This window comes from Gemmata algarum (genome assembly GCF_034097035.1).
Lineage (GTDB): Bacteria > Planctomycetota > Planctomycetia > Gemmatales > Gemmataceae > Gemmata > Gemmata algarum.
Window position 1 is genome coordinate 1 of record NZ_JAXBLV010000184.1, and the last position, 56785, is coordinate 56785.

50 protein-coding genes and 3 tRNA genes (1 of these 53 cut by a window edge) are annotated in these 56785 nt (G+C 68.1%); 28 read left to right on the forward strand and 25 right to left on the reverse strand.

Annotated features, from left to right (window positions below; all coding sequences use genetic code 11):
* Positions 1 to 79 precede the first annotated feature (79 nt).
* Complete coding sequence (locus R5W23_RS16905) at positions 80 to 958, reverse strand: hypothetical protein (protein WP_320687316.1); 879 nt, start codon at positions 956 to 958, stop codon at positions 80 to 82.
* Positions 959 to 1126: 168 nt separating this feature from the next.
* On the opposite strand from R5W23_RS16905, the gene ald reads away from it, so the two are divergent.
* On the forward strand, positions 1127 to 2230 hold the full coding sequence (ald, locus tag R5W23_RS16910; protein WP_261185248.1) for an alanine dehydrogenase: 1104 nt from the start codon (positions 1127 to 1129) through the stop codon (positions 2228 to 2230).
* Positions 2231 to 2414: 184 nt separating this feature from the next.
* Here ald and R5W23_RS16915 read toward each other — a convergent pair whose 3' ends face one another.
* From R5W23_RS16915 to R5W23_RS16925, 3 genes are read right to left on the reverse strand one after another with little or no spacing between them, the layout of a single operon-like run.
* Entirely contained in the window at positions 2415 to 2675 is a 261-nt protein-coding gene (locus R5W23_RS16915) for a hypothetical protein (RefSeq protein WP_320687317.1), read from the reverse strand.
* Positions 2676 to 2720: 45 nt separating this feature from the next.
* Complete coding sequence (locus R5W23_RS16920) at positions 2721 to 3335, reverse strand: DUF1579 family protein (protein ID WP_320687318.1); 615 nt, start codon at positions 3333 to 3335, stop codon at positions 2721 to 2723.
* 14 nt (positions 3336 to 3349) lie between these two features.
* Entirely contained in the window at positions 3350 to 4375 is a 1026-nt protein-coding gene (locus R5W23_RS16925) for a DUF1559 domain-containing protein (RefSeq protein ID WP_320687319.1), read from the reverse strand.
* A 1130-nt stretch (positions 4376 to 5505) separates the two neighbouring features.
* Between R5W23_RS16925 and R5W23_RS16930 the strand changes: the two genes are divergently transcribed.
* The 7 genes from R5W23_RS16930 (at position 5506) to R5W23_RS16955 (ending at position 14357) form a co-directional block, all read left to right on the forward strand.
* Positions 5506 to 6483 (forward strand): hypothetical protein, encoded by a 978-nt coding sequence (locus R5W23_RS16930; protein WP_320687320.1) that lies wholly within the window; start codon positions 5506 to 5508, stop codon positions 6481 to 6483.
* A 199-nt stretch (positions 6484 to 6682) separates the two neighbouring features.
* On the forward strand, positions 6683 to 7726 hold the full coding sequence (locus tag R5W23_RS16935) for a hypothetical protein (RefSeq protein WP_320687321.1): 1044 nt from the start codon (positions 6683 to 6685) through the stop codon (positions 7724 to 7726).
* 566 nt (positions 7727 to 8292) lie between these two features.
* Positions 8293 to 9228 carry a DUF1559 family PulG-like putative transporter gene (locus R5W23_RS32690; protein ID WP_407936138.1) on the forward strand — a complete coding sequence of 312 codons (936 nt, stop codon included), beginning with the start codon at positions 8293 to 8295 and terminating at the stop codon, positions 9226 to 9228.
* 878 nt (positions 9229 to 10106) lie between these two features.
* Positions 10107 to 11993, forward strand: a complete 1887-nt coding sequence (gene nagB / locus R5W23_RS16940) for a glucosamine-6-phosphate deaminase (RefSeq protein WP_320687322.1) — start codon at positions 10107 to 10109, stop codon at positions 11991 to 11993.
* Between the two features lie 210 nt (positions 11994 to 12203).
* A complete protein-coding gene (locus R5W23_RS16945) occupies positions 12204 to 12650 on the forward strand; it encodes a hypothetical protein (RefSeq protein ID WP_320687323.1) in 447 nt (148 codons plus the stop codon).
* Positions 12651 to 12717: 67 nt separating this feature from the next.
* Positions 12718 to 13671 (forward strand): TIGR01777 family oxidoreductase, encoded by a 954-nt coding sequence (locus tag R5W23_RS16950; RefSeq protein WP_320687324.1) that lies wholly within the window; start codon positions 12718 to 12720, stop codon positions 13669 to 13671.
* 161 nt (positions 13672 to 13832) lie between these two features.
* A complete protein-coding gene (locus R5W23_RS16955; RefSeq protein WP_320687325.1) occupies positions 13833 to 14357 on the forward strand; it encodes a hypothetical protein in 525 nt (174 codons plus the stop codon).
* An 18-nt stretch (positions 14358 to 14375) separates the two neighbouring features.
* Here the strand turns inward: R5W23_RS16955 and R5W23_RS16960 are convergent, their stop codons facing one another.
* Together R5W23_RS16960 and R5W23_RS16965 are read right to left on the reverse strand one after the other, a co-directional pair.
* Positions 14376 to 14771, reverse strand: a complete 396-nt coding sequence (locus R5W23_RS16960) for a response regulator transcription factor (RefSeq protein WP_261185260.1) — start codon at positions 14769 to 14771, stop codon at positions 14376 to 14378.
* A 43-nt stretch (positions 14772 to 14814) separates the two neighbouring features.
* Positions 14815 to 15084, reverse strand: coding sequence for a hypothetical protein (locus R5W23_RS16965; RefSeq protein WP_320687326.1), 270 nt, complete (start codon positions 15082 to 15084; stop codon positions 14815 to 14817).
* 846 nt (positions 15085 to 15930) lie between these two features.
* Here R5W23_RS16965 and R5W23_RS16970 point away from each other — a divergent pair.
* The 3 genes from R5W23_RS16970 to R5W23_RS16980 all read left to right on the forward strand — a co-directional run bounded on the left by R5W23_RS16970 (position 15931) and on the right by R5W23_RS16980 (position 18916).
* Positions 15931 to 16806, forward strand: coding sequence for an acyl-CoA desaturase (locus tag R5W23_RS16970; RefSeq protein ID WP_320687327.1), 876 nt, complete (start codon positions 15931 to 15933; stop codon positions 16804 to 16806).
* Between the two features lie 872 nt (positions 16807 to 17678).
* On the forward strand, positions 17679 to 18131 hold the full coding sequence (locus tag R5W23_RS16975) for a universal stress protein (protein WP_261185263.1): 453 nt from the start codon (positions 17679 to 17681) through the stop codon (positions 18129 to 18131).
* 155 nt (positions 18132 to 18286) lie between these two features.
* Positions 18287 to 18916 (forward strand): hypothetical protein, encoded by a 630-nt coding sequence (locus R5W23_RS16980; RefSeq protein WP_320687328.1) that lies wholly within the window; start codon positions 18287 to 18289, stop codon positions 18914 to 18916.
* 569 nt (positions 18917 to 19485) lie between these two features.
* On the opposite strand, the gene R5W23_RS16985 is transcribed toward R5W23_RS16980, so the two are convergent.
* Both R5W23_RS16985 and R5W23_RS16990 read right to left on the reverse strand, forming a co-directional pair.
* A complete protein-coding gene (locus tag R5W23_RS16985) occupies positions 19486 to 20634 on the reverse strand; it encodes a citrate synthase (protein ID WP_261185265.1) in 1149 nt (382 codons plus the stop codon).
* 166 nt (positions 20635 to 20800) lie between these two features.
* A complete protein-coding gene (locus R5W23_RS16990) occupies positions 20801 to 21511 on the reverse strand; it encodes a 3-keto-disaccharide hydrolase (RefSeq protein ID WP_320687329.1) in 711 nt (236 codons plus the stop codon).
* Positions 21512 to 21906: 395 nt separating this feature from the next.
* On the opposite strand from R5W23_RS16990, the gene R5W23_RS16995 reads away from it, so the two are divergent.
* Entirely contained in the window at positions 21907 to 22788 is an 882-nt protein-coding gene (locus R5W23_RS16995) for a DUF1559 family PulG-like putative transporter (RefSeq protein ID WP_320687330.1), read from the forward strand.
* 189 nt (positions 22789 to 22977) lie between these two features.
* Here the strand turns inward: R5W23_RS16995 and R5W23_RS17000 are convergent, their stop codons facing one another.
* Complete coding sequence (locus R5W23_RS17000; protein ID WP_320687331.1) at positions 22978 to 26889, reverse strand: hypothetical protein; 3912 nt, start codon at positions 26887 to 26889, stop codon at positions 22978 to 22980.
* Between the two features lie 205 nt (positions 26890 to 27094).
* Between R5W23_RS17000 and R5W23_RS17005 the strand changes: the two genes are divergently transcribed.
* Positions 27095 to 28459: a sensor histidine kinase gene (locus R5W23_RS17005; protein ID WP_320687332.1), complete on the forward strand. Its 1365-nt coding sequence runs from the start codon at positions 27095 to 27097 to the stop codon at positions 28457 to 28459.
* 103 nt (positions 28460 to 28562) lie between these two features.
* On the opposite strand, the gene R5W23_RS17010 is transcribed toward R5W23_RS17005, so the two are convergent.
* Complete coding sequence (locus R5W23_RS17010) at positions 28563 to 28871, reverse strand: FKBP-type peptidyl-prolyl cis-trans isomerase (RefSeq protein ID WP_407936139.1); 309 nt, start codon at positions 28869 to 28871, stop codon at positions 28563 to 28565.
* A 340-nt stretch (positions 28872 to 29211) separates the two neighbouring features.
* Here R5W23_RS17010 and R5W23_RS17015 point away from each other — a divergent pair, with 340 nt between their 5' ends.
* Positions 29212 to 30261, forward strand: a complete 1050-nt coding sequence (locus R5W23_RS17015) for a hypothetical protein (protein WP_320687334.1) — start codon at positions 29212 to 29214, stop codon at positions 30259 to 30261.
* 100 nt (positions 30262 to 30361) lie between these two features.
* On the opposite strand, the gene R5W23_RS17020 is transcribed toward R5W23_RS17015, so the two are convergent.
* The 4 genes from R5W23_RS17020 to R5W23_RS17035 form a co-directional block, all read right to left on the reverse strand.
* Entirely contained in the window at positions 30362 to 30913 is a 552-nt protein-coding gene (locus R5W23_RS17020) for a hypothetical protein (RefSeq protein ID WP_320687335.1), read from the reverse strand.
* Between the two features lie 60 nt (positions 30914 to 30973).
* Positions 30974 to 32206: a PQQ-binding-like beta-propeller repeat protein gene (locus R5W23_RS17025; RefSeq protein WP_320687336.1), complete on the reverse strand. Its 1233-nt coding sequence runs from the start codon at positions 32204 to 32206 to the stop codon at positions 30974 to 30976.
* A gap of 25 nt (positions 32207 to 32231) precedes the next feature.
* Entirely contained in the window at positions 32232 to 32714 is a 483-nt protein-coding gene (locus R5W23_RS17030; RefSeq protein WP_261187269.1) for a hypothetical protein, read from the reverse strand.
* 168 nt (positions 32715 to 32882) lie between these two features.
* Positions 32883 to 33320, reverse strand: a complete 438-nt coding sequence (locus R5W23_RS17035; RefSeq protein ID WP_320687337.1) for a YkgJ family cysteine cluster protein — start codon at positions 33318 to 33320, stop codon at positions 32883 to 32885.
* A gap of 382 nt (positions 33321 to 33702) precedes the next feature.
* Between R5W23_RS17035 and R5W23_RS17040 the strand changes: the two genes are divergently transcribed.
* Entirely contained in the window at positions 33703 to 34896 is a 1194-nt protein-coding gene (locus R5W23_RS17040; RefSeq protein ID WP_320687338.1) for a hypothetical protein, read from the forward strand.
* Between the two features lie 51 nt (positions 34897 to 34947).
* On the opposite strand, the gene larC is transcribed toward R5W23_RS17040, so the two are convergent.
* Complete coding sequence (larC, locus tag R5W23_RS17045; protein ID WP_320687339.1) at positions 34948 to 36105, reverse strand: nickel pincer cofactor biosynthesis protein LarC; 1158 nt, start codon at positions 36103 to 36105, stop codon at positions 34948 to 34950.
* A 101-nt stretch (positions 36106 to 36206) separates the two neighbouring features.
* Here larC and R5W23_RS17050 point away from each other — a divergent pair, with 101 nt between their 5' ends.
* The 3 genes from R5W23_RS17050 (at position 36207) to R5W23_RS17060 (ending at position 40104) form a co-directional block, all read left to right on the forward strand.
* Positions 36207 to 38129 (forward strand): DUF362 domain-containing protein, encoded by a 1923-nt coding sequence (locus tag R5W23_RS17050; protein ID WP_320687340.1) that lies wholly within the window; start codon positions 36207 to 36209, stop codon positions 38127 to 38129.
* Between the two features lie 73 nt (positions 38130 to 38202).
* The gene (locus tag R5W23_RS17055; RefSeq protein ID WP_320687341.1) at positions 38203 to 39102 is read left to right on the forward strand and encodes a hypothetical protein; all 900 of its coding nucleotides are present in this window, start codon (positions 38203 to 38205) and stop codon (positions 39100 to 39102) included.
* Positions 39103 to 39207: 105 nt separating this feature from the next.
* Positions 39208 to 40104, forward strand: a complete 897-nt coding sequence (locus R5W23_RS17060; protein ID WP_320687342.1) for a WD40 repeat domain-containing protein — start codon at positions 39208 to 39210, stop codon at positions 40102 to 40104.
* A 261-nt stretch (positions 40105 to 40365) separates the two neighbouring features.
* Here R5W23_RS17060 and R5W23_RS17065 read toward each other — a convergent pair whose 3' ends face one another.
* The gene (locus R5W23_RS17065; RefSeq protein ID WP_407936140.1) at positions 40366 to 41148 is read right to left on the reverse strand and encodes a FliA/WhiG family RNA polymerase sigma factor; all 783 of its coding nucleotides are present in this window, start codon (positions 41146 to 41148) and stop codon (positions 40366 to 40368) included.
* Between the two features lie 742 nt (positions 41149 to 41890).
* Here R5W23_RS17065 and R5W23_RS17070 point away from each other — a divergent pair.
* The 3 genes from R5W23_RS17070 to R5W23_RS17080 all read left to right on the forward strand — a co-directional run bounded on the left by R5W23_RS17070 (position 41891) and on the right by R5W23_RS17080 (position 44809).
* Entirely contained in the window at positions 41891 to 42943 is a 1053-nt protein-coding gene (locus R5W23_RS17070) for a M28 family peptidase (RefSeq protein WP_261187277.1), read from the forward strand.
* The gene (locus tag R5W23_RS17075) at positions 42922 to 44067 is read left to right on the forward strand and encodes a M24 family metallopeptidase (RefSeq protein WP_261187278.1); all 1146 of its coding nucleotides are present in this window, start codon (positions 42922 to 42924) and stop codon (positions 44065 to 44067) included. Before R5W23_RS17070 ends, R5W23_RS17075 begins: the two co-directional genes overlap by 22 nt.
* 73 nt (positions 44068 to 44140) lie before the next feature.
* Positions 44141 to 44809, forward strand: coding sequence for a DUF4198 domain-containing protein (locus tag R5W23_RS17080; RefSeq protein ID WP_261187279.1), 669 nt, complete (start codon positions 44141 to 44143; stop codon positions 44807 to 44809).
* A gap of 12 nt (positions 44810 to 44821) precedes the next feature.
* On the opposite strand, the gene R5W23_RS17085 is transcribed toward R5W23_RS17080, so the two are convergent.
* The 4 genes from R5W23_RS17085 to R5W23_RS17100 form a co-directional block, all read right to left on the reverse strand.
* Positions 44822 to 46036 carry an AAA family ATPase gene (locus R5W23_RS17085; protein ID WP_261187280.1) on the reverse strand — a complete coding sequence of 405 codons (1215 nt, stop codon included), beginning with the start codon at positions 46034 to 46036 and terminating at the stop codon, positions 44822 to 44824.
* 57 nt (positions 46037 to 46093) lie between these two features.
* Positions 46094 to 46166: transfer RNA gene (locus R5W23_RS17090), tRNA-Val, on the reverse strand.
* Between the two features lie 90 nt (positions 46167 to 46256).
* Positions 46257 to 46340: transfer RNA gene (locus tag R5W23_RS17095), tRNA-Ser, on the reverse strand.
* Positions 46341 to 46654: 314 nt separating this feature from the next.
* On the reverse strand, positions 46655 to 47179 hold the full coding sequence (locus tag R5W23_RS17100) for a hypothetical protein (protein WP_320687343.1): 525 nt from the start codon (positions 47177 to 47179) through the stop codon (positions 46655 to 46657).
* A 239-nt stretch (positions 47180 to 47418) separates the two neighbouring features.
* On the opposite strand from R5W23_RS17100, the gene R5W23_RS17105 reads away from it, so the two are divergent.
* The 5 genes from R5W23_RS17105 (at position 47419) to R5W23_RS17125 (ending at position 50668) form a co-directional block, all read left to right on the forward strand.
* Positions 47419 to 47787 (forward strand): ATP-grasp domain-containing protein, encoded by a 369-nt coding sequence (locus R5W23_RS17105; RefSeq protein WP_320687344.1) that lies wholly within the window; start codon positions 47419 to 47421, stop codon positions 47785 to 47787.
* 74 nt (positions 47788 to 47861) lie between these two features.
* The gene (locus R5W23_RS17110; RefSeq protein ID WP_320687345.1) at positions 47862 to 48338 is read left to right on the forward strand and encodes a hypothetical protein; all 477 of its coding nucleotides are present in this window, start codon (positions 47862 to 47864) and stop codon (positions 48336 to 48338) included.
* Between the two features lie 172 nt (positions 48339 to 48510).
* Positions 48511 to 48990, forward strand: coding sequence for a DUF1579 domain-containing protein (locus R5W23_RS17115; RefSeq protein ID WP_320687346.1), 480 nt, complete (start codon positions 48511 to 48513; stop codon positions 48988 to 48990).
* A 369-nt stretch (positions 48991 to 49359) separates the two neighbouring features.
* A complete protein-coding gene (locus tag R5W23_RS17120) occupies positions 49360 to 49512 on the forward strand; it encodes a hypothetical protein (RefSeq protein ID WP_261187284.1) in 153 nt (50 codons plus the stop codon).
* Positions 49513 to 49990: 478 nt separating this feature from the next.
* Positions 49991 to 50668 (forward strand): TIGR02996 domain-containing protein, encoded by a 678-nt coding sequence (locus tag R5W23_RS17125; protein ID WP_320687347.1) that lies wholly within the window; start codon positions 49991 to 49993, stop codon positions 50666 to 50668.
* A gap of 3 nt (positions 50669 to 50671) precedes the next feature.
* On the opposite strand, the gene R5W23_RS17130 is transcribed toward R5W23_RS17125, so the two are convergent.
* Positions 50672 to 51442: a CoA-transferase subunit beta gene (locus tag R5W23_RS17130; protein ID WP_261187286.1), complete on the reverse strand. Its 771-nt coding sequence runs from the start codon at positions 51440 to 51442 to the stop codon at positions 50672 to 50674.
* Between the two features lie 123 nt (positions 51443 to 51565).
* Here R5W23_RS17130 and R5W23_RS17135 point away from each other — a divergent pair, with 123 nt between their 5' ends.
* Complete coding sequence (locus R5W23_RS17135; RefSeq protein ID WP_261187287.1) at positions 51566 to 52561, forward strand: acyl-CoA desaturase; 996 nt, start codon at positions 51566 to 51568, stop codon at positions 52559 to 52561.
* An 866-nt stretch (positions 52562 to 53427) separates the two neighbouring features.
* Here the strand turns inward: R5W23_RS17135 and R5W23_RS17140 are convergent.
* A complete protein-coding gene (locus R5W23_RS17140; protein WP_261187288.1) occupies positions 53428 to 53679 on the reverse strand; it encodes a hypothetical protein in 252 nt (83 codons plus the stop codon).
* A 319-nt stretch (positions 53680 to 53998) separates the two neighbouring features.
* Positions 53999 to 55228, reverse strand: coding sequence for an amidohydrolase family protein (locus R5W23_RS17145; RefSeq protein ID WP_320687348.1), 1230 nt, complete (start codon positions 55226 to 55228; stop codon positions 53999 to 54001).
* Positions 55229 to 55243: 15 nt separating this feature from the next.
* Here R5W23_RS17145 and R5W23_RS17150 point away from each other — a divergent pair.
* Positions 55244 to 55315: transfer RNA gene (locus R5W23_RS17150), tRNA-Ile, on the forward strand.
* Between the two features lie 61 nt (positions 55316 to 55376).
* On the opposite strand, the gene R5W23_RS17155 is transcribed toward R5W23_RS17150, so the two are convergent.
* Together R5W23_RS17155 and R5W23_RS17160 are read right to left on the reverse strand one after the other, a co-directional pair.
* Positions 55377 to 55859: a response regulator gene (locus R5W23_RS17155; RefSeq protein ID WP_320687349.1), complete on the reverse strand. Its 483-nt coding sequence runs from the start codon at positions 55857 to 55859 to the stop codon at positions 55377 to 55379.
* 477 nt (positions 55860 to 56336) lie between these two features.
* Positions 56337 to 56785 carry the 3' portion of a GNAT family N-acetyltransferase gene (locus tag R5W23_RS17160; protein ID WP_320687350.1) on the reverse strand. Its footprint extends 334 nt past the window's final position, so 449 of the gene's 783 nt are visible here — the last part of the coding sequence; its start codon lies off the right edge, out of view — the gene reads right to left on this strand; its stop codon occupies positions 56337 to 56339.

A 56785-nucleotide genomic window follows, 5' to 3' on the forward strand; every position in this document is an offset into this window, starting at 1 on the left:
GGGGGCCGGGGGGTGGGTTGCCTTTCCCCCTCCCTGAAGGGAGGGGGTTGGGGGGTGGGTTGTCTTTCGCACGCATCCCTCAATCCTCCCGCTCGAACCGGAGCGCCTCGCCCCCCTCGAACGCCTCCTGGCGCAGCACCTTCCCGTCGCGCACCTGGACCCACGTGCGGGCGATCGCGTCCTCCTTGCGGCGGTACTCGATCACCCAACACGGGATGTCCTGGTTCTGCCAGCTCAAGACGCGCGGCTCGCCCGCCACCTCCGCGAGCAGCGGCTCCTTCGGCTTCGCCGCGCCGAGCGGCAGCCCGCTCTTGGCGAGCTGCTTGCGGATGAGGTCCGCGAGCGCGTCCTGGAGCGGGTTGTACTCGTGAACCACCCACGAGCGCATCCCGCCGTGTATCCCCGCGATCCGGTTCACCGGCTGCAACGGGTTCAGCGGCTGCCCCTGCCGCACCGGGACCGGTTCCAGATCGGCCTCGAAGTCGCCGAACGAGCTCTTCACCGACCCGTGGCCGGTCAGCGTGCCGCCGCTGACGGTCCCGCGGACATCGATCTGCCCCCCGAACCGCGACTTGCCCGCGACCACTTCCAGCTTCCCGCTCAGCGCCTGCTCCTTGAAGTCGCCGGCGCGGGTCATGCGCACGTCCGAGGTGGCGTCCGGCACCTCCAGGGCGACGCCCCCCTGCTCGAGCCGGAGCTTGCTGTACCGGTAGGTGAACTGGAACTCGTCGGTCGCGTCGTGGTACTTCATCAGCGTGGTCAGCTTCCCGATGGGCTGCCCGTTGCGGTACAGGGTCCACTTCGCGGGGACGTTCTGCTTCGCCTCGTCGGCCAGTTCGATGGCGACCGGGGGCGGCCCGGACGCGAACAGCCGCGGCCACACGTCCCGGTACGCGACGTACCCGGTGGTGGCGATCCAGAACGCGACGATCCCCGCGACGGCAATACGCGGCGGCATGAGGTCACCTGCGACAGGAACCGGCGAGACGTGGCGCCTTCCCAATCCTAGGTAACTGACGGCGCGGGGAGCAACCGATTTCATCATGAGAGCCGCGCGACTTGATTCACTCCCCCGCAGCCCCACAATGCCTGTACGCACCTCTCCGTTGAATTTCCGAGGCCATTCATGATTGTCGGCGTTCCGAAAGAAGTGAAGCAGGACGAGTACCGGGTGGCGATGGTGCCCGCGGGCGTGGAAGAGCTGACCCGGGCGGGGCACACGGTGCTCATCCAGAGCGGCGCCGGCGCGGGGTCCGGCATCAGCGACGACCAGTACGCCGCGACCGGCGCGCAGATCGTCTCGAACGACGCCGAGGTGTGGGCGCGGGCGGACCTGATTGTGAAGGTGAAGGAGCCGATGCCGTCCGAGTGGCCCCACATGCGCGCGGGCCAGACGGTGTTCACCTACTTCCACTTCGCGGCCGACCGGCACCTGACCGAGGCCGTTCTGAAGTCGGGCATCACCGCGATCGCCTACGAGACCATCCGCGACGCGAAGGGGACCCTGCCGCTGCTCACGCCGATGAGCGAGGTGGCGGGGCGGATGAGCATTCAAGAAGGCGCGAAGTACCTGGAGCGCCCGTTCGACGGCCGCGGCATCCTGCTCGCCGGCGTCCCCGGCGTGCCGCCGGCCACGGTCTCGGTCATCGGGGCGGGTGTGGTGGGCGCGAACGCCGCCCGGGTGGCCGCCGGGCTGGGCGCGAACGTGTTCATCCTCGACGTGAACCTGGACCGGCTGCGGTACATCGACGACGTGATGCCGCAGAACGTGACCACGGTGTTCAGCAACCGGCTGAACATCCGCGAGTGCCTCCAGTTCTCGGACCTCGTCATCGGGGCGGTGCTGATCCCGGGCGCGAAGGCCCCGAACCTGGTCACCCGGGACGACCTGAAGTACATGCTCCCGCGGGCCGTGGTGATCGACGTGGCGATCGACCAGGGCGGGTGCTTCGAGACGAGCCGCCCGACCACGCACGCGAACCCGACCTACATCGTGGACGACATCGTTCACTACTGCGTCACGAACATGCCGGGCGCGGTGGGCCGCACGAGCACCTACGCCCTCACGAACGTGACCCTCCCGTACGCGATGCAACTGGCCAGCAAGGGGCCGGAGCGGGCCGTGAAGGAGAACCCGGCGCTGCTGGCGGGCGTCAACATCAAGGCCGGGAAGGTGACGAACCAGGCCGTGGCCGAAACCTTCGGCCTGGAGTGCGTGCCGGCCGTGTAAGCGCCTGTTGGCAGAGCGAGAACGGCGCCACGGGGCTACCGCAACGACGCCAAGACGGGTATTGAATGGTGTGGGAGAACAGGAGAACCACTCGTACCCACACCGATTACCAATCCCCGCCCCGTTTCCGTCGTTTTGACGGACGACGGGAGCAAGGGCGGTGCCTACCGTTTTAGCAACAAGTTCACCACGTTTCTCGAATCACGTGGCTTCTTACGGCGGCGTGGCCAAGATCAACAACTGTGTTGCCCTGGCCACGGCCAACTTCGGCTTGCGCCCGGCTCCCGCTTTCCGCTTCGGCAACCGGACGCGTCGGGCCTTCGCCTGGCGGGCGGCCAGGCGAAGGCTCCAGTTGGGCCAGTAGGTTGCCGAACTCGACCACCGAAAGGCCGGTAAACTGGCGGAACGTGGACGGCTTGCGGCGGATGCGGGTGTAGTGGTCCATGCCGCCCCAGTACCGACGCCCGCCCTGTTCCGCAACGACTCGACTTCACTTCGCTTGCTTGGTCAGCACCAGTTCCATCATCAACCGCTCCATGCCGTCGGTGCCGATGGAATACTGCCGGTGGACGATCTTCTTCCCCTCGTCTTCCAGCGTCGTTACCGTTTTCGACTTGCGGGCGGTCGGCTCGGCCCCGAGTACCGCCCCGAACAGTTCGATCTTCTCGCCGGCAAACTTCTCGCGGCTCTTGCGGAACGACATCTGGGTCTGTCGGGAGTCGATCCAGGTGCTGGTGAACAGTCCCGTCTCCGGCTCGAACCCTATGACGCCGGTGCCGGTCGATTTGCCGGCGTCCGCCTCGAACTCGAACTCGGAGCGGAGGAACCGCCCGCCGTGGGTCATCTCCTGCTTGCAGGTGCCCTTCGTCGCCCGCGGCTCGCCGCCGTCGCGGGGGTAGAACTTCTTCGCGACGGCCCAGTCGCCGACGAACTTGGCCAGGAACTTCTGCCCTTCGCCGGGGGCGGACTTCGGCTCGACCGCCTGCTGCGGGTCCTTCTTGGGCACCGGTGCGGCCTTCTTCGGCTCCTGCGAGACGGCCGCGGCCGCCAGCAGGGCGAGCGTCAGGAAACCGGCCGCCGCGAGGGGACTTCGTGCGCGAGACATCACCGGCCTCCGGGTTAGTAGTCGCCGAGCACTTCGCCGCCGGCACGGGAGCCGACGGCGGCCCACGTGACCGGGCTGACGGAGTTGGTGACGAATCGCACCCCGCCGTCGGCGCGGAGCAGGTTCACCCCGCCGGAGTGCTTGCTCCGGGCCGCCTTCCAGTTGGCCGCCGTGCTGATACAGTCCATCGTCGCCGAGTTCGGCGTCAGCCCGTGGTCGTACAGCGTTTCGTACGCGTCGCCGTCCGCCCACCGGGTGTTCTTGTCGTACCGGTACTGCGGGGCGGTGGTGGCCGGTCCGCAGTTGGCGGCGGTGAACGCCGTCTGCGACTGGAACCAGCGGTACGTCCGCTCCTGGTCGGCGGCGGCCGTCGGGGCGGCCGTCGTCTGCGCGGCGTTGGTGCCGATCAGCGTCTCCGCCGCCATCGCCGTGTTCGAGGTGCCGTCGGTCAGGTCGGCGAACCGGGTGGCGGAGCCGTTGTAGAACATGCCGTCCGGCGGCGGGGCGGCGGCGAAGGTGCCCGTCCGCGACCCGCCGTTCTGTCCGCTGCCGACGCACGCGGCGTAGTTCGTGGGGGCGAACAGCGGGTCCGGCTTTTGACCGCTGAGCGGGTCGCTCGGGCACAGGAAGATGGGCACCATCGACTGCACGGCGAGCTGGTTCCCCTTGCTGTTGATGACGTTCCCGGCGGCGTCGTACAGCGGGTTGTCCAAGTCGCAGGCGTTGTACACCGCCGTCTGCTCCAGGTACGGGGTGAGTTTGGCGAACGCCGACCAGCGGAACCGGAACGCCGGCACGGCGGGGTACGCCGCCGTCACCTTCTGCTCGTAGCCGGCCGGGAAGTAGCCGAGGGCGGACTCGTGGTTGTGGAAGGCCAACCCCAGTTGCTTCAGGTTGTTGCTGCACTTCATCCGCGCGGCGGCCTCGCGGACCTTCTGGACGGCTGGCAACAGAAGGCCGATCAGGATGGCGATGATGGCGATGACGACCAGCAGTTCGATCAGCGTGAACCCGGCCCGGTGTCGGACGATCGGCGGCATGGTTCCCCCGGAATGAATAACCCGAGCGACACGTCGGCAGGCGTGCGGGCAGCTGTATTGAGAGGTCGAGATAAACTACCGCTCGTCCGCGCGAACGCCCACCGAACGGATGCGGAACATCCGTGATAAAGTCCGTCACGGGTTGATGCGGACAGCAGATTTTCAACGAGCTGTAGCCGACCGCTTGTTCCACGCTTTGCTTTGTCTCGCGGACTTCCCGGCCACTCTCCAGCAGACCCACCTTCAGCAGAATCCTGAACCCGTGAACTCATACATGAACCCATCTGCGGTGTCGCGTTCTTGACGAGCCGCGACCGCCCGGGGAGCGGTGCCACGTACCCCGCTCCCCGGGCGGTCGCGGCTCGTCGAGAACGCGGCTGTAGTACCGGGTGCGTGTATCAGCGACGGCGATCTGAACGGTCACCAGCCCACCCGCGTCGGCGGGCCGGTAGGTGAACACGTCGGTGCCGGTGAACTCGTCGTCCGGGGGTGTAGACGAACTCGTCGTCCGGGCTCAGCGCCACGGCCCCGCGCGCCGAGTGCGGTGAGTTCGACGCCGCGCGGCGGCAGGAGAAGGCGATGGACCTTGGCGGCGGAGCCGGCGCGCCGGGCCGACGACCGGTCCCGGTTGGAACGATATGAGGCCGATAAGCCGGCCCGGCGCGCCGGCACAAAGGCGAGCGGGCCTCGGCACAAGAATTTTCAATAACCTCTTCCACCCAAAGGGGCGATCGATTACCTTGCCACCAGAGTTCAATCTGAGTGTGAGAGACCGCTGTGCCAAAGAGCAGGCTCTTAATCACAATTCTCATTGGCCTACCGGCTTGCTGGGCCGGGGTGGCACTCGGGCCAGCCGAGCGCCGATCACGGCCCGAGGAGCGTGTGGCGTGTTACTGCGCCCGAGAGCCAACTGCTCTCACCCAGCGTCATCAAGTCGACTGGCGTTCGGAAGCTGCCAGTTGGCATCTAGCTCAATCGAAATAATGTAATATTTTAAATTATATTTAATAATTGCATAAATATCTATGATGGTACGATATTTGCTCTGGGGCGCCGCGGTGGTCATTTGCGCCGTCGGCAGTCACCTCGCGGCCCGCAGAGTCGCTCCGCAGCTTGATCAACCACGCGTTATGGCCGAAACGCGGGATGTTATCATTGCAGAAGAGGATCTGGATCTCGGCAAACAGCCGGAGGCGAGATCGTACGTTCACGCGTTCGGCGTTATTAATCGCTCCGCTCACCCGATTAGGCTGGTCGGGGCGATTGGATCATGCGACTGCCGCATGATGGAGCCGCACGTTCCTGTGAACATACCCCCGGGTGAAACACTCGCAGTACGCGCCGCGTTTGCTTTCGGCTCTGCGTCACCGTGCGAGGCCGCGCAGGCCGAGAGCGAGAGCGTTCGCGTGCCACTCACGTTGCAATTTGACTCGCCTAATGGCAATGTATTTGAGCGATCGTATTATTTTTATTATCAGCCAAGCCGAACGCTCCGCCTCATCGGTGAACGGGTGAATATAGGCCTGTGCTCAATAAGAAATTCGCAATGGTCAGAGCGAGAAGTGCTGATCGAACTCGGGGAAGCGGTCGACAAGATCGTGTTCGATGGCCCTCCCAACTGGCATTGGGTGGTCCCCGAGTTTCAAGCCGGAACGGCAAAGCGATTGAGCCTAAAGCTCATTCGCACTGGCGGCGCAAGGATCGGTACGATTCGGGACGAATGGACGCTCACCCCGTTCAGCAAAACCGGGGAGCGCCTTGCGCCGCTTCGCGTTGAGGTCGTTGGTGAAGTCGTTGAGGATGTGACGCCTCTCCCGCGCGAAGTTCGCCTCGGTCGCCATCCGATCGGGGTGCTCGCCCAAGAGTCGGTTCAGCTCGTCTCCCTAACGCACCGCAAGCTTGCAGCAGTCGAACTGGTCAACGTTCCTCGGGGTGTGTACTTAAGTTCAATAAAAGAAAGTAACGGTCAATTAACAATAAGGATTGAGGCTCAGGTGCAGCGAGCCGGGACCGAAGAGCGCGTGGCCGGGCTCTGCGTTGTGGACGAGGCTGGCGAGCGAACGATGATTCCATTGCGTATCATTTTAATTGGATACAGTCACCCATAAAGGGGATGCTGCACGTGTCTACCTGCGACGCCTCATGGGCCGAGAATTGTTTCTAATTTTCTGTTTTTCTTGGACTGGCGCCTTCTGAATTTCCGAGCGAATGACACTCAAAGTGAATCTCTAGCTTAGAGCACTTGGAAGAGCTTTCGGCAACCAGAAGCGGTGACAGGCGGATGCGCGTAAGTTCCGGGAGTATGGTATGCAGCTCTTTCGGTTCGTACTTTGTCTGACATTAACCGCTGGCGCCACAGCCGCCAGAGCGGACACGTTTGAGGACGCTACTAGACAGCGCGAAACCAAGTTTGCCTCGGTGTCTTTCGAGTTTGAGGTTGTGGATTTCGTCCCGAAAGGAATGCTTGGTGGGAAGAAGGAGTTGAGCCGGGACGCCCAAACGACGGCCCGCTGCAAATTGATTCTCGACGGCCCCCGCGCCCGCTACGAAAACAACCAGCCGCTGTGGTCGGCGAGTACTGGGGAGTTTTTAAACTCTCCTTCCGTCCTCGTCACCGATGGGCACTCAAGCAAGCTGTTCTTTCCCAAAGGCATTTCCGGCTCTTCCGCTCCCCGCGCTATTGTCGGCGGCGCTAACGCAGAGGGCTTCCGGTCTTCCGTTCTGACGCCCCTTATGATGCACTGCCGTGGGCTCTCACCCGCTCTCGCGCCGTACGTCGTGACCGATTTTAAGCGTACAGAGGGATCGCTAACCCTCGGAGAACATAAGTGCCGAGAGTACCTGCGCCCGGGGGCGGATGGCGTTACGATATCGGTCTTTGTTGACGATGATGCCGCAGTCGTCGGCCGCCGGCTTCGGAAGCTGAAAAATGGCAATCTCGTCTACCAACTCGACACACAATACGAAATGTCATCCGCCGGTCTGGCTCCGGCGAGCTGGAAACTCACCGAGTACGACGACAGCGGAAAATTGAAACTGCGACGCGAGGTAAAGGTCTTGAATTTTTCCTATCGATCATCTGTAGATGTAGGAGAATTTCAAATAGATTTCCCTTCTGGGACGCAAGTGTTCGACCAGATGACGAGAAAGCACTTCATCGCGCAAGGCCACGAAGTGATGCGCGAGACCGATGCCTTCGGGACGGATTTAGGGGTCGAGGTCGTTCAGCCCGATGCGTCGTGGTGGCGGCGGTATCGCTCACTCGTTGTGTGGGCCGTCTTCGGTGTGGGTATTCTCTGCTGCACTATTTTTTGGGTGCGGCGAAGGCGTGGGCGGCGGGTCGCGCTGTAACGAGCGTGTTTACTTTCACTGTTTCCGGAGAAAGAGATGTCGAAGAACAGGCCGCTGTTGGCTATCGATGGCTTCGCGCTCTGCGCCTGCGTGGCGTTTTTTGCGGCTCTTACGGCGCCCGGGCTGTCGGAGGGGCAGGTGCGCACCGCGATCGGCGATGCGGTGGCGACGTGCGACAACAAGTGCCGGCAGCGGTTCTACTTTAAGGACAACGGCGGCACTTGCGTTCGGTACGCGATTGATACGTGCTGGCTGTGCACCGGTAACTACAATTTGTGCTACCCCTCAAATACTGATAATTTCACAAATCTAGAATGTAAACTACATGAGAATAACGGAAGCATTAAGTACCATAACAACGATGAGTGCACTCCACGCTGCCCGTGGGCTCCCGGAACCAATGTCGAGACAGCTTCGTGGAGTGGGGGCGAAACGACCGCGGCCGCATTTGATTTGTGGCTCTGCAAGGCATAAATTCGGATGACCTTGTTGGCAATGGCGAGCGTTCCGCGACAACTCTCCGCGTTCAGGGCGGGGCGGCTGCCGTTGAAATGTGGGGTAATGTGATGTTGCGTCAGCAGCGATCTCAGCTCCGCACGCCGTCCTCGTCAGGTCGCGTTGGGTTGTCGTTGATCGAACTCCTCATCGCGATCGCGATATGTGCCGTGCTCTTGAGCTTGCTCCTGGGGGCCGTTCAGCGCGCGCGGGCTACCGCGGTCCGGGCGGCGTGCGCGAACAACCTCCGGCAGTTGGCTCTCGGCACCCACGGTCACTCGGCGCAAGCAGGGCTGTTGCCGCAGGGGTGCGCTTATCCGTTCGCCACGGCCGCGTCGCCGAGAACCGCTCAGGCCGGGATTTCCTGGCAAACGGCTATTCTGCCGTACATCGAGCAAGGGGACTTGTGGCAACGAGCTTGGCGGGCCAATCAGACCGATCCGGTTGGTTACAGCTCCGCCCATATGGCAATAAGGGAGACTGTTGTTAGGTTGTTTTTATGCCCAGCCGAATCCGAATCGCGCCGCGTGAGCCATATGGGCGTATCAGGGACGTGGGCGACAACCTCTTACGTGGGCGTTGCCGGAACATCTAAGTATGCTAATGATGGTATTTTTCATGTCAATCTTTCTATTCGCCTGACTGATATCACGGATGGTACAGCGAATACGCTTCTTCTTGGTGAGCGCCCCCCTGGACCTGCGGGTCGTTTTGGGGGCTGGTACGCTAACTGGGGCGATTGCACGTGCCCGATTGCGCAGATTCTGGCCGTCGGTCCGCGTTCTGTGGTCGCGGAGGATGGATCACTGTGCCCGTTGACGCCGGGATTAGCTCCCGGCCGACTCGATGAACTCTGCTCGGTCGAGCACTTCTGGAGCTTACACCCGGTGGGAGCCCTGTTCGCGTTTGCTGACGGGTCCGTCCGATTCATAAACTATAGCGCTGCGCCTTTGCTTCTGTCACTCGCCACCCGCGCAGGCGGCGAAGCCGAAACCGTTCCGGAATGACAAATCGTTTCCCCTTCACGCCGCGCGGTTCCGGCCGTTGAGCGTGGTCCGCTCACGCCGTGAGCCGTCGCTCTGCGTATCAGGTCTGCGACTCGTGCGGTTAGTTCTGTCGTTGCGCGCAACGCGAACCGGATGCGCGGAGCGACCGCTCACGCCGCGAGCGTGACCACACCCAACGGCCAACGCCCGGGTACGTCACACCAGCTTGAAGCGACGGCAACCTGGTTGGTCCGTCGGCGAGCCGCGGGCGCCGTGCCATCAGGTTAATAGGGGACGGCTGGATCGGTTGCCGTGCGGATCAGGTGACCGCGGCCCACCCGGCGCGGATCTGTAACGGGGGTTACACTCGCGTCACGAGCGGCACCCGCGGGCGGGTCGGGCAACGGGCCGTGAGCTACCGTCCCGCGGGCGATTCGCTACCCGTTCGCTGGTACTCCGCTACCACCGAGTCGCGCCCGCAAAACCCGGATAACGCTCCCGGGCCAACCGCGAGCGGCTTGCCACATGAGCCAAGATGTATGCCGCAAAATGCTTCTGAAACTGTTGTTGCGACGGAACCGGCTCGGTACGCGGGCTCAGCTTCTTCGGACGAACGCAGCCCCGTCCGGAGTTGGTTGGGCGGCCAGAACGACCGCGCCGAGAATCCGCGACGAGAGCGAACCCGCTGCCGCGACCGTGGCGACCGGCCGGGAGACCCGAACGCGCCGAGGTTACATCCGCAGCCCGCAGGCGGGTGCCGCACACCTGTGACAAACGGGAAACGACCGGACCCGGAATGCGTGCCCCGGTGCGGCGCGCGTGCCCGCGGCGGTATACCCGCGGCGCGCGGTGCCGCTAGAACATCACCTTCCGGCCCGCCGAGACCACGGAACCCGCGCATGAGCCTTTCGCACCCGCTCCCGCACACCCGCACCCGCACCGTTAAGTTCCTCACCGCCGCCGCCGCCGCCCGGCACGTCGCCAAGGAGATCGACAAGCTGATCCGGGCCCGCAACGCGGCCGGCAAGCACACTGTCCTCGGGCTCGCCACCGGCAGCACCCCGGTAAGCCTGTACCGCGAGCTGATCCGGCTCCACAGGGAGGAGGGGCTGGACTTCTCCCGGGTCGTCACGTTCAACCTGGACGAATACTACCCGATGCCCAAGGAGAGCCAGCACTCGTACTTCCGCTGGATGCACGAGACGCTGTTCAGCCACATCAACGTGAAGTGGGAGAACATCCACATCCCGGACGGCGCGCTCAAGCCCGACGAGGTGGACGCGGCGTGCGAGGAGTACGACGAGAAGATCCGCTCGTTCGGCGGGATCGACATCCAGGTGCTCGGCATCGGCCGCACCGGGCACATCGCGTTCAACGAGCCCGGCAGCCCGCAGAACAGCCGCACCCGGCTGGTCACCCTCGACAGCATCACCCGCCGCGACGCCGCCGACGGGTTCTCCGGCGAGAAGAACGTGCCGCACCACGCCCTCACGATGGGCGTCGCGAGCATCCTGGAGGCCCGCCGCATCTTCCTGATGGCGTTCGGCGAGCACAAGGCGAGCATCGTCTACAAGGCCGTCGAGCAGGCGCCGACCGAGGCCATCTCTGCCAGCTTCTTGCAGGAGCACCGGGACGCCACCTTCGTCCTCGACGAGGCCGCGGCGGCCGAGCTGACGGCCATCAAGCGGCCGTGGGAGGTGGGGCCGTGCCAGTGGAGCCCGGAGCTGGTCCGTAAGGCCGTCGTGGCCCTGGCTCTGACCGTGAAGAAGGGGCTCCAGAAGCTCAACGACGACGACTTCCGCGACCACCACCTGTACGAGCTGCTGCGCGAGAAGGGGCCGGCCGAGCAGATCGGCGAGGCCGTGTTCCACGACCGCATGGAGACGATCCGGCCGTACCCGGCCGGGCGGGTTACGAAAGACGGGGAGCGCAAGACCGCGATCGTGTTCTCGCCGCACCCGGACGACGACGTGATCTCGATGGGCGGCACCATCATCCGGCTCGTCGAGCAGGGGCACAAGGTCCACATCGCGTACATGACCAGCGGGAACGTGGCGGTGTTCGACCACGACGCGCGGCGGTTCGTGGACTTCGTGGACGAGTTCCTCCAGTCGTTCGGCACCTCGGCCGAGCAGTCGTCGGCGGGCACGCTCAAGGAGCGGGTGTACCAGTTCCTCGACGCCAAGAAGGCGGGCGAGCGCGACAGCCCCGAGGTGCTCAAGGTGAAGTCCGTGATCCGCACCACCGAGGCCCGCGCGGGCGCGCTGGTGTGCGGCATCCCGCCGGAGCAGCTCGAGTTCATGGACCTGCGGTTCTACCACACCGGCACCCGCACCAAGAACCCGATCCACCCGCAGGACATCGAGGACATCGTGGCCCTGCTGAAGCGGCTGAACCCGGACCAGGTGTACGTGGCCGGCGAGCTGAGCGACCCGCACGGGACGCACCGGGTGTGCGCCGAGGCGGTGTTCGCCGCCGTGCGCCGGGTCCGGGCCGAGGGGGTGAACCCGGACGTGTGGCTGTACAAGGGCGCGTGGGAGGAGTGGGAGCCGCACGAGATCGAGATGGCGGTGCCGCTGAGCCCCGACGTGGTGGAGCGCAAGAAGCAGGCCATCTTCCGGCACCAGAGCCAGAAGGACAAGGCGATGTTCCCGGGCGGCACCGACCGGCGCGAGTTCTGGCAGCGGGCCGAGCAGCGGAACCTCGCGACCGCCCGGACCTACGACGCGCTCGGGCTGCCCGAGTACTACGCGCTCGAGGCGTTCGTGAAGTGGAACGACGGCTGAGCCGCGGCGCCTCCGGCTCGTTCCGAAAAGCCACGCCGGTCCGCGGCGAACTACTTGGAAAGAGCCCGAGCGCCCTCGGCGCTTCGGGTCAAAAGTCCGATCATCGAGAGTCGTAACGTCACAGATCCCGTGGGAAGAATCGTTCGCGACTTTACGACTTGCTGCCTGACGACTTTTGACCCGAAGTCCTTATTCCACGGAGCCCGAACCGTGTCCACCCCCGCACCCGACCTGCCGCCGATCAAAGAGTACAAGTCGCAGCAGTACGAGTTCAGCGACGAGCACAACCGCGAGATCTCCGCCCTCGCCGACGCGATGCGCGCCGCCTCCAACCTCATGATGCTGGTGGGGCTGGCGTTCGTGGCGCTGGCCGCGCTCACGGTCGCCCAGGGGACGCAGGCGAGCGGCAACTACGGCCCCGCCCTCGGGCTGGGCGCGGCGGCGCTGCTGTCCCTGTGCGTCGGGTTCTGGACCGGCGGGGCCGCGACCTCGTTCCGCAAGGTCGTCGAGACCCGGAACGAAGACATCTGGCACCTGATGAAGGCGCTCGGCTCGCTGCGGGCGATGTACAGCTTGTTGCGCACGCTCATCTTCGCCGCGCTGACGCTGGCCGCGGTCGGGCTCGGGCTGGTCGGCTTCGCGCTCCTCAACAAGTGAGCGGTTGCGTGCCCGCCCTTTCGGCGGTTGACCTCCCCGGAGCGTGCTTTTTCACTCCGGGCTTCACATGAAAGTCGTTATCCCCGGCGGATCGGGACAGGTCGGCACCGTCCTCGCGCGTCACTTCCACGCGAACGGCCACGAGGTTGTCGTGCTGAGCCGCGCGCCCCGGCCGGCCCCGTGGAAGGTGCTCGCGTGGGACGCGCGCTCGCCCGGCGTGTGGGGCGCGGAACTCGACGGCGCGGACGCCGTCATCAACCTCGTCGGGCGGAGCGTGAACTGCCGGTACACGGCGGCGAACCGGCGGGATATTGTCGAATCGCGTGTGCGGTCGGTGCAGTTGCTCGCGGACGCGGTCGCGCGGTGCGCCCGTCCGCCGCGGGTGTGGCTCCAGGCCAGCACCGCGACCATCTACGCCCACCGGTACGACGCCCCCAACGACGAGCGCACCGGAACGCTTGGCACCGAACCGGACGCCCCCGACACCTGGAAGTTCAGCTTCGATGTCGCGAACCGGTGGGAGCAGGCACTGGAAGCTGCGGACGTGCCGCGCACCCGGAAGGTAGCGATGCGCGCCGCGATCACGCTCAGCCCGGACCGGGACGGGGTGTTCGACGTGCTGCTGGGGCTGGTGCGGCGCCGCCTGGGCGGCCGGGCCGGCGACGGCCGGCAGTTCGTGTCTTGGATTCACGACCACGATTTCGTTGCGGCCGCCGAGTTCCTCATCCGGCGGGAGGACATCACCGGTGCGGTCAACATCGCGGCCCCACACCCGCTCCCGAACGCGGACTTCATGAGAGGGCTGCGGGAGGCCTGGGGCGTGCGGTTCGGCTTGCCCGCGATGCGGTGGATGATCGAGGTCGGGGCGTGGCTGATGCGCACGGAATCGGAACTGCTTCTGAAGAGCCGCCGCGTGGTACCCGAGCGGCTGTCGGAGGCCGGGTTCGCGTTCCGGTTCCCGAACTGGCCCGAGGCCGCCAACGACCTGTGTTCCCGCTGGCGCAGCGAACGCGGGGCGTGATTTTCGCTCTATTCGCGTAAGCGTACACGCTTTCAAAAAAGGGATTGCGTCGATTACTTCAAAAGGTTTGTTTCGGCACCGTGATTGGCTCTCCGATTGCGTGTCCGTTCGGTACCTGCGCAGTCGAACCCACGGCTGGCGCGGGAAACCGGGAGGGCGACATGAAGAAGAGCAACACCGACGGACAGGACGCGGTCACCGTGGTCGGGGTGTTCCCCGGCTACGCCGATGCTCGCGGGGCGGTTAAAGCGCTGCGCGCGGCGGGCTACCGGGACGACCAGCTCGGCGTGTTCGGGCCGGATGACCCGAACTCTTGGGAGGAGAACGCCGGGATCGGCGCGGCAGTGGGCGGGGTAGCCGGATTGGGACTCGGCGCGGCCCTCGCCGTCGGGCTGGTGTCGCCGCTGGGGCCGGTGGTCGCGGGCGGGATGGTTGTTGCGGTGATCGCTGGAGCCAGCGCCGGTGCGGGGCTCGGAACACTTGTCGGCGCGCTCGTGGGGCTGGGCGTTTCGGAAGAAGACGCCCGTCATTACGCGACCGAACTGGAGGCGGGCCGGGTGGTTGTGACCGTTCGCACGGCGAACGCCGCGCTGGCGCGTGACGTTATGAACCGGCACGGCGCGTTCCACCGCTCGTCAGCTGACACCGCGATCCCGGGGCACGCGCTGCCGGCCACGCCGTACTGACGGGGCGCGGCGGACCGGTCACTCCGCCGGCTTCTCGTCCGCCGGCTTCGGGGCGAGCGTGCGGTTCACGGTGTCGAGCAGGCGCTCCATAGCGAACGGCTTGCGGATGTAGTCGACCACGCCCAGGTACTCGGCGTACACCTTGTGCCGGCTCCCCTCGTTGGCGGTGACCATGATGATGGGCGGGGCGTCGCCCTTGTCCTTGAAGTGCTCGAGCACCGGGTAGCCGCCCATCCGGGGCATCATCATGTCGAGGATCACGAGGTCCGGGCGCTGGTTGTAGATCGCCTGCTTGCCCTGGTGCCCGTCGTGCGCCTGGATCACCCGGTAGCCCTGCCGCTCGAGGACGGCGCGCATCGCGTCCACCAGCTCGCGGTCGTCGTCCACTACCAGAATGAGCTTCTGCTCGGCCATTGTGCCGGCCCTCAATCAATTGCGGTCGCGTGTCGGTCACCCGTCAGGATACCAACCGCGCCGGGCGGTCACAAGAAGCCGGCGCGGCGAGAACGGGGCGCCACCATAGCAGTGCGTCGGTCGCACACTCCTGGAGCCGCTCGCGCACCGGCGAGGCGTCGGCGTTGGGCCGCCGGGTGCGCTGGATCTGCAGCACCAAGAATAGGTTCTTAGTCGAGTCGATCCGGCCCTGCGCTCCGAACGCGCCGCCGTGCCTGAACGTGCCCACGGACAGCATCCGCACCACGCCCTTGGGTGTGGCGCACCACCGCACACCCGAACCCCATCCCGCCCACGAAGCCAGTCTGCACCTTCGCCATTTCCGCGACCGCCTTCTCGCTCAGTACGCGCTTGCCGCCGAGCTGCCTCTTGTGCGGGCGCACATCCTGCTTGCGGTCGTGCCCGTCCTGTTCGGCGTCCAGCAACTCGTCGAGACCGTCGTGTGGATCGGGCGTCGCCGGTTCTCGTTGAAACCGCGTCGCTCGGGTTCTGGTTCTTTGCTGCGGCACTGTGGCCCAGTTGTTGGCCCGTGGCGGTGGCCGCGATTGAAAAACGGTGTGCGAAGCAGAAGCTGTTCTGCGCCTTCGCGCTGGTCGGATTCGGGTTCGCGCTTACGGTATACCTGCCGGTTGTGGCTCGCGCGAATGAGGGTTACGGGTCGTCGTCCACCAGTCCGTGCGGTATGATATCTCCGCGGCACCGACCGGCCTGGGGGGTGAGGGCACCCGGGCATACGCTGTACCTCGCTGCGGTGAGTGTTCTGCCGCTACTGTCCCGGGACAGGAGGGTCCGGATTCTCGGCGCCGGATGCCTGCTGTCGGCTACGGTTAACTAACTGGTGTACTGATACGCGTTCACTTCTGTTTGGTCCTTCTTCACCGCTGTCCTTTCGCTGTATTTGGTGCTCATCGTGAGTCAGGCCCCCCGAATCATCGGGCACATCTTGCTGGGCCAATGCACTGGTGGCACTGTAATTGCTTTGGTTTCAACACAGCTTTTCCCTCCGGAGATACCGTAAGTGGCTAATCCTGTAGCCGTGGTGACAACGCATCCGATCGACCCCAGTACAAGCGAACGACCGGATCGGCACGGACCGCCGGCCACGCGCTGGGCGACGACGATGTCGTGGACCGCGGTGCTGACGGGCGTGTTCGTGCCCCTCGCCGGGGTGGCCGCAGCGGCGGCTCTGGCGTGGCGGAACGGGCTGCTCGGGTGGGCGGACGTGGGTCTGTTCCTGGGGATGTACGTGGCGGTCATGCTCGGCACGACCGTTGGATTCCATCGACTGTTCACGCACCGCTCGTTCGAGACCGTCAAGCCGGTTCAGTTCATCCTCGGGGCGCTCGGGTCGATGGCACTCCAGGGGCCTCTGTTGGCGTGGGTGGGGTTGCACCGCATCCACCACCAGCACTCGGACCACGACGGCGACCCTCACTCGCCACACGCCCCAGGCCGGCGCGGGTTCTGGGGCCGGTTCCGGGCGTTCTGGCATGCGCACATCGGGTGGGCGTTACCGGCCGAGACGACCGACCTGGAGCGGTACGCCCCGGACTTGCTCAAGAGCCCGCTGATTCGCACGGTGAGCGCGTTGTTCCCGGTGTGGGCCGCCCTCGGGGTGCTGATCCCTGCCGGAATCGGGTACGCGCTGGGCGGCTGGCACGGGGCGCTGACCGGTTTCCTGTGGGGCGGGCTTGCGCGGCTGTTCCTCGGGCACCATGCGACGTGGAGCGTGAACTCGGTGTGTCACTTGTGGGGCACGCGACCATATCACAGCGGGGACGAGAGCCGGAACAATCCGGTGGTCGGGGTTTTGACGATGGGCGAGGGGTGGCACAACAACCACCACGCGTTCCCCACATCGGCCCGGCACGGGTTGAAGTGGTGGCAACTCGACGTGAGCTATTACGTCATCCGCCTGCTCGCCGCGTTCGGGCTCGCGTGGAACATTAAATTGCCGACGGCGCGGGGCCTCGAGATGCGCCGCACGGCGACTTAAACGCCTCAATCGTTCGTACCGACTCCGCCCACACGCTGCGCAGAGCTTCACGGGAGCGGTCGGTCCACTTGCTCCCCTCAACCCACCGCAGTCCGAAGTTTCCCCACGCGAACAAATGAAGCGAGCCGACTTGGGTGCTGCTGAGCGACACAGCAACGAACGGCACGCTCTTGTTGAAGTCCGCCCGCTCGCCCGGGGGCATGGCGGTTCGCCGCGTGCGGAGCGTTTAACCACCGCCCAGCTTCCGGCGCGTTCTGACACATACCGGTGCCATTTCCGACCACCAGCTGCTACTACACCACTTAAAACGCTGTTCATGACCTCGTTCCCTGGGAGCACATTAACGCGTCGCGGGAGTACAGTTGGAACCGAATTCCGCTTGCCCGGAAGCCACTCGTTCGGTTTTTGATGCTCGGATTCGGGGTAGCAACCGCCCAGCGAACCGGTAGCGAATTGCCATTCGGGCGCCAGCGAATGTCCCGTCCGCGCCCCGTCACCGTGCCGCACGATACCGACCCTCGCAGCATTGCGACCGTAGCGTGCCCGTTTGCACCCGCAAACCGCCACCGGCGCCGCGCTGTCACCCCTGTTACAGTTCCGCGCGGGGTGTGTTGACGCCACGCGCCGCGCTGTAACCCCCGTTACAGCTCCGCGCGGACGGTGGAAGCCCCGCGCGACAGTCGGCGGTGGTCCCGGTTCTCTCGGTGCCTGCGCGTTGGCCCCGGGACCATTCAGAAGCGCGAAGCGTATCGGAACCGGACGAACGCGCCCCACCTGGCATACTCGGCCGATGGCACCGAGACTGGCGCCGGACGAGATTGTCCTCTGTTGGCTAAAATGCCGGTACCGCCCCTACCTCGGGAGCCGCACCCATGATCTCCATCCGCCGCGTCCTCGTTCCCACCGACTTCAGCGATTGCGCCACGAAGGCCGTTCGGTACGCCGCCGAATTGGCCGACAAGTTCGGCGCGGAGCTGGTGCTCCTGCACGTGGTCCCGGACACGGTGCTGGCTCTGCCGGACGCGGTCATGCCCGCCCCGGTGCCCATCACCGACCTCGAAGCCCTGACCGATGCTGGAAAAGTCGGGCTGGCGAACCTCGTGACGGCGCTCGGGCTCCAGCCCCGCAACCCGCGCCGGGAGGTGCGCGTCGGGGCGCCCGAACAGGAAATCCCCGCCGCCGCCAAAGACCTCGGAGCCGATCTGGTGTGCGTCGGCACGCACGGGCGCGGCGGGCTGGCTCGCGTGTTCCTGGGGAGCGTCGCGGAGCAGGTGGTGCGCCACGCCCACTGCCCCGTTCTCACGGTCCGACCGGACACGCTCTGACACCAAATCCGGTCGTTTCAAGTTCCAAGTTCCACGTGAAGCGGAAGGCACACGAACGGCCTGGGGCTTTTGCCGAGCTGGTTCCCAACTTAAGAACTTGGAAGCTGGAACTGGAAGCCACCGGATTCGGTCATGCGGGGCAGCGGAGGTGCAGCATGACGGAAGCGGAATGGCTGGTGAGCGAAAACCCTGATGCGATGCTCAACGCTCTCACGTCGCCGGGCCAACGCAAGGGAATTCTCTTTGCGTGCGCGTGCTGCCACCGCATCGCTTCAACGCTGACGGCTTTTGGGTCGCAGGCGATTGCCGTTGCCGAGCGGTTCGCGGACGGGCATGCGAACGTAGAGGAGCTTTTAGCGATCAACCCGAGCCCGCCGAAGATTACGTTGTGGGACTACAGCGACCGCAGCGATTCAGGAGCCGCCGTCGCCTGTGCAGTCGACGGCGGCGAGGCTTCGCGCCGCGGCTGGAAGCGAGCGAATCAATGGGCCGCAATGGCGACCACGAATGTTCCGGCCGAATGGCGGACGCAAGCGAACCTCCTCCGCGACATCTTCGGGAACCCGTTCCGCCCCGTCACCTTCTCCCTCTCCTGGCGCACCTCTACCGCTGTGGCCCTCGCCTCCGGCATGTACGAGTCCCGGGACTTCAGCGCCATGCCGATCCTCGCGGACGCGCTTCAGGACGCCGGGTGCGATCGTGCGGAGGTGCTCGAGCACTGCCAGGGAGATGGGCCGCACGTGCGCGGGTGCTGGGTGGTAGACCTGGTGCTCGGAAGGGAGTAACGCCACCGCCCGCCCTCGGGCCGGCGCGCAACAAAGACGGCCCCGGGATCACTCCCAGGGCCGTCGCGTCACACACCGTTTCACACTGAGGACCCAGCCGCCCGCCTTCGCGGGCAGTTGTCGCTACCTCCTCCGTGTAGCGCCCGGAGAGCCAACCGGGGCACCGGTATAATCGACGCGGCCGGACACGATTTGCGTGACAGGCGGGAGGCGCCCGCGCCGCAAATCGCGTCCGTGCGGCTCGATAATCCGGGTGTGCTCCCGGCCTCACTCCCCGGGACGCTGTTTCAGAGCCAGCAGCGACCGCGGCCCGTGCTGGGTGCGGGTCGCGGTGCCCTCGCGATCACTCACCGGCTCCGGCGGAACCCGACCCAACGGGCGCTCCGCCGGAGCCGTTAACGTATTCCGCAGGCGGTTCCGGCAGACGGCACGATGCGTACCGTCGGTTCCCGTTCGCTCCGCTGTTCTGGCCTGGGGTGTGGCCCGCTCACTTCAGGCCAGAACTGCGGAGCGAATGGGAAACCAGGGGAGTCAGTCATGTTCCCTTGGGGCGCCCGGGGCGTGCTCCGCTACGCCCGCTGTTCCAGCGGCACGTACTTCACGTCCGTCTTGCCGATGCTGATCTGCTCCGGGCGGAAGATGCGGTTGCCGACGAGCTGCTCCGTCCAGTGGGCGAGCCACCCGCTCACGCGGGCGATGGCGAAGATCGGGGTGAACACGTCGGTCGGGATGCCGAGCGACTGGTACACCACGCCCGAGTAGAAGTCCACGTTCGGGTAGATGCCCTTCGGCCCGTAGATCCCGGCGCAGAGCCGCTCTAACTCGAGGGCCGTTTCGTAGGTCTTGGGCCGGACGGTCTCGGCGAACATGTGCTCGGCGATCTCTTGCAGCACGGTGGCGCGGGCGTCCTTCACCTTGTATACCCGGTGACCCATACCCATCACCTTGTACTTCGAGTCGACCGCCCGCTTGGCGTCCAGCCAGTCTTTCACCTTCTCGGGGCCGCCGATCTCCTCGAACTGGCGCAGCGCCTCCTCGTTCGCGCCGCCGTGCAGCGGGCCGGACAGGGAGCCGATGGCGGACGCGATCGTGTGGTAGGGGGTTGCGAGGGTCGAGCCGGTGACGCGAGCCGTGAACGTGCTGGCGTTCATCTGGTGCTCGGCGTGCAGGATGAGGCACGCGTCGAGCACTTTACGGGTGGCGGGCGACGGCTCCTTGCCGAACAGCATGTAGTAGAAGTTGCCGGCGTGGTCCAGGTCGCTGCGCGGGTCGAGGATCTCCTCGCCACGGCGGACCCGCGCGAACGCGGCCACCAGGGTGGGCAGCGCGGCGATCAGGCGGCAGGTGGCGTCCCAGTTCTTGGCGGGGTTGCTAACGGTCGGGCACGGGTAAAACATCCCGAGCGCCGCGACGCTCGCGTGCAGGGCGTCCATCGGGTGCCCGTCGGCGGGCATGCACTTGATCAGGTCTTTGAGGCGGAAGTGGATGGCCCGGCGCTGGCGCAGGTCGTGGTCGAACTCGGCGAGTTGCTTTTGGGTGGGCAGGTCGCCTTTGACCAGCAGCCACGACACCTCTTCAAAGCTGCTCTCTTTCGCGAGGACCTCGACCGGGATGCCGCGGTACTCCAGCACCGCCTTTTTGCCGTCCAAGAAGCTGACCGCGGATTTCGCGGCGGGCACATCCTCAAGGCCCGGTTTGTATTCGATTTCGGTGCTCATGACGGTCTCGATAGGCGGCGGTGGGATGCGTTACAGCCAGTGTATAATGGGCAGCGGGCCGTGGGCAGTAAGGCCGGGCAGAATGGGGCCGGCGGCGGTCCGCCCGGAACCGGCACGATCGGTTCCGGGCGGACCGCCGCCGGCCCCTTTCTACCCGGCCCGAGCGTCATTTTTTGACGATTACCGGGGTGATCTTGATGTTGCGGAACGCGACCGGGCCGTGGTCGCCCTGGAACTTTAGCGGCCCGGTAGGCGCCTCCTTGCCGGTCAGCCCGCCGGGCGTCTGCTGCTTCATCTCAACGTTCTCGTGCAGCACCACGTCGTTGAGCACCACCTTGACGAATTTGGCGTTGGCGACCTTCTTCCCGCCCTCGAACCTGGGCGCCCGGAAGTCGATGACGAACTTCTGCCACTCGCCCGGCTTCTTGCTCGCGTTCGTCTTCGGGGCCGCGACGCGGTACAGCGCGCCGAGATCGCTCTGGGTGAGTTTGTCGTCCGGCTTGCCGTAGCTGTCGATCACCTGCACCTCGTACTCGCCCATCAGGTAGACGCCGGAGTTCGACCCCTCCGGCACCATGAACTCGATTTCGAGGCGGATGTCGCCGAACTTCTCATCGGTGTAGATGTCGGTCCCGCCTGCGGCGGTGTTAACGAGGTACGGGCGGTCCGTCGGGGTCACGCTCTGTTTCTTCGGCTCGGTCGGCTTGGCCGGGTTCATCACGTACCAGTACGCCTCCCATTTGCTCTTCTTCTCGTCCTTGAGCGCCCAGCCCTTGAGGTCTTTCTGGTTGAACGGCTCCACGGGCTTGGGGTCGGCGGCGCGGGCGGGCAGGAGTGCGAGGCCCAGCACGACGGCGGGCGCGAACGAGCGGAACATGGGGCACCTTCTGTGAGACGCGACCGGTGCGAACCGGCCGGTGAGGCGGGGGCGGGCGACGTGGGGAGATGTTAAACGAAGGGGGGCCAGCCTGCCAGGGCCAAGCGGCGCCGCCGGTTCACGTTCGGTTAGGAGAATGCCCGGAATGCCACTATCAGTAGCCGGTGCCCTCCGTCATCTCACCGGGTTACAAGCGCTGGTAACTGCTTCATCGTGAGCGAATGCATTTGATTGATTGCTATTTTTTCTACTTGTCAATCTGTTGGCGCCGCCTGCTGTTGACACCGGATCGTACCGGCGAGTACGTTACTTCCCTCCCGGGTACATCTCGCTCTCCAACCGGCCCCCCCTCCACGTTCTGCACACGGGTTCTTTCTTTAACCGGAAAGGGTCACATGCGTTTGTCGCGAACGGCGTTCACGCTGCTGGAGTTGCTCGTCGTCGTCGGAATCTTGGCGGTGCTGATCGGCCTGCTCCTCCCGGCCGTGCAGAATGTGCGTTCGGCGGCGGCACGGATGCAAGAAGCGAACAACATGCGGCAGCTCGGGATCGCGATCCATTCGTTCGCGGCGGCCCACGACGGCAAACTGCCGGATGTCGATGGTGCCGCCCCGGCAAAAGGCGATTCCGTGCTGTACACGCTGCTCCCGTATCTTGAGATCCAGTTGCTCACGGGCAGCCAGCCGTCAGAATCTGCCAGCAGCCGATGGTACCAGCCGAAATTCTTCCGCGCGCCGGCCGACCCCTCGTTCGGCCCGACCGTTGCCCCGGACCGCGCGGCCTCCGGCGACCTCGGGGACACGAGTTATGCGGCCAACGCGCAAGCCCTGCGGCGCGGCGCCGAACTCCAGAACGGGTTCCCGGACGGCCTATCGGGAACCCTCCTGTTCAGCCACCACTACGCGCGCTGTGGGCTCTCGGGCTTCACCTGGAGCATCCTCGGGACCCAATGCGCGGAGCAAGGTAACCCGAACCCGGTCCCGTGCGACCGACCGCTCCGCCACCGTGCGACGTTTGCGGACGCGCCGATGTACACCGACGCGGCCCCGGTGGCCGCCGCGCCGGGCCGGTCCGTTGCGTCGATTCGGGGCCTGACGTTTCAGGTGCGCCCGCCGTTTGATTCGTGTGACTTCCGAGTTCCCCAGGCGTTGTTTGACAGCGGCTTGTCGGCCCTCAACGCGGACGGGAGTTACCGGACGGTCCCTTCGGGCGTGGATGAAGCCGTGTTTTGGGGAGCGGTGACCCCGGCCGGGGGAGAAGTGCTCGGCGACTGGTAACGCCTCAACTCTTGAGCCGGCGCCATCCGACACGCTCGTGCTCGAGTTGCACGAACCTTCGCCCGTTGCGCCCAGAACTGCTATGGTGTTGTCAGGGCGCCGTCCGCGGGTGCGCACGCCGTTTCTCGCGTGCGCACCCGCGGCCGATTTCCGGGGCGGCGCGAACACCAAGGACCGGGACCGGGCCAGCTATTCCCCGAGTCCCTTGTCCCACTCGTCCATTTGTTTTTCGAGCTCTTCGAACGTCAGTTCTTGGGACGGGCCGGGGGGGGGCTCCGCCGTGCGGTCGCGGGTCTGGCGCAGCGCGTCTTCGAGCCGCCGCACCCACACCGGCACGTCCAGGCCGACCCCGCTGACGATCGCTTCGAGCGGCTCGATGGCGGTGCGCAACCCGACGAACGCCGGGTTGCCCTCGACCTGGCCGCCGCGCGCGGCCTCGGCCGCCGCCGCCACCTGCGCCGCCGCGCGGTCGATCTCCAGCGGGCGGGTGAACCGCTCCTCGAGCCGGTCCCGGACGGTGCGGAGCTTCACCCCGTACCGCGCCTCGCGCTCGTTCAGCTCCTTGAGCAGCTCGTCGGCGAGCTCGACCGTCTTCTCCGCGATGAACGTGCGCCACCGCCCCGCCAGCGCCTCGTAGCCCCGCTGGCACAGGGCCTCGTGGGCCAGCGCGAGCGGCTTCATCCGCCACGCGAACCGGTCGTACCGCACCTTCAGGCGCAGCATGTCCAGCAGGATGTGGATGTTCTCGCCGTAGTCGGACTGCGTGGTCGTGGTGTTGTAGTCCCGGTACTCGTCGTAGTGCTCGATGAGCGCCTGGAGCACCACCTCGGCGCTGCGGGCGGTGCGGGCCTTGTCCAGGGCGCCGGCGTCCCAGTCGGCCACCAGCTTCGGGCGCCGCGCCCCGCCGTCGCCGCTCTCGGTCTCGTGGTCGAGCCACGCCGGCACGCCGCGGGCCAGGATCCCGCGCATGTTCGACAGCCCCAGGAACGGCACCGTGAACAGGTCGCTGCCGTACTTGGTCACGAACCCCTTCACCGGCTCCCAGTCGTCGTCGTCCGCGACCGTCTCCAGCACCGAGAGCCGCAGCGACTGGCTGTGCTGGTGCCACAGGTTCTGGAACTCGGTGGCGATCTTGAACAGCGCGTCGGCGAGCGGCCCCTCCTCGCCGGTCGCGTCCGCGTCCCACGTCGCGGCGGTGGCGAGCAGCGTCTCGACCACCCCCGTCAGCGCGGTGCGGAACAGTTGGTCGAAGCTGCTGACCCGCCGGCCCTCGGGCGGGTTGTTCCACTCCATCTGGCGGGCCACCTTCGTGAGCTGGAACGTCTCGCGCAGCAGGCCCAGCCGCGGCAGCCGGGTGACCAGGTCCTCGAGCACGCTCAGCGCCGTTTGGGCCGCGAGCACCTCGCGCGGGCGGCCCCCGTCGGACGGCGGGCAGTAGAGCAGCGGCTCGCGGCGGAAGTGCGCCGCGAACCCCGGGAGCAGCGCCCGCACGCCGGCGGCGTCCCCGCGCCCGATCGCGCGCTCGATGCGCACCAGCAGCCCCTCCCACGCGGGCGGCGGCTCCGGCGCGCCGGCGGGCGGGTGCGCGCCGCTCGCCAGCTCGGGTCCGGTCGGGCGGGCCGCGCTCAGCGCCAGGGCCGCCCGGCGCACGTCCACGCACGCCGCCACGCCCAGGTCGAGCAGGTGCCCCTTGATCGCGCGGCGGCGGTCGAACTCGATCATCCCCTCGTGCCCGCCGGACGGGTCCGGGACGGCGACCTCGGTGAGCCGGTCGAGGAACAGGGCGAGCGAGTCGTTGGCGCGCCGGGCCGCGGCGAGCCAGGCGCCCAGGGCCGGGTCGGCGGGCGGCCACACGTCGGGCCGGGCGGCCCGGCGCCACAGCTTCGCGACCGCGTGCAGGAACCCGAGCCGGGCCTCGATCGCGTCCGCCTGCGCCTCCAGGCTGAACTCGCCGGCCGGCTCCGGCGGGTCCCCGGCCACCGACCCGTCCACGCCGTCGTCGGTCGAGTCCTTGTAGACCATCCCCTCGTAGGCCGAGCCGACCGGGTCGTCCTCGTCCTCGTCGTCGCCCCCGCGCTCCGGGCGCGGCTCGAGCCACTCGTGGGGGGCGCCCCAGTCCTCGCGGGCGTTCGCGTCCAGCAGCTCGAAGAACCGCTTGAGGAGCGGCCCGCGGTCGGCGGCCGGCGCCGCCGCGAGCACCCCGCGGACCCACCGCTCGGCGAGCGCCTCGAACGACGCCCCGGGCTCGTCCAGCGGGACCGTGTCGCTCTCCGACAGCCAGGTCATGAGCAGCCCCAGCGCGGCCCGCCACTCGCGCCGCTCGAGCAGCGGCTCGAGCACCTGGGCGAACGCCGCCGGGCTGGTGAACCCGTCGCGGTGCTGCCGCCAGAACCCGACGTCGTTGGAGCTCGGCTTGCGCCGCGACCACTCGGCCAGCGCGGACGCCACGTGCTCCGCCGCGTCCGCCCGCTCGCCGCCCACGATCCGGGGCAGGTCGCTCACGGTCGCGGTGGCGAACCGGTCCCACCACGCGGCGAAGGCCCGGGTGCGGGCCACGAGCCGCTCGCGGGCGGCGCCGTCGTCGGCCAGGGCCGCCGCCGCGCTCGCCCGGGCGTACAGGTCGAGCTGCCGGCCGGCGATGTTGATCAGCTCCTCCGCGCGGGGGTCGCGGACCGTGTCCTCGCGCCCGGGGAAGATCGGGAACAGCCCCTGGTAGCCGAGGACGTTCCACGGGTCGATCAGCGCGCCGCAGCCGATCCCGCGCTTCAGCAGGTCCTCGACCTCCGCGAGCAGCGGCGCCGCGTCGGCGGGGCGGTTGCGGTCGGCCGCGAACCCCGCCTCCGTCTGCCGCACGCGGATCTCGGTGCCGAACCGCACGGCCGGGGCGTCGATCTTGCGCGCCTGCTCGCGGGCCGCCGCCGGGTACCCCATCGCGGCGTAGAACTGCGCCAGCCGGCGGTCCTGGAGGTGCGCGGCCCGCTGCGTCGAGATCGCCTGGTTCAGGAACTGCCGCACGCCGGCGAACGGCTGCTTGCGCCGCTCGGCCTCGGCCCGCAGCCGCTCGCCGTGCGCCCCCGGGAGCTGTTTCAGGAGCCGCTGGTAGAACGCGTCCCGGTACCGCGCGATGCGGGGGACGAGCTTGGAGAGGGTGACGGCGGAGTCGTGGAAGTTCGGCCCCGCCCCGCTCACCCCCGCCCCCATCAGGATGGTGCCGGCGAGCACCGCCGCGGCCTCGAACAGGCGCTCGCCCTTGTCGGCGCTGCTCACCTGGGGCACGCCGGGCGTGACCCAGGTGAGCAGCGTGTCCAGGGTCATCTGCCGCAGCACGAACCGGCGGAAGTACCCGGCCCCGTCGATGGTGTGCGGGTCCCACTCGCCGAACAGCACGTTGGGCCGCTTGTTCACCGGGTGGAAGTGGTCGTGCGCCCGCGGGTCGAACGCCAGCTCGTCCAGCCGCTTCGGGTCGAAGCTGGCCTCCTCGAGCAGCACCGGGTCGGTCTCCTCCAGCAGCTTGAGCGCGGGCCGGACGATGTCGGCGTAGGCGCCCGGGGCGACGCCGGCGCCGGCCAGCGCCAGCGGCACCGGGCGCACCTTCTCGTGGGGGTAGTACTCGGTGTTCGGCCGCGTCTCGAGGATCGCGATCGGGCGGTACCCGACGTAGTCGTTGAGGGCGGTGAGCGCGCCGGCGACGACCCGGTCCGGCTCGTCCCACGGCCCGCCCTGCCGGAGCACCGCCTCGCAGCAGCGGGCGAGGAAGAACGGCCCGAACAGGGCCGCGTCCGGCTGGTGGGCGAGCTGGTCGGCGTGGTGCGCGCGGTACGCCGCGGGCAGCCGCACGAGCGCGGCGTCGAGCACGGCGCGCGCCTGGGCGGGGTCGCGGAACGCGGCGGACCCGCCGGCCACCAGGGCGGCGAGCTCGTGCGCGAGCCAGGCCGCGAGCGTGCGCCACGGCGCCGCGTCCCCGCCCTCGAAGAGGCGGACCCCGGCGTCGGCGAACCCCTTCTGGAACCGCGGATCCGGTCGCCCGTCGGAGAAGTTCAGGTAGCCGAGCAGCTTGGCCGGATCGGTTCTGCGGGACAGTTCGTGAAAGATGCCGTCCATCCGCCGTGCGTTCCTTACTCAGTCGGGCCGGGGCCAGCGCCCCGGAACTCTACCAGCATAAAACAACATCGCGGGGCGCGAAAGCCCCGAAGCGTGCCAATGTGGCGCGGAGTGGTCCATTCTACGCACCGCACGGGCGCCCGCGCGGTGCGTTCGGCCGGGGAACCGGCCGGAGCGGGCGCCCGAAACCGACCCCGTGCCCCCGATGCGCCTTTCGCTCCGCTACCGATTGCTGCTCCCGCTGGCCCTGCTCCTCGTCGGGGACGCGGCGGCGACCGCGTGGGCGGCGGCGCACGCGGCCCGGCACGCCGAGCGGCAGCTCGCACAGCAGCAGTGGGCCATCGTCCGCACGCTCGACGAGCCCCGCAGCACGTTCCCGCTCACCCGGCCCGTGCTGGAGCAGATGCGCGGGTTCTCCGGGGCGCACTTCACCTTCGTCCCGGCCGGCGAGCTGCCGCGCGAAACGGTTTCCACGTTCGGCGAGCCGCACCCGCCCCCGACGAGCGTCCCGCGGGCGGCCCACACGGCCGACGCCGCCGACCCGCGGCTCGGGCCGTCGGTGGTGGTCGCGGGCGAGGAGTACCGGTGCCTGCGGGTCGCGCTGCGCGAGCAGACCCCGCCCCGGCGCGGCGACCTCTACATTTTTTACCCCGAATCGCTGCGCCGCTCCGCGGTCGCCGACGCCGTCCGCCCGCTGGTGTTCCTGGGCGGCGCGGGGGTGGTGGCGGTGGTGCTCGCGTTCGCGTTCGGGTCGCGCCTCGTGCGCCGGGTCCGCGCCCTCGGCGCCCGCACCCGGCCCATCGCGTCGGGCGACTTCCGCCCGGTGCCTTTGACCGGTCCCGACGACGAGCTGCGCGACCTCGGCGCCGCCGTCAACGAGATGGCCCGGCGCCTCGCGGCCTTTCAGGAGGAGCTCCAGCGTACCGAGCGGCTCCAGGTGCTGGGCCAGTTCTCCGGCGGGCTCGCGCACCAGCTCCGCAACGCCGCGGCGGGCGCGAAGCTCGCGGTGGAGCTGTTCCTCGCGGAGAACCCCGGCGCCGACCCCGAGCCCCTCCGGGTGGCCCTCCGGCAACTGGCGCGGATCGAATCGAACCTGCGCCAGTTCCTCGCGCTCGGGAAGCCGCCCCCGGCCGAGCGGAAGGCGTGCGACCTCGGGGAACTCATCGGCCAGGCCGTGAGCCTGTTAAAGCCGCAGTGCCAGCACGCGGGCACGACCATCGGGTGGGAGCCGGCGGCCGAACCGGTGATCGTGACGGGCGACCCGACGCAGCTCGCGCACCTGTTCGGGAACATTATCGGAAACGCCGTCGAGGCCGCCGGCCCCGGCGGCGAGGTGCGCGTGCGACTGACCCGCACGCGGGGCGCGGCCCACGTCGAGGTGAGCGACACGGGACCGGGGCCGCCGGCGGCGATCGCGGAGAAGCTGTTCGACCCGTTCGTGACCGGCAAGGAGCAGGGCATCGGCCTGGGGCTGGCGGTCGCGAGGCAGTCCGCCGACGCGCACGGCGGCCGCATCGCGTGGACCCGGGCGGGCGACCGCACCGTGTTCACGATCGAGTTACCGGAATAAACCCGCTCGTGCGACCGGGAGTGAAAACCGCCGCACACCCCGCGGGTCGTTGTCGCCCGCACCGGAGCCGACCGGGCGAGTGCCGGGTGCGCGCCCGCCGGCGTCAGTTCGACTCGAACAGCTCGATCTCGAACACGAGCACCGAGTTCGCCGGGATCTTCCCGCGGGCGCGGACCCCGTAGCCCAGCTCCGCCGGGATCTTGAGCCGGCGGACGCCGCCCGGCTTCATGCCCGGGATGCCCTCCTGCCACCCCTTAATCAGGTCGTCCAGCGAGAACGTGACCTTCTCGCCGCGGGTGACGCTGCTGTCGAACACGGTGGCTTTGTCGTCGGTGAGCCAGCCGGTGTAGTGGATCGTCACGGTCGCGCCGGCCTTCACCGCGTCCCCCTTGCCCTCCTTGACGTCCCAGATCTCGAGCCCCGACTTGGTCTTCTTCCACTCCTTCGAGTCGAGCGCCGGGCGCTCGAGCTTCTTGTCCTCGCCGGCCGCGAACGGCACCACCGCGAGCGCCGCACACACCGCGAGCATCGTCGTCAGACGCATCAGCATCCCTCCGGACCAGAAACCGAACCGGGGCCGCGGGCGCGGCCCCGTCCTGCCAGGGTACGCCGGCCCGCCTCCGGGGGCACCGCGGGGCGCGGAAAACTCTCATCCCTTTTCGCTTGCTTCCGTGCCCGAGAGCGGGATGATGCACAGTCCGGGGCCGCGCGCCCCAGACCCGTTCGCCTCCCTTTCCCGTGAGGAACGTTCCATGCGCACCAAGCTGCTGGCCGCCGCGCTGCTCGTCGCGTCCGCCGCCGCGGGCCGGGCCGACGACGGCCTGACCAGGGGCACCCCCGATGTGAAGTCCGTCACGGCCCTCGCCTTCGGTCCAAAAGGACTGCTGCTGCTCGGGGACCCGACCGGCGGCGCGGTGTTCGCGTTCGACACCGGCGACAGCAAGCCGGCCGGGGACAACAAGCCGCTCAACGTCGAGAAGGTTGATGCCAAACTGGCCGCAGCGCTGGGCGCGACCGAGAAGGACGTGAAGATCACCGACGTGAAGGTGAACCCGGCGTCCGGCGCCGTGTACGTCGCGGTCACCCGCGCCGGCACCCCGGCCCTGACGAAAGTGGCCCGCGACGGGACCGTCACCGCGATCGCCTTCAAGGACCTGCCGTTCGCGAAGGTGGCCCTCCCGAACGCCAACGACAAGCAGCGCACCGAATCCATCACCTCGCTGGCGTTCGTCGATGGTAAGGTGATCGTGGCAGGCCTGTCGAACGAAGAGTTCGCCAGCACCCTGCGGGTGATCCCGTTCCCGTTCAAGGAGGCCGACAAGGGGGCCGGCATCAAGATCTTCCACGGCGCCCACGGGCGGCTCGAGACCAACGCCCCGATCCGCACGTTCGTGCCGTACAAGATCGGCACCGAAGAGAACATCATGGCCGCCTACACCTGCACCCCGCTGGTGAAGATCCCCGTCGCCGACCTGAAGGCCGGGGCGAAGGTGAACGGCACCACGATCGCGGAGCTGGGCAACCGGAACCGCCCGCTGGACATGATCGTGTACACGAAGGACGGGAAGGACTACCTCCTGATGGCGAACAGTGCCCGCGGGGTGATGAAGGTCCCGACCGAAGGGTTCGGCAAGGCGGAAGCGATCACCGCCAAAACCGCGGCCGACACCGCCGGCGTGAAGTACGAGAGCATCAAGGAGCTGACCGGCGTCGAACAGCTCGACAAGCTCGACGACGGCCACGCCCTGCTGCTGGTCAAGACGGCGAACGGCTCCGACCTGAAGACGATCCCGCTGCCGTAACGGTTCGCTGGCTTCCCCGCCTGCTCTGATTGGTAGGCGGGCCATCTCTCCCGTTACGCCGCTCCTCATTCACGTCTCGCGAACTCGGACCGGGTTCGGCTCACACCGGGGGCTCGTCGGTCGCGGTGTCGTCCGCGGGCGGTTTCAGGCCCGGGACGCGGGCGTTCAATCTTTGCTGCCGGTGGACCGCCAGGTCGCGTTGCAGCTTCGTCTCGTGGTCGGCCCGGAGCTCCTTGTACCGCGCCATCCAGTACGTCCGCGTGGCCCAGAAGTCCTTCACGGCCAGACACACCGCGACGAACACCAGCCCCATCACCACGCTCCAGTACACCGCCACGAGCCGGGCGAACTGCTTGTCCTCAGCCGGTCGCGGGTCGTCGGCTCCGTCCGGGAGCGCGGACCGGTCGCGCTCGGGGATGGCGTCCATGCGCGCGTCCATCCCGGAGACGTAGTACCACGCGATCAGCGCGCCGATGAGGACCAGGATCGCGGACGTGACGGTGCGGCGCCGGGCGAGCCCGCGGCGGTACGCCCGGTCCACGTCCGGCAGGAACGGCTCCGCGCCGAGCGCGCGCAACGTCTGCCGCTGCCGCGCGCCCGTGAACAGCCCGACCAGTACTAAGCCCGCCGCGAGGAGCAGTCCACCGGTCACGGGATCACCTTCCGTCTTGAGGGCGCTCGGTTACGGTTCGGCGGCCGGCCGCGTCCGCGCTCACTTCAACTCGAAGCAGAGCAGTTCCTTTTCGTCGCGCAGGTAGAGCCGCCCGCCCACGAGCGCCGGGTGCGCCCAGGTGTTCCCGCACACCTTGCTCTTGGCCAGTTCCTTGAACTCCTTCGGGTTCGCCTCGAACAGCGTTACCGCGCCGGCGTCGTCGAGCATCAGGAGCGTTTCCTTGCCCGCGGGGCCGCACTTCACGATCGCCGCGTGGTACTTGCCGACGTTCTTCTTCTCCCACGCCACCTTCCCGGTCTTCAGTTCGACGCACCGGAGCGTGATCGTCGGGTTGCTGAACGACACGGTGCCGTTCACCATGTACAGGTAGTCGCCGACCGCCACGGGGGTCGAGAAGTAGCACGTGAGTGGCTTGCTGAACCACTCCTGCTGGGTGGCGTACTTGCCCCCGCTCTCGGTGACCTTCAGTCCGATCGCGCCGCCGGTCACGGTGCTGCCGACGACCAGGTCGCCCACCACGAGCGGGGTCGCGGACGACTCGATCAGGTCGCCGACCTTGCCCTCGAAGGGGACGGCCCACAGCTTCTCCCCCGTTTCGGACAGCCCGAGCAGGTTCCCGCCGGTGAGGAACACGAGCTGTTTGCCGGCCCGCACGGGGGACGAGTAGCTGGCGGCCTCGTCGGTGGCCTTCCACGCCGCTTTGCCGGTCTTGGCTTCGAGCGCGACCACGCCTGCGCCCTTACCGCCCACCAGCAGGATCACCTGATCGTTGACCACCAGCGGCGAGGTCGAGACGCCGAAGAACAGGTTCTTGGCGTTGAACTCCTTCAGGGTGTCCACCTTCCACTCGAGCGCGCCGGTTTTGGCGTCCCAGCACGCGGCGATCCCGGTGCCGCCGTAGGTGAACACCTTGCCGTTGCTGACCGCGGGGGTGCCGCGCGGGCCGTTGCCGAACAGCGGCTTGAACTCGGCCCGGTCGTAGCTCTTTTCCCACTTCAGTTCGCCGGTCTTGGCGTCGAACGCGGCGAGCGCGTCGGCGTTCTTCCCTTTCGGCTGGTAGAAGGCGTACACGAGCCCGTCCGCGACCACCGGGGAGCTGTGCGCCTCGCCGACCGGTTGCTTCCAGAGCGGCTTGAGAGCGGCGCTCCATGGCGCCACAGACTCGGGGGTGCTGCCGTCGCGGTTCGGCCCGAGGAACTGCGGCCAGTCGGCGGCGGAAAGCGTGAGCGCCGGGGCGAACGTGAGGGCGAGCGCGGCAAGGGAGCGTATCATCGGACCTCCTGCGAGCCGAGCGGCGTCAGCCCCCGGAGGGTGTGACGACGCTCAGGGGAACCCGTGTCACCGGCGGTGTCATGGTATCCGCACCGTCCGGGCGCGGCCGCGCGTTGAGGAAATGGTGCAGGGGGGCGTAGTTCCACCCGGTGCCGTGCGCGTCCGCGATCCGCTTGAGTGCGGCGAGCGACTCCTCCGTAATCTCGCTCATGCGCGGTTCGTACGTCGGGTCGCAGAAGTAGATACGGCACCCGAGCGGGCGGTTTTCACGAGCGGTACAGAGTCCGTCGATCTGGAACGGGCAGCCGTCGCGGGACACCGGCTGCTCGTACTGTGGGGCGCGTTCGAGCAGGAGTTCGGCCTCGAACGCGCTGATAAAGAGCGTGTGGCCGTACTCGGTGAACCGGCAGCACCGCCCGGACGCGGCGCACCGCGGCGCGGCGGCGCTCACGGCCGCGTCCGCCGCGGCGTACACCGCCATCACCTCACTCCGCACGTCGTCAGTCATTGATGAGGTCGTCCCAAAGAGGTTTCACCGCAGAGGGCGCAGAGAGAAGAATGAAGACCGCGTGAGAGCCCTTTCGTACTCTGCATTTTCTCTCTGCGCCCTCTCGTGCCCTCTGCGGTGAAACCTCTTGTTTCTTCTCGGCTGAGGGGCTGCGAACCACGCGGCACCTTACATCTTGATGACCTTGAGCCGGCGGGAGATCTCTTCGACGGGGATGACCTCGCCCCGGCCCGAACCCGGGCAGATGTCGCAGGTGCGCTTCCAGTCCTCGGGCGTCTCTATGTTGCTCTCCCAGAACGGCCACGTGCGGCACTGGGCGGGGCGCACGCGGTACACGGAGCAGCCCCGCTTGGCGTCGAGGAGGACGCAGTCGCCGTTGGACCGCTCGCGGAGCGTGCGGCGCCCGCGGGCGCGGCGGGTGAGGCGGTCGCGGACCTCCCCCACCGGTTCGCCGAGTTCCGCGGCGATCGCGGCGAGTTCCTCGTCGGTGACCCACACGAACCCGGGGGCGCCGGTGCAGCAGTCGCCGCACTGGGTGCACTCGAACGCCAGCCCGTCCTTGTACCACGGCTCCGGTTCGGCCGCGCCGGTTTGACTATCCGCCACGTTCTCTCCCAACTGCGGGCGTAATGGAATGTGATGATACCGCGCCCGCGGCCCGCGACCCAGAGCCATTCCTCGCGCCACCGTGGCCGGGGGCCGGTTTGTTGGGTCGCTGGGGCGCCCCTGCGGCCCGCGGCGCCCGGCGCCGCCACACGTTGTCGGCGATTCTGGCCCCGCGCGGTGTGAACTCGGGTGCGGTGGGGGCAAGACCCGCGAGCACAAGCCGCGTGCCGGATAACGCACGGTCGCGCGGCACAAGTTTTCTTGAAATATGAAGAAATTTCAACTCGGCCGGACTGGTACTCAGACATGCATATCACTTCGACGACCGAACCGGGCGGGCGTTTCGTCCGGTCGGTCCCTCGAGCGCCTTGGAGACGCACGTATGTGGACGCGTCATGGGGTGTGGCTGGCCGGTGGCGTTCTCGCCCTGGCGGCCCTGGGGGCGGTGCGCGCGCAGGTCGAGAAAGGCGGGAACGTCGAGAAGGCCGGGCAGGTTGAAAAGGCTGCGGCCGGAGCGGAGCCGTCGGAGGACAAGGTTCCGGCGGCGAACGACCCGGACAAGTTCGCGTGGGACCTGTTCCTCGAGATCTGCCGCCCGGCCGGCGCCGGGACGCGGGACGTGCGCTGGGAGATGTGGGCGGAGGAGGACAACATCTTCGCCGACCCGAACACGGAGCCGCGGTGGCCGGGCCAGAAGCCGCAGCGGCAACTCCGGCCGAGCCGGCAGCACGAGCTCCGAAAGCTCCAGATGCCGAACCTGAAGGCGCTACCGGACCTGCCCGGGGACCGGGCGCCCGGGGGCGAGGAGGTGCGGATCAACCGGCACGCGTTCGACTACGTGGTGAAGAACGGGCTGTGGTACCAGCAGGGGGTGATCAAGACCGCGCAGGCGCCGACCGGCATCAAGTTCCCGACCGACTCGCTGGCCATCAAGGCGCTCTGGAAGGTCATCACCCCGGCCGAGAAGCCCCGGTACCACTGGGACGAGTACACCGACCCGAAGGCGAAAAAGCCGGTCACCGTCGGGCTGATCGCGCTGCACGTCACCTCCAAGGTGCTCCCGAACTGGCACTGGGCCACGTTCGAGCAGGAAGACAACCCGGCGTTCGCGGACGAGATCGGGGCGCACGACAGCTACGGCATGATCCCGGCCGTGGTGAGGCCGAACGCCGAGCCGAACAAGGGGTACAAAACCGCCCTCAAACCGGTCCTGCTCGAGCGGATGAAGAAGGACGGGCTTTCCCCGGAGTGGACGCACTACCGGCTGAAGGGCGCGCAGATCGACTTCACCGACTCGACCGGCCGGCCGACGATCCTCGGCAACTCGATCACCGAGGCGGGGTTCGTCGCGACCTCGTCGTGCGTCACCTGCCACGCCCGGGCCAGTGCGATGCTGGGCGGGGGCAACCCGCCGCAGTGGACGACCCTTTCGGTGTTCCGGCCCGACGGGCAGAGCGACAACGGCCCCGTGAACCCGAACTGGTTCTGGGCGCCGGGCAGCCCGACGCCCAAGTTCTATCAGGTGGATTTCCTCTGGGAGCTGGGGTTCCGGCCGAAGTACCGCACCGCGAAGTGACGCCCAACGTTACCCCCGCCTGCGTCAGCAGGCGGGGGCCGCCGACCGCAGTTATTTCCGGACGGCCGCGTACACGTCGCGCAGCGGAACGTTGTGCTCGCGCGCGACGCGGACGCAGTCCTCGTACTCGGGGGTGACGATCTCGAACCCGTCGCGCCAGCCGCGCTTGGCGTCCACCGGCCCCCACGGGGTTTCCACCGAGACGGCCTCGCGCCGCAGCTTCGCCCGCGTCGCGGACGTGCGCCGGACGCCGAACGTGCCGGTTTCGCGGAACAGGATCTCCTCGAACGCGGCCACGTGAACCGGGTCGCAGATCACGCTCAGCAGCACCCCGGGCCGCTGCTTCTTCATCTGCACCGGCACCGCGAACACGTCCAGCGCGCCGGCCTCGAACAGCCGCTCGATGGCGAACCCGATCATCTCGGGGGAAATGTCGTCGAGGTTCGTTTCCAGCACCGCGACCGTGTCCGTTTCCTCGGCGGGGCGCGGCGCCGGCGCGGCGGTGCCCACCAGCAGCCGCAGGAGGTTGGGCTGCTCGATGAAGTCCTTCGTCCCCGAGCCGTGCCCGATCCGCTCGATCGTCAGCACCGGCGCGGCGGTGAACTCGCTCACCACGGCGGTGAGGATCGCCGCCCCGGTGGGGGTCGTGAGTTCCGTTTTGATCACCGACGGGGCGAGCGGCACCCCCTTGAGCAGTTCCGCGGTCCCCGGCGTCGGTACGGGCATGATCCCGTGGGCGCACTTCACCGTCCCGCTCCCCGTGGGGACCGGCGAGCTGGTGAACTTTTCCACCCCGAGCAGGTCCAGGCCCACCGCGGCGCCGACGATGTCCGCGATGCTGTCGAGCGCGCCGACCTCGTGGAAGTGGACCCGCTCGAGCGGCATCCCGTGGGCCGTCGCCTCGGCCACCGCGACCTTGCGGAAGATGGCGGCGGCGAGCCCGCGCTGCTTCTCGGTGAGGTCCCCCTTCGCCAGGATGGCCTCCACGTCCGGCAGGAACCGGTAGTCCTCCTGGTCGGCCGCCGTGACCGTCGCCTTGGTGGCCGCGAACCCGCACCGCTTCACCTTTTCGACTTCGAGCGAGATCGGGAGCCCGAGCGAGTCCAGGGCGGCGCGGATCGCGTCCGCGGGCACGCCCGCGTCGATGACGGCCCCGAGCACCATGTCCCCACTGATCCCGCTGAAGCAGTCGAAGTGAGCCACACGCACGGTTGTTCTCCAAACGGAACGAAGCCCTTCCGGTGTTCTAGTGGCCGGACGCCCCGCCGCGTGGCATAAACTGGTATCGCCCGTCCCGCGGAGATCGTCGAGTGTCCGAATCGCACCCTTTGCTCGCGCGCCTGGTCGCGGCGGTCAACCCGGACGGCGGGTGGGGGTACACCGCCGGCACGGCCAGTCACCCGGAGCCGACCTGCCTGGCGCTGCTGGCGCTGAGCACCGCGCGCGAGCCGTTCGCGCAGCCGATCGCGAACGGGCTCGCGGCGCTGGAGCGGCACCGGCAGCCGGACGGCGGCTACCAGCTCACCGGCGCGCGCCCCGAGGCCGGCTGGCCCACCGCCATCACGCTCTTCACGCAGCTCGCGCTCGGCGCCGGGCCGGAGCAGGTGAAGCCCACCGTGGCGCGCGTGCTCGGCACCGAGAGCCGGGCGGTCAAGGCGGTGCCCGAGACCGCCGACATGGAGAACGACATCGACTTGTCGCTCGTGGGGTGGCCCTGGGCGGCGACGAACTTCGGCTGGGTGGAGCCGACCGCGTGGGCGTGCCTCGCGCTGCGGGCCGCGGGGCTGGAACTGCACCCGCGGGTCCAGCAGGGGCTCAAGCTGCTCCTCGACCGCGCGTTCGACAGCGGCGGCGTGAACTACGGGAACCGGGTGGTGCTCGGCACCGCGACCGAGCCGATCCCGGGGCCGACCGCGCTCATGCTGCTCGCGGTGCAGGGGGCGGTCGCCCACCCGCGGGTGGACGCCGCCGTGGGGTACCTGCGGGTCCACGCGGCGAAGTCAAACGACCTCGACCACCTGGCCTGGGCGCGCATCGCGCTGGGCGTTCACGACGCGGACACGGCCACGCGCGAGCTGCTGCCGGAACTGGACAAGAAGATCGCGGCCCTGGCGGCGGACCCGAACGTCACCGTCCACCGGCTCGCACTCGCGGCCCTGGCGGTGGCGGGCACGAACCCGATGCGCCTGCGGTACGGTGCGCACCCGGCCAGCCCGCTCGACGCGACCGCGGCGGCCCCGCCGGCCGCCGGGGGCGGCCTCCTCGCGAAGGTCGCGACCAAGTTCCGCGGCGCGATGGTCGCGGGGCTCGGCGCGCTGAAGCCGCTCCCGCCCACGTCGGCGGTCCACATTGCGCGGGCCGCGTCCTACGACGAGCCGCTCGCGGAGGTGCTGGCGGCGCAGTTCGCCCACTTCCGCCCGCATTTGCCGCTCGCGGGCAAGCGGGTGGTGCTGAAGCCGAACCTGGTCGAGTACCGGGCCGACCGGGTCATCAACACGGACCCGCGGGTCGTGGACGCCGTCATCACCCTCTGCAAGCAGGAGGGCGCGGCCGAGATCATCGTCGCGGAAGGCCCCGGGCACTGGCGCAACGTCGAGTTCCTCGTGCGCGAGAGCGGCCTGGGCGCCGTCCTCGACAAGCACGGCGTGCGGTTCCTGGACATCAACCACGACGAGCCCGTCAAGGTTCTCAACCTCGGCCGGCTCACCAAGCTCGACCACCTGTACATGTCGCGCACGGTGCTGGGGGCGGACGTGCTCGTCTCGCTGCCGAAGCTGAAGATGCACCACTGGGCGGGGGTCACGCTGTCGCTCAAGAACCTGTTCGGCACGCTGCCGGGCATCTGCTACGGGTGGCCGAAGAACGAGCTGCACTGGCGCGGCATCCCGCAGAGCATCGTGGACATCAGTTGCACCCACCCGGCGCACCTGTCGATCATCGACGGCATCATCGGGATGGAAGGCGACGGGCCGCTGCACGGCACCGCGAAGCACGCCGGCGTGCTGGTGATGGGGATGGACCCGGTGGCGGTGGACGCCACCGGCGCGCGGATCATGGGGCTGCCGCCGGAGCGGGTGCCCACCCTCGTGTACGCCGCGGCGAAGCGGGTCGGGCGGATCGCAGAGGCCGAGATCCCGCAACTCGGGGAGCCGATCGCGGCCGTCGCGCAGGCGTTCGCCCTCCCGCCGAAGATCGACCGCGAACTGCTCGCGCCGCCGAAGCAGACGGCGTGACGCTGGTGAGCGCACGCGCGTGCGGTTAGACTAACGCCTCCCGGGGCGCCCGCCCCACTCCGAGGAGGCTCCCGTGTCACGAACGCTTCTCGCCCTCGCCTGTTGGCTCACCCTCGCCCCGTCGGTCCTGGGGCAACCCGCCGCGAATGGCCCGCGCAAGCTGCTGTACCCGGCCGCGCCGGCCGACGTGCCGGCGGTGCTGCGCCCGCACGTCGAAAAGCTCCTCGCGACCGATCAGAAGCCGCTCGACCCGGGCGCCGCGAAGGCCGACGGCGTGTACCTGCGGGTGCTGTCGCGGCAGTACGCGGTGGGCGCGGACCTGAAGCCGGCCGGCTGGCTCGGCACCCGACCCATCGTGTTCCTGACCGTGCCCGAGACCGCCTACGGCCGCGACCTGCTCGGCGTGCTGTCGGCCATCGGCTACGACCCCGAGGACATCATCGACGCCGAGACCGGCGTGGAGAAGGTGGCGGTGGTGTTCGCGTACCCCGACACGGTCCGCGCGGCCGACCCGAAGGCCGACGCGGTCCCGGACGACTGGGACCGGCGCGTGTTCCCGTCCACGTGGGACAACCTGTTCGCGCTGGCCGACCGGAGCACGTCCGACAAGGAGCGGTTCGTGGTGCGGCCGGAGAGGGACACGTTCCAGCCGACCAAGTTCCAGTTCCGCTCGGAGAAGGAGGCGGCGTTCATCGCGAGCTTCCCGAACGAAGGGAAGAAGCGTGTGCGCGGTATCGAGTACGCCGCGCTCCGGGACGCGGGCGGGGCGGACTGGGTGTACCGCCAGTTGGTAGAGCGGCTGTTCGGCGCGTCCGAGCACTTCACCGGCGACGGGCGGACCAAGTTGACGCTGGCCGGGAAAAAGAAACCGCGAGCCGGGTTCCCGGAGTTCCTCGCCCCGAACGCGGAACTCAACACCTTACCGGCGGTCGCGGTGGTAAGCCTGGGGGCGCTACGGTTGAGCGACAAGTGACCCAGCTCCGGTGCCTCCCGGCGTGTCACAGGACGCGCCGACGCGCCGTAGTACAATGCCCGGCGTCCGTTTTTGGAGCGGCTGACCGAACACGCGGAGCACACCATGTTCGTGTGGCAGGCGCACAGGGGGCGGATCCGGTCACTCGCGTTCAGCCCCGACGGGGGCTTACTCGCCACCGCGACCGGCACCGGGCGGCTCGTGTCCCTCTGGAACCCGAGCACCGGCGAGCTGGTGCGCAAGCTCACGCCGCCCGGGACCGACCGGGCCGCGTGGTCGGTGACGTTCGCGTCCGGCGCGCCGCTGTTCGCCGCCGGGCTGTCCATGTCCGTGTGCGTCTGGAGCACCGCGGACTGGTCCCCGGTGGCAACGCTCGTCGGGCAGCGGCGCTGGAGCGGCCCGTACTATGAGGTCGCGCTCGGGCACGGCCCGAACCCGGGAGCGTCCGGCGCCGGGGCCTCGGGCGTGTGCGTTTGGGCCGATGCCGCGAGCGGCCCCGGCCCGCGCCAGGCGAGCCCGGTCATCAGCACCGACCACACCGCCTGCCTCGACTTCGCCCCAGACGGCTCGCGGCTGGCGACCAACGAGCTCGCTAAGGTGGAGCTGTGCGACCCGGCCACGGGGACCGCGGCCCGCAGTTTCACGCACACGCACTCCCGGCACCACGGCCCGGTGAAGTTCTCGCCCGACGGCGCCCGGCTCGCGGTCGGTTACCGCAACACGCTGTCCGTTTACCCGGCGGACGGAGACGGCCCTCCGGTCCACTGCCAGGGGCACACGAACGCGGTGTGGGCGGCGTGCTGGTCGAGCGACGGGCGCACCCTGCTGACCGCGTCCGCGGACGGCACCGCGCGGCTCTGGGACCCGACCACCGGGGCCGAGCTGAGGTCGTTTGCGTGGGCGATCGGTGAGATCCGCGCCGCCGCGTTCAGCGCCGACGGGCTGCTCGGCGCCGCGGCCGGGGCCGACGGCAAGCTGGTCGTGTGGGACGTGGACGCATGAGGGCCGTGCCGTGAGAGCCGTTACGGCCGCGGCCGCGGCCGCGGCCGCTGGGCTCAGGGCCGCGGCACACGGAGCGAGATTGCGGTTCCTGTACGTGCGCGGGCGGGAGGTGACGAGGCACGGCGTGGCTGACGCCGGTACGTTCGTTCGCGCAGGGGGCCAGACCGTGCGGAATAAAGAAGACGGGGCGAACGGTCACGGGGCACGGGGCGGCATCAGCGGGCGTTGGCCCGGTTCCGCCCCATATCTCCCGTGCCCATCTCAGTTGTCATTGAACTCGCCCTTGCGCTTCGCGAGGTGCGACTGCAACCGGGCCACGATGCTGGAGTGCATCTGCGACACCCGTGACTCGCTCAGGTTGAGCGTCGCCCCGATCTCCTTCATCGTCATCTCCTCGTAGTAGTAGAGGATGACGATGAGCCGCTCGTTGCGGTTCAGCCCCCGCGTCACGAGCTTCATCAGGTCGCGGTTCTGGAGCCGCCCGGTCGGGCTCTCGGCCTTCTTGTCCTCGAGAATGTCGATCTCGCGGACGTCCTTGTAGCTGTCCGTCTCGTACCACTTCTTGTTGAGGCTGACGAGGTTCACCGCGGTCGCGTCGCCGACGTACGACTCGAGCTGCTCGAGCGGGATGCCCAGCTTCTCCGCGAGCTCCTCCGGCTTCGGCGGGCGGCCCAGGGCGGCCTCGAGCTGCTTGCGCGCCGCCTCCATCTTGGACGCCTTGCTGCGGACCAGGCGCGGCACCCAGTCCATCGTGCGCAGCTCGTCCAGCATGGCGCCGCGGATGCGGGGCACGCAGTACGTCTCGAACTTGACGCCGCGGGTCAGGTCGAACGCCTCGATCGCGTCCAGCAACCCGAAGACGCCGGCGCTGATCAGGTCGTCGAGCTCGACGCCGTCCGGCAAGCGGGACCAGATGCGCTCGGCGTTGTACTTCACGAGCGACAGGTACCGCTCGACGAGCCGGTTGCGCAGCTCGACGGTCGGGCGCTCGCGGTACTCCAGCCAAACGGTCTGGATGTCCGTCTCGGTCTGGGTCACGATCAAATCCTCCCTGATGAGCGGCAAGGCGATGGGTCGCTTAAGCCCGCACGCCGGACACGGGCCGCGCGTCGCCGCGCCGGCCCGAGAACTGCGCCCCCCTTGCGGGCACACGGTCAGATGGGTGCGTTTTTGAGCCGGGTTCAGCTCGGCGACCGGCGGCTGCGGCTTCCCCTACCGCAGCGCACGTGTCGTGCCGAATGTTCCCGAAACGCCCCCCCCGAACCGTTGCACTGACCACCGGCTCGCCCGTCCCCCGAAGCGCCGAGCGGGTACGCTCCGGCGCTTAAATGCACTATCGACCGCGGCGTGTCTGGTGATCGAACAAAATCACCGAAACCCGTGATCGACCCGAACCCCGCGCCCTGCCCCGCCGGTGGAACCGACGGCACCGGCCCCGGCCGCGCGGGCGGCACGCCCGGAGCGGCGGGAACACGGCGCACAGGCCGCTCCCGTTGTCACCCGTTGCTCACGGTGTGGGCTGCTGAAGTAGAGGGGCGGTATGCCCGGGCGCGGGGGCGATGTGAAGGGGAAGATTTACAATTCGCCGCACTCTTTACACGCCCGCTCGCGGCCCGCGGGCGCCGTCGGTAAGATGTGCAAAGCGGGGCAGAGAGGCCCCACGCCCCTCCCGGGTAAATGGCGGGGGACGGGTCGGCGCGGCGCCGACCCGCGCGGTCCCGGCGGGGCCGCGCGCTCCCGAACCGTCGGGGGCGGTTGGGTCGGTCCTTTCCACACGGAGGGAGTCATGAGCCAGGCGTTCGGCTGGGCGCTCGGGTTGGTGCTGGTGGCGGTCGGCGGCGTCGGCCCGCTCTGGTGGCTCACCGGGTGCAGCGGCCCCGAGCCGCAAAAGGCCCAGCTCCCCACACTGGACGACGGGGCCGACCCGCAGAAGAAAACCGAGTTCGGCACCGGGGGCGGGGCCGACAAGGACATCGGCGTCAAGTTCGACCCGGACCGGGCGCTCAAGTACCTCAAGCAGCTCTGCGACATCGGCCCGCGGATCAGCGCCACCGACGGGATGAAGCAGCAGCAGGCGCTGGTCGAGAAGCACTTCAAGGGCCTCGGCGCGACCGTAACCCGGCAGGAGTTCAAGGCGCGCCAGAAGAGCCGGAAGGACGACACCGACTTCGTGAACCTCGTCGCCTCGTGGAACCCCGACAAGGCGAAGCGGGTGCTGCTCTGCACCCACTACGACACCCGCCCGATCGCCGACCAGGAGGCCAACCCGAAGAACTGGACCAAGCCGTTCGTGAGCGCCAACGACGGCACCAGCGGGGTCGCGTTCCTGATGGAGCTGGGGCACCACATGAAGGACCTGAAGTGCGAGTACGGGGTCGACTTCGTCCTGTTCGACGGCGAGGAGTACGTGTTCGAGACCAACCGCATGGGCGGGGGGGACCGGTACTTCATCGGCTCCGACCACTTCGCCGACGAGTACCTGAAGTCGAAGGACAAGCGCAAGTTCAAGTACGAGGCCGGCGTGCTGTTCGACCTGTTCGCCGGCAAGGACGCGGACCTGCGGGTGGAGGTCTACTCCTACGAGTCCGCCAAGCCGCTGGTGGACCAGATCTGGGGGACGGCGAAGGCGGTCGGGGCGCGGTCGTTCCGGTACGAGCGCGGGTACGAGGTGCAGGACGACCACCTCGCGCTCAACCGGGCGGGCATCCCGACCGTGGACGTGATCGACTTCGACTACCCCCACTGGCACAAGCTGTCGGACACGGCCGACAAGGTTTCCGGCGCCCAACTGGCCGAGGTGTCGAAGGTCATCACCACATGGCTCCAGAAGATCAAGTGACGGCGCGGCTCGCGCACCGCCGGGCCGACGTCGAGGCGAAGCAGCGGCTGGTCGCCGAGGTGCTCGCGGGGATGGGGTGCGAGGCGGCGGTGCTGCTGATGCCGGCGCACGTGGCGTGGTTCACCGCGGGGCTCACCGCCCGCGGGCTGATCGCCGACTCCGAGCGCCCGGGGGTGTTCACCAACGGCCGGCAGCGGTGGCTGCTGTGCTCGAACGTGGACACGCACCGGCTCTTCGACGAGGAGCTCGACCGGCTCGGGTTCCAGTTGAAGGAGTGGGCGTGGGACGGCGGCCGCTCGGAGCTGCTGTTCAACGTCACGACGGGCCGGACGGTGGCGGCCGACCGGCCGTTCCCGAACGTGCCGATGGCCAACGACCGGCTGCGGCCGCTGCTCCGCGCCCTGTCGCCGTTCGAGCAGGAGCAGTACCGCGAGCTGGGGGCCGGGGTGGCGCACGCGGTGGAGGCCACGGCCCGCGGGTTCCACCGGCACGAGAGCGAGGAGGAGGTCGCGGGCCAGCTCGGGCACCGGCTCCTGCACCGCGGCATCGAGCCGGCCGTGCTGAGCGTGGTCGCGGACGCCCGGGGCGCGCGGTTCCGGCGCGCCGGGTTCACGGCCGCGCCGGTCCGGCACACCTGCACCATCCAGGCCACCGGCCAGCGCGACGGGCTGTACGCCACCGCGGCGCGAACGGTGACCTTCGGCCCGCCGCCGGACGAGTTCCGCACCGGGTTCGATCTCGCGCTGAAGCTGGCCGCGGTGTACCGCTCCTTCACCCAGCCCGGGATCGCGGTCGCGCCGGTGGCGGACGCGACCGGCACGCTCCTCGCGAACACGCCGTTCGAGTTCGACGCCCGGCTGAGCCAGCCCGGGTACGGGGCCGGCCGGTTCGCGGCCGAGGAGCTGCGGCGGGCGGGCGCCGACGAGCCGCTGGTGGCGGGGCAGGCGGTGGTGTGGCAGCCGCGGGTCGGCCCCGCCGCGTGCGCCGACACCGTGATCGTGACCGAAACGGGTTACGAGCCGGTCACGCCCCCCTCGGAGTGGCCGTTCAAGCGGGTCACCGTCCGCGGGGCCGCGCACGACGTTCCCGACCTGTTGGTCCGCCCGGCGGGCGACCCGGCGTGAGCCGGCCCGCGCCCCCGCGCACTACAACGTTTCTTGCCGTCGCTCGGATCGCCTTCACACGAGGAGAAGCAGCATGTACCGGATGCTCGGAGCCGTTGTGGTCGCCCTGTCCGCCGCGGGCCTGGCGCGGGCGCACTTCCCGTTCGTCGTCCCGGACGCGAAGGGGGACTCCGCGAAGGTGGTGTTCAGCGACGGCCTGGAGCCGGACCCCGCGGTGAACATCGAGAAGATCGCGAACACCAAGCTCACGCTCCGCGACGCGGGCGGCAAGGAATCGGCGCTGGAGTGGAAGAAGGACGACGGGTTCTACGCGGTCAACGTCCCCGGCTCGGGCGACCGCGTCGTGTACGGCGTTACGGACTACGGGGTGCTGCAAAAGGGCGACGCCAAGCCGTTCAAGCTCGTCTACCTCCCGAAGGCCGCGATCGGCACCGCGACGGCGAAGCCGGTCGGCGCGAAGCTGGCACTGGAAGTGGCGGCGGACGGCAAGGCCGGGGCGGTGCGGTTCCAGGTGCTCGCGGCGGGCAAGCCGCTGGCCGGGTCGGAGGTCACCGTGATGCTGCCGTCCGGCGGCAAGAAGGCCGTGACGACCGACAAGGACGGCTACACCCCCGCGTTCGACGCGACGGGGCGCTACGGGGTGTCCGCGAGGCACACGGAAGCGAAATCCGGCGAGCACGCGGGCAAGAAGTACGACGAGGTCCGCAGCTACGCCACGCTCGTGTGCGACGTCGCGAAGTGAGCCGCGGCCGGCTCACGGGGCGGCCGGGGTACCGGGCTGCGGCCGGGCGCTCGCCATCTGCTCCCGCAACAGCACGACGTGGGCCGCCATCAGCTCGTCCATCGGCACCTCCGGGCGGTTCACCCAGGCCATCGTCGCCGCGAGCGCCAGCTCCTTGAGGTAGGCGAACGAGAACCCCGCGGTCGCCCCGGCGACCGCATCAAGGCCGCCGTCGGTGAGCCGCAGCGCCCCGTCGAACTGCCGGTTCCACCACCGGAGGTACGCGGCCCGCTCGGGCTCCGCGGGCAGGTCGAAGTGGTACTTGCGGTCGAACCGGCTGGGCCGGTCCACGATCGCGGGGTCGAGCCGCTCCGGGTGGTTGGTGGTGGCGATCGTGAGCAGCCCGTCGTTCTTCCGGAACCCGTCCAGTTCGTTCAGGAAGAACGACCGGTTCTCGCCGTCGATCAGCGCGTCGATGTCTTCGAGGACCAGAACGCACGGGGCCGACTCCCGGGCCTGCTCGAACACCTCGCGGATGCTGAGGTCCTCGTTCTGGTAGCGGGACTTCAGGCTCTTCACGTACAGGCAGGGCTTCTTCAGGTCGTTGATGAGGGCCTGGATCATGTGGGTCTTGCCGTTGCCCGGCGGGCCGATCAGGATGAGCCCGCGCTTCCACGGCACGTTGAACTGGCGGTACCGGTCGCGCGCCTCGAAGAACGCGGCCACGTCGGCGCGGATCGCGTCCTTCAGCCCCGGCGGAAGAATCAGGCCGTCGAGCCGGGACGACTGGATGGACCGGTACAGGTCCGCGTCCTTGGTCCAGGAGCCCTCCTGGTACACGAACACCTCGTCGCGGACGGGCGCGTTCCACCGGCACACCGCCGCAAAAAACGCCTGCGCGGCGGCTTCGTCCTCCGCACCGATCCAGACCCGAGTGTTGTAGCCGCACGCGGACTCGTACTGGATCTGAAGCAGCTCGAGCGCGCGACCGTTCCAGCGCACGTCGAAGTAGCCGTTCATCGTGGCCCGGCGCGCCCGGTCGCCGGCCGGCCACCAGGAGTAGAGCGCTTGCTCGGGGTGGTCGCGCTTCGGCACGCACTCGCACAACCCCGCGCCCGCGTACTTTTGCCAGTTGAAGTCGGAGTCGGCCGTCTCCAGGAGGAACCCGGCGCGCGAGTGCTGTTTGAGCGCCGCCAGCGCCGCGTAAGGGATGCTTGTGACGGGGTTCCGCAGAATGTCGAGCAGCATTCGGTGGCCCGGGGGGCAAGAAAGTTGTGAGCGAACCGGTTCGCGGGGTGCCGCGAGTGGCCTCGGAAGGAGTCGAACCTTCGTCTCGCGGGTGTGATCCGCGCGTCGTGAGCCGTTGGACCACGAGGCCGTGTTCAATCGTGCGGAGCTCAATCCAGCGTGTCGGCGCCTCCGCTCAGGTTTTTAGCTTTGCACTCCCAGCGACCAGAAAACGATTAAGCGGAAGGAGCGGGAGTTGAACCCGCAAGGCTCGTCGCTCGCCGGTTTTCGAGACCGGTGCCGTCGCCCATCGGCTTGCCCTTCCGGACTTACATTTTCAGGCGCAATCGCACCACCTGCGGCTTGGCGGTTGTGGGGCTTGCGACCACCCGGTGAGTGCGTCACACGTTCGGCTCCCGAACCGCCCTCACCTCGCGGTGCGGCAACGACTAGACACGTGAAACGTCCCGCAGTTCGCGCGCTCGCCCAAAGAAATCGATTCCCGGAGCCCCAAAGACCCCGCCCGTGAGACCTCCCGGGCCGCGTACTCATTTGGCAAGTGGCGCAAGGAGACCCGGCACAGCTCACTATCTCGGTAACTGGGAACGGCGCAAGAGCGGGAAGCGGGTACCAGTAGTTTCAAGTCGGCAGGCTGGGATTGCCGTCATCAGTCACGTCAGTAATTGGCTGATAGATGATTGCAGGCAATACCAATCTCTCGGCTCGCGAGATCAGGCCCGCGGTAGTATGGGGGCCGTCGCGGCGGTTTCTAGCCTGCTCGTACCGGAAGTGGTTCACGCGCTGCCGAGGACCCTGGGGCGACAGCCCGCATCGGGCGCCGGTGCGCGGCCGTGCGCCCGAACCGGCGCCCACGGGCGGTGTCCAGTATACGCCGCGCTCGGGCGAGCGCGGCCGGCCGGCCGGGCGAATCGTTCGGCTGCCGGCGGCGTTTCGAGGCGGGCAGCAATGGACGAGCGGATTCTCCTCATCGGGTTCGACGCGCCGGACGCCGCGGCGCTGGCCGAGCGGCTGCCGGTCGAGTGCGTCGCCCACGAGATGCTGCCCAAGATCGTCGTCGAGCGGGGACACCTGTTCGTCGAGGCGCCCCGCCGCGCCCGGTACCTGCGGGTGTCGCGGGTCGTGTTCCACGGCATCTTCGAGCACGACCTGGACTTCCTGGCCGGGCTGGCCCTGTGGGGCGGGCCGTGCTTCCCGAACCCGATGGCCATGATGGACTGCCGGCTCCGGCTGCCGTGCCTCGTCCGCGCCCTCAAGCACACCCGGTTCGGCGGCGGGCCGCGCGGGTTCGCCTCCCCGCACGGCGAGTACGCGGCCGAGGTGGAGAGCGTCGCCAAGTGGGGCAACTGGCACTGCGGCGAGAACAAGGAGCGGTTCGCTGGCTCGTGGCCGCGACCGAGCCGACGCTGTTCGAGCCGTTCGTCACGGGCCAGGCCGTCCGGCTGGTCATCGTGGGCGAGCCGCGGCAGATCCGGCTCGCCGGGCCGGGGTGGCTCAAGTCGGTCCACGGGTGCGGGGCGGCGTTCATGCCGGCCGACCCGGAACTGGTCGCGGACACGCGGGCCGTTCAACGGGGGCTGGGGCTGGACATCATCGCCAACGACTACATGATGTCGGAGTCGGGTCCGTACCTGCTGGAGGTGAACCACATCCCGAGCGTCACCTGCTTCCCGGAGCTGTGGCAGGAGTACATGGGGGTGGTCGCCGCGTGGGTCGCCCGGGGCGTCGTGGCGGCACCTACCCCGGCCGGCTGACCGGTCTTCAGCTATTCGCCTTACACCATCGGGCCGGACCGTTGGCTCTTTAAGTTCGGCTGCGGAGGGCACGGGTGATACTTCCTCGTGGGATCACCGGCTTCAACGTCCCAAAGGGGCACGCGGAAGCCGATCCGCGAAGCTTCCGCGCGGACTGCTGGCGCGTGGTCGCTCCCTTCCACGGGCGTGTCGAGGACCGGCCGCAAGTGCTGGACGTCCGGTTCACGAGCTTCATGACGCAGATGCTCGTGCTGCCGGACAGAGAGGTCACCGCGCTGCTCAACAAGGTTCACGCCTGGGTGGGGTTCTGCCGCCCGCTGGTGCCCGGGGGCTGCCTGCTGAAATTCGTGGATCTTGACCCGGTGGGAAGTTCGTTCGCCGCGCTGGGCCGGTACCGCGTGCTCTCCCGCGAGGAGTTAGAGCGGCCGGTCACCGAGCCGATGTGCGCGGAGTTAGGGCGTGGCGAGTTGCACCAGCTCAAGTACTGGCGCAAATTGGCCGAACGGGGGATGATTCGGGTCGGCGATGTGGTGTTCAACTTTTGGGATTAAGGCCGCTCGCGCCCGGAAGCGGTTGCGGTCCGCGGAGCCGCGAGGTCGTGGAGCCGCGGATGTTCCACGGGCGCGAATCGCGGCGTGACCTCCCTTCGAGAACCGCTGCTGACATCGACACGCCCGAAGTGGCCTCTTACCCTCCCCACTTCGCCCGCCAACGGAGGCTGCCATGCACGCGGAACCACAGCACGAGCACAAGTGGCTGGAGCAACTGGTCGGTGAGTGGGTAATGGAGATGAAGGGGGACGGCGGGCCGGACCAGTCGCCGACCAAACCCACCGGCACCGAAACCGTTCGCTCGCTGGGCGTATGGGTGCAGTGCGAGGGCACGAGCGTCATGCCCGACGGCTCCCCGGCCCGGACCGTGATGACGCTCGGCTACGACCCGGCCAAGAAGAAGTTCGTGGGTACGTTTATCGGGTCCATGATGACCAACCTCTGGGTGTACGAGGGGGAACTGGACGCGGCCGGCAAGGTGCTCACGCTCGACGCCGACGGTCCGAACTTCACCGACCCGACCAAAACTGCGAAGTACAAGGACGCGATCGAGATCGTGGCCCCGGATCACCGCATCCTCACGTCGCGGTTCCTCGGAGACGACGGTCAGTGGCACCATTTCTGTACCGCCCACTACCGCCGCAAAGTTTGACCCGCGAACGGGCGCGTCCCCGTGATCGAACCGCCGACCGCCACCGTCGCGTCCGGGTAACGGTTCGCGTCCGCCTCACGGCTCGTTCCTCGTAACGCGATTCAGTCCGTCATGGGGCTTGCCGTCGGCGAAGTGTACGACGCGCGCCATGCGCAATGCGCCGCACCCACCGGACCGTGACTCAGTCAGTACCGGCGCCGACCGGCCGAACCCGGCCGGGCCAGAAGCCAGCGGAAGCCCGACACGCTGGCGGACCGAACTCAAATCCCCGCCGGCGGAACACGTTTTTTCAATCCGTGCGGCCCGGCACGCAGCGTGCAGATGTTGAACACCGAACGGACGCCGCCCTCACCCGCACAGGATGTCCCGATGAACGCCACCCAGAAGAAGACCCCGAAGGCCACCCGCAAGCCCGCCCGTCCCGTTACCGAAACCCTGCTCGAACTGGTCTACCTGATGCACACCACCAAGGTGGTCGGCCGGCGCGAACCCGTGGCCCCGCGCCCCGGCCGGTCTGCCTGACGGCCCGCGGAATCAGGAAACCCACACGCTGCCTGCCGGCCCCGGTATGGCAGCGTGAACCATTTACGGAACCCGATTATCCGTTCGGGCCGCAGAACACCCTGCTGCCGTCGTGTACCGCCGTGTAAGAGCTACGCAGGCCGCCGCCTGAACCTTCAAAAGAGTTGTACCACACCAACGGACCTGGACAGCGACTGACGCTGGGTCGGGGTTCGGGAAAATGTCCACGCCCATGAGATGATGGTTACCAAGGCCGGTGACCACCGGGGCCGCACGTGGACCGTCGAGTATCGCTCCTGTGCGCGCCGCTGACCGGCGTCAGAGAGCCGCACCTGCACGGGTGCGCTGCTTCAGCGGCGGCCCCGTGGGCGCTCGCCGTCCCTGAAACCCTCACGCAACGGTTCGGGCCGCGCCTGAAGCTCTGTATGCGCCGTGCGTAAGATGGTCACCGGCGCCGACGGCGCCACGGGGGTACGGCATGAGCGACGACGAGGCCGCGCTGCTGGCGGCGATCGGTGCGCACCCGGACGAGGACACGCCGCGGCTGGTGTACGCGGACTGGCTCGACGAGCACGGCCGGCCCGAGCGCGCCGAGTTCATCCGGCTTCAGTGCTTGCCAGACGGGGACGAGGCGCAACTGATGCGGGAGGCCGAGTTGGAGGAGCGGAACCGCGGACGGTGGCTCACAGACCTGCGGGTTCCGCAGTTCGCCGAGGCGCAGTGGGCGTTCCGGCGGGGCTTCCCGGAGGCGCTTACGGCCCCGATCGAGCCGTTCCTGGACCGGTACAAACGGCTCGCCGCCTTGCCCTGGGTTCGGAGCCTGTGCCTGCGCGTGTCCGAGAATCACCCAGTCGCCGATTTCTTGGAACGAGACTGGAACCCTGGCTGGGTCGAACTCGAACTGTGGGCCGAGCGCCACCTTGGTCTGGCGCGGGTGGTTGACTCTGTGGCGCACTCCCCGCGGCTCCGTCAACTCCGCGTGCTCCGGTTCACTCGGTTCGACTTCTCGCCCTGGGTGGTGGACCTGCTCAACGCCTCTCCGCACCTCGACGGCCTGCACCTGCTCGGCGTTCCCGGGGACCGAAACGCACCGCTGTTCGCCCCGCTTCGCCACCGGTTCGGCGCGCGGCTCGTCGGCGCGGCGGACGCGCGGTAGCGCTCACCCCGCCCGCCCCAGAACGTACCGCCCCGGGTCCACCTCGGTGCGCAAGATGTGTAACTGCTCCGCGTTCGGCTCGACGGTCGTGCCGAGCGGGTCGCACACGTCGAGCGCGAAGCCGGTCGCGGCGCGGACCTGATCCAGCGTCTTGCCGGGGTGCAGGCTCCGCACCCGCATCCGCCGCGACTCGGGGGCGAAGTCCAGCACGCACAGGTCGGTGATGACGCGGTGCGGGCCGGTGCGGGCCGGCAGCCCCGCGGCCTCCCGCGCGCCGGGGCCGGTGAGGTACCCGGGGGTGGTGAGGAAGTCGAGCTTCTCCACGAACTTCTTCGCGTCGTGCTTCATTACGATCAGGGTCTTCCAGCAGAACGACGCGAGGTCGTTCGCGCCGCCGCTGCCGGGGAGGCGCACCTTGGGGCGCGCGTGCGGGCCGATCACCGTGGAGTTGAGGTTGCCGTGCGGGTCGATCTGGGCGCCGCTCAAAAACGTGTAATCGACCAGACCCCGCTGGCAGAACTGCATCACGTCGGCCATCGAGGTCGCGAGCACGGCGCGGTGGAACGTGGTGCTGTCCCCGACGCTCACCGGCATCGTGGGGAGCAGCGGCGCGACCCCGCCGGCCTCGAACAGGACGACCAAGTTGGGCGCGTGGGTGCGCTGCGCCAGCATCGCGGCGGCGCAGGGCAGCCCGGTGCCCACCGCGACGGTTTTTCCGTCCTCGAGCTCGCGGGCGGCGCAGCAGATCATCAGTTCCATCGGGCTGAACGACATAACCGAGCCCTTCGGGTACCTGGGGAGAGGGGAATTCGCACGGACGGAATTGCACGCGGGTATTATTCTGACTACACCCCCGCCGGCCCGCAACAACTCGCGCCCAGTCCTCGAGGGTACTTCGTGAGTACGGTTCCCGCATCGAACGCCGCCCCCGCCCCGCCAGCCCCGGGACCGACCGCGCCCGCGGCCCCCGCAGCGAAAGCCCGCAAGCGGCGGGTGTTCTGGTTCGTCGCGGCCATCGTCGCGATGCACCTGCTGGTGCCGCTCGCGTTCCTGCCGTACACGTTCGCGTGGTGGGGCATCCCGGTCGTGCTGATCGGGAACTTCGTCTTCGGCTCGCTCGGCATCAACCTCGGCTACCACCGGATGCTGACGCACTCCGCCGCGCGGTTCCCGAAAGCGCTGGAGCGGCTGTGGGTGCTGTGCGGCGTGTGCAGCCTGGAAGGGTCGCCGCTGTGGTGGGTGTGTACGCACCGCATCCACCACCAGCACAGCGACGACGAGGGCGACCCGCACAGCCCGCAGGAACACTTCTACTGGGGCCACATGGAGTGGATCTACACCGCCGACGAGCGGCGGCAAAAACTGGACACCTACGCGCGGTACGTCCCGGACCTGATGGGCGACAAGTTCCTCCGCTGGCTGCACCGCGGCGAGCGGTGGCTGCTCGTGTGGGCGGCGCACGTGGCCGCGCTCGCCGCGCTCGGGTTCGCCGCCGGGTTCCTGTTCGCCGACACCGCCGCGGGGGCGGTGCAGTTCGGGGTGCAGTGGTTCCTGTGGGCGGTGGTGGTGCGAACGGTGTACGTGTGGCACATCACCTGGCTGGTGAACTCGGCCGCACACCGCTGGGGCTACCGAAGCTACAACACCGGCGACCGCAGCACCAACAACTGGGTCGTGGCGCTGCTTACGAACGGCGAGGGGTGGCACAACAACCACCACGCGGCGCCGCGGGCGTGCTCGCAGGGCCACCGGTGGTGGGAGCTGGACCTCACGTTCACCTTTGTGCGTGCGTTGCAGCTCGTGGGGCTCGCGTGGAACATCGCTCCCGTGAAGGTGCCCAAACACATCGCCGCAGGGGCGAAGAGTGACACCCCGGGCGAGCGCGAGGAGTGAGCCCTGAACGTCCGTCGGCGCGCTCGCCGCACCCGTCCGCTGCATTTTGGCACACCACGTGCATTATAGACTTTCGGCATGGCAACCCCGGCGGTGTCAGCGGGACACCGTCGGAGGCTTGGGCGGAACGAGCCGTCGGGGGTGGTCCCCGGCGGCTCGTTTCTTTTTATTGCGTTTCGCAGCCACTTAAGCGGATGGATCACGTTCCAAACTGCGGCCCCCAAACGATCGGGCCACTGAGCGGATGACGCTCAAGCTGGCCGGCACCCGATCACCATCTCCCCTAAATCGCGGGTCGTCGCGGAAAGAGTTCTGAAAAAAATCCGGCCCTATTTTCAGGGAAGTTGCGGTTGTAAGAATGAATGATCTGTATTGTTTTCAGATGTGAGTGATCGGGCGGTCGGGGACGAACCCCCGCACGTTGGATGGCACCGGCTCGGGCGTGCCGACGGGGATCTGAATGCGGTCCGAGACGAGCCCACGGGAGCGGAAGAAGGTCGGAGGACCCGATGGAGGTATGATCCGCCCGCGAACCGACTCCGGCCCAATAGTGGCCTACTCGATTTTGCTTGCGGTGCGTGTACTGTGCTTTTGGTCAGATAGCCCGGCTGAGCCCGTCCTGCGGACGTTCTTTCACGCGTCTTGAGATTTTACCTGATTATTTCCTGATGGTAGATTTGTAACCGAGATGCGAATCGCTGCCAGCGAAGGTGTCGGGTTTTCTGACGGGCTTATCGATTATCAATAATTACCGCGATAAACACGTGACACGGAGCGCGGCGGTGCGTATAGTTCCATCGGGCCGGCAGCGGTTATCGCACTGAATGGGCGACGGTGCGGTAATTTAGCTGCCGGTCCTTTTTTGTTCACTTCTTGCCGCCGATCACAACCTCTTGAATTAGCACCCGATTTCCCTCCTGGCACAGGCGAAGGGCGTTCCGCCGGGCTTCGCTCTGGTCAGGGTATGTGCCACAGACACGCCAGCCCGATCCGTTTTGAACGAGCACCTGGAATTGAACTTTTCCTGACTCGCCGGCGTGTGCCGGCTGCGCTGCCGCGCTTAACCCACCAACCGAGCCGGCTGCCATCACCCAGGCCAGTACGAGCTTGCGGAGCACGGGAGCTCTCCTCGTCGGGCCGGGTCCGTCCGGCCATTCTGCTCGTTGAACGCACCGACCGCGCCCGCTTGCGCGGGAACAGTGACGCGCCGTTCGGCTCGAGAACAAATTCCCGGCAAGCACGAACCTCATCTCGCGGTTGCTGTCCATAACTCGGCCGGTTCGGGGCTCGCATCGCTCCGAAAGGCACCGTCCGACGGTTGCGGCGCTGGGTCTACGAAACCCGGTTGGCTGGTTCGACTCCAGCACGGTGTACTGTGTTCACGGCTCCGTCCTGTGACGGCCCAACGAAAACGACAAAGGGGCTACGACCGCACCCCTACGGGGTGCTGGACCTCCAGGCGCCACGGAACATCGTTCGGCGCTCGCCGGGGTGTTCCGCGAGCAGCAGTTCGTGCGGGTCGGCGTGATCGGTGTCCGGGAGCGGCACGGCGACGAGGTCGGCACTCTTACCGGGTTCGAGGCTGCCCGTTTCGTCGGCCCAGCCGAGCGCTTCGGCTCCCGAGAGGGTGACCATCCGCAGCAGTTGTGCCCCCGGGAAGTCTGGGTAACGCGACCGCACGAACCGCGCCTCGCTCAGGACATCGAGATCCGGGTTTGAAGCGAGCCCGTCGGTGCCGAGGCACACACGAACGCCCCGCGCCAGGAACTCCCGGAAGGGGTGCGGCGGGTGGCTGAAAGCGGCATGTGTACGCGGGCAGTAACAGACAAAGTGGTTCGACCCGAATGGCAAGCTGGCGGGTAAGTAATTGGCGTGAACCAACAGAACGGGTGGCGCCGTGTAGCCGGCGGGGTTGGTGAAGAACTGGGCGGATGTGGAGCGAACAATCAGATCCCAGTCAGCGAAGCCGAGGTCGTCGCGCCAGATGCCCAGTTGCCGGAGGAACGCGACGAACGGCCCTTCGCGCCGCTCCACAAGCGCGGCTTCGGCGGTCGTTTCTGCGAGATGGATCGCCGCCGGCACATGAAACAAGTGGGCCGTTATAAGGATGCCACCGTCGGTGCTGTACGGCGCGTGCGGGCTGTGCGCCGGGCGACAGGTCGGATGGCTCTTGGGAAGATCGCGAAGCCAAGATGAGTACTGCTGTAAGCAGGCGATGACGCGTTCTTGCGACAAGCCGAGTTTCTCGAAGTACACAACGGCGCGTGTCGGCGCTTGCGCGAGCGCGTCCCAGCTCGCGCCCTCGCTCGCGATGTCACCGACGAGCGTGGTGCCGTGTTTCAGGCACTCGGCCAAACCGGCGCGAATGTCCGCCTGCGTTTGATCGGTGCTTCGCGTCCGCCGGTACGCGATGACGCCCTTCAGCCAGTCGGTGAAGTGGTCGGGACCGGTCGGCGGGATCAGCCCACGCGCGCCGCTCAAGTCGAGGTGCGTGTGCGGGTTCACCAGGCCGGGGACGAGCGCGACGTTTCCGAGGTCTTCGTCGGCGGAGCGCGCACCGCGGGGTAGCACCGCACTGATACGGTCGTCGGTTACCGTGACGGTGCCGTTCGCGAGCGGCGGTCCGCCCACCGGGAAGACCCAGCGGGCCGTGAGTGTTCGTGACATGCGGTTGAGATACACAGGTCGGTAGCCAAGTGGTAAGGCACGCGTCTGATGAGCGCGCAACCGTGGGTTCGATTCCCACCCGACCTATTCCACGTTACTGAGGGAGTGGCTTTGGGCCGCGATGAGCGCTAAAGCGATTTCAGCCGCTTCAAGTTCCGGGCTCCTGGTCGAAACCCGGCGCGAGTTGATCGCGACCCCGATAGGCCGCGTGCGCGAGCGGGGTGTGTAGAGCCAAGTACGCCGATTTGTTGTCGCCGATCCGCGACAGCAAATTGGTGAGGAACTGGGGCTCGACCGGCTTCACGAGGTGCAGATCGATCCCGGCGTCCGTCGAAGCCCGCCGGTCGCGTTCGCTGCACCGGCCGGTCACCGCAACGACGACCGGTTGCGAGTCGTCGGCGCGGGCTCGGATCTGGCGAATCACGGCCCACCCGTCCAGATCCGGCAGCCCGATGTCCACGAGTACCACGTCGGGCGCACCGCCCGCGGTCTGCTCCAGGGCTTCCGCCCCGCACCGGGCGACGCGGACCGTGTGCCCGTGCAGCGCGAGCAGCTCCGCGGTCGATTGGGCCACGTCTTCACGATCTTCGACGATCAAGACCGACAACGTGTGTGCCGAATGCGTAATCACGTTGGCCCCAGAGAGGGAGCGGTACGAACGCGGTCAGCCGCTCGATTGCCGCGCGGCAGGGGCGACGGGTAGAGCCACAGTGGCGACAGACATAGTACCGTCGCTCGAAATTGAAATCGATATTGTTTAATAATTATTTCGACCGCTCGACGGGGTCAGATCGGCCCGGCTCGTGCAGCCCTTGGCCGGCCCCACGACAAGTGGTTGGGAGCGGACGAGCTGTTAAAGAAGCCGCCCGGACAAGTCAAGCTGTTGAGCCGCCCCTGCAAATTTCCCTCATACCGGTTCGATACTTTTTTTGCACCCGGCTTGCTCCCGGGGCGCTGTTCGGGGCTAGCAGCGGCAGCGGTTCGTGCGAGGGGGTACGGGTCGCTGTGCTTGCGCTCTCATGAAGTCGACTCCGGCGGGGTCTGAATGCCCATAGGGTTCTGCCGGAGTCGTTCTTTGAAATTGCACGCCGCGGAACGTGTACCCGATCTACTCGACCGGACGGAGGCGCGGCTCGCAACCCGGCGGCAGCGTGCCGTCGTACAGCGCCGTGCCCGGAGCGTTACGGTAAACCCGCTGGTGCAACCCGCCAACGACTTCGCGTAGCCGCTCGGACGTGAACGCGGTCTCCGGGGCGTCCACCGGCTTCAAGAACAACTGAAGCGGCACCGGAGCAGCATCCGGGTCGTCGGAGAAGTTCGGCGACAGAAAGTTCACCCCGTCGATCCACGCCCCGCCGACCCGGTCAAACAACCGCGTGCGGGCGGCCCACACTTCCCACTCAGCGTCGAGCGCATCGGGACCCGGCCGATGACTCTCCCAAATTACGAACGGCAGCGGTTCACCCAGTTCGCCAGCATCGACCTTCAGCACTTTGAAGAAGTGCTCGAACAGCCGGCGCCCGACGCCGAGGCGCCGAGCCGATTCTGCAACCCCCA

Excerpts from the sequence above, each read along its gene's own strand:
- R5W23_RS17005 (WP_320687332.1), top strand. The coding sequence starts at position 27,095 with ATGCGCCTTTCGCTCCGCTACCGATTGCTGCTCCCGCTGGCCCTGCTC.
- R5W23_RS16920 (WP_320687318.1), bottom strand. The coding sequence starts at position 3,335 with ATGTCTCGCGCACGAAGTCCCCTCGCGGCGGCCGGTTTCCTGACGCTC.
- nagB (WP_320687322.1), top strand. The coding sequence starts at position 10,107 with ATGAGCCTTTCGCACCCGCTCCCGCACACCCGCACCCGCACCGTTAAG.
- R5W23_RS17125 (WP_320687347.1), top strand. The coding sequence starts at position 49,991 with ATGAGCGACGACGAGGCCGCGCTGCTGGCGGCGATCGGTGCGCACCCG.
- R5W23_RS16955 (WP_320687325.1), top strand. The coding sequence starts at position 13,833 with ATGAAGAAGAGCAACACCGACGGACAGGACGCGGTCACCGTGGTCGGG.
- R5W23_RS17040 (WP_320687338.1), top strand. The coding sequence starts at position 33,703 with ATGTGGACGCGTCATGGGGTGTGGCTGGCCGGTGGCGTTCTCGCCCTG.
- R5W23_RS17075 (WP_261187278.1), top strand. The coding sequence starts at position 42,922 with ATGGCTCCAGAAGATCAAGTGACGGCGCGGCTCGCGCACCGCCGGGCC.
- R5W23_RS16995 (WP_320687330.1), top strand. The coding sequence starts at position 21,907 with ATGCGTTTGTCGCGAACGGCGTTCACGCTGCTGGAGTTGCTCGTCGTC.
- R5W23_RS16930 (WP_320687320.1), top strand. The coding sequence starts at position 5,506 with ATGGCCGAAACGCGGGATGTTATCATTGCAGAAGAGGATCTGGATCTC.
- R5W23_RS16980 (WP_320687328.1), top strand. The coding sequence starts at position 18,287 with ATGACGGAAGCGGAATGGCTGGTGAGCGAAAACCCTGATGCGATGCTC.
- R5W23_RS16905 (WP_320687316.1), bottom strand. The coding sequence starts at position 958 with ATGCCGCCGCGTATTGCCGTCGCGGGGATCGTCGCGTTCTGGATCGCC.
- R5W23_RS16990 (WP_320687329.1), bottom strand. The coding sequence starts at position 21,511 with ATGTTCCGCTCGTTCGCGCCCGCCGTCGTGCTGGGCCTCGCACTCCTG.
- R5W23_RS17000 (WP_320687331.1), bottom strand. The coding sequence starts at position 26,889 with ATGGACGGCATCTTTCACGAACTGTCCCGCAGAACCGATCCGGCCAAG.
- R5W23_RS16915 (WP_320687317.1), bottom strand. The coding sequence starts at position 2,675 with ATGGACCACTACACCCGCATCCGCCGCAAGCCGTCCACGTTCCGCCAG.
- R5W23_RS17030 (WP_261187269.1), bottom strand. The coding sequence starts at position 32,714 with ATGACTGACGACGTGCGGAGTGAGGTGATGGCGGTGTACGCCGCGGCG.
- R5W23_RS17015 (WP_320687334.1), top strand. The coding sequence starts at position 29,212 with ATGCGCACCAAGCTGCTGGCCGCCGCGCTGCTCGTCGCGTCCGCCGCC.
- R5W23_RS17060 (WP_320687342.1), top strand. The coding sequence starts at position 39,208 with ATGTTCGTGTGGCAGGCGCACAGGGGGCGGATCCGGTCACTCGCGTTC.
- R5W23_RS17130 (WP_261187286.1), bottom strand. The coding sequence starts at position 51,442 with ATGTCGTTCAGCCCGATGGAACTGATGATCTGCTGCGCCGCCCGCGAG.
- R5W23_RS17085 (WP_261187280.1), bottom strand. The coding sequence starts at position 46,036 with ATGCTGCTCGACATTCTGCGGAACCCCGTCACAAGCATCCCTTACGCG.
- R5W23_RS32690 (WP_407936138.1), top strand. The coding sequence starts at position 8,293 with ATGTTGCGTCAGCAGCGATCTCAGCTCCGCACGCCGTCCTCGTCAGGT.
- R5W23_RS16985 (WP_261185265.1), bottom strand. The coding sequence starts at position 20,634 with ATGAGCACCGAAATCGAATACAAACCGGGCCTTGAGGATGTGCCCGCC.
- R5W23_RS17115 (WP_320687346.1), top strand. The coding sequence starts at position 48,511 with ATGCACGCGGAACCACAGCACGAGCACAAGTGGCTGGAGCAACTGGTC.
- R5W23_RS16925 (WP_320687319.1), bottom strand. The coding sequence starts at position 4,375 with ATGCCGCCGATCGTCCGACACCGGGCCGGGTTCACGCTGATCGAACTG.
- ald (WP_261185248.1), top strand. The coding sequence starts at position 1,127 with ATGATTGTCGGCGTTCCGAAAGAAGTGAAGCAGGACGAGTACCGGGTG.
- R5W23_RS16950 (WP_320687324.1), top strand. The coding sequence starts at position 12,718 with ATGAAAGTCGTTATCCCCGGCGGATCGGGACAGGTCGGCACCGTCCTC.
- R5W23_RS16935 (WP_320687321.1), top strand. The coding sequence starts at position 6,683 with ATGCAGCTCTTTCGGTTCGTACTTTGTCTGACATTAACCGCTGGCGCC.
- R5W23_RS17025 (WP_320687336.1), bottom strand. The coding sequence starts at position 32,206 with ATGATACGCTCCCTTGCCGCGCTCGCCCTCACGTTCGCCCCGGCGCTC.
- R5W23_RS16970 (WP_320687327.1), top strand. The coding sequence starts at position 15,931 with ATGTCGTGGACCGCGGTGCTGACGGGCGTGTTCGTGCCCCTCGCCGGG.
- R5W23_RS16975 (WP_261185263.1), top strand. The coding sequence starts at position 17,679 with ATGATCTCCATCCGCCGCGTCCTCGTTCCCACCGACTTCAGCGATTGC.
- R5W23_RS17080 (WP_261187279.1), top strand. The coding sequence starts at position 44,141 with ATGTACCGGATGCTCGGAGCCGTTGTGGTCGCCCTGTCCGCCGCGGGC.
- R5W23_RS16960 (WP_261185260.1), bottom strand. The coding sequence starts at position 14,771 with ATGGCCGAGCAGAAGCTCATTCTGGTAGTGGACGACGACCGCGAGCTG.
- R5W23_RS17120 (WP_261187284.1), top strand. The coding sequence starts at position 49,360 with ATGAACGCCACCCAGAAGAAGACCCCGAAGGCCACCCGCAAGCCCGCC.
- R5W23_RS17145 (WP_320687348.1), bottom strand. The coding sequence starts at position 55,228 with ATGTCACGAACACTCACGGCCCGCTGGGTCTTCCCGGTGGGCGGACCG.
- R5W23_RS17070 (WP_261187277.1), top strand. The coding sequence starts at position 41,891 with ATGAGCCAGGCGTTCGGCTGGGCGCTCGGGTTGGTGCTGGTGGCGGTC.